At 67.0% G+C, this 55,492-nt stretch carries 53 protein-coding genes (2 of these 53 cut by a window edge); 28 read left to right on the plus strand and 25 right to left on the minus strand.

The annotated features are described in order from the left end of the window. On the minus strand, positions 1–1,764 hold the 5' portion of the coding sequence (locus JOF57_RS03355) for a TM0106 family RecB-like putative nuclease (protein WP_209913622.1). It extends 1,647 nt beyond the left edge of the window; the window shows 1,764 of its 3,411 coding nt (coding positions 1–1,764); the start codon lies at positions 1,762–1,764; the stop codon falls past the left edge of the window. 40 nt (positions 1,765–1,804) lie between these two features. Beyond that, complete coding sequence (locus JOF57_RS03360; RefSeq protein ID WP_209915765.1) at positions 1,805–2,341, minus strand: LppP/LprE family lipoprotein; 537 nt, start codon at positions 2,339–2,341, stop codon at positions 1,805–1,807. Between the two features lie 111 nt (positions 2,342–2,452). Between JOF57_RS03360 and JOF57_RS03365 the strand changes: the two genes are divergently transcribed. After that, positions 2,453–4,225 (plus strand): DEAD/DEAH box helicase, encoded by a 1,773-nt coding sequence (locus tag JOF57_RS03365; protein ID WP_209913624.1) that lies wholly within the window; start codon positions 2,453–2,455, stop codon positions 4,223–4,225. After that, the gene (locus JOF57_RS03370; RefSeq protein WP_209913625.1) at positions 4,222–5,391 is read left to right on the plus strand and encodes an acyltransferase family protein; all 1,170 of its coding nucleotides are present in this window, start codon (positions 4,222–4,224) and stop codon (positions 5,389–5,391) included. The genes JOF57_RS03365 and JOF57_RS03370 overlap by 4 nt, the downstream gene beginning before the upstream one ends. Positions 5,392–5,393: 2 nt before the next feature. On the opposite strand, the gene JOF57_RS03375 is transcribed toward JOF57_RS03370, so the two are convergent. The 3 genes from JOF57_RS03375 to JOF57_RS03385 are packed head-to-tail and all read right to left on the minus strand — an operon-like array spanning position 5,394 to position 8,119. Beyond that, positions 5,394–6,230 (minus strand): DUF5995 family protein, encoded by an 837-nt coding sequence (locus JOF57_RS03375; RefSeq protein WP_209913627.1) that lies wholly within the window; start codon positions 6,228–6,230, stop codon positions 5,394–5,396. Between the two features lie 45 nt (positions 6,231–6,275). Next, positions 6,276–6,881 carry a TetR/AcrR family transcriptional regulator gene (locus JOF57_RS03380; protein WP_209913629.1) on the minus strand — a complete coding sequence of 202 codons (606 nt, stop codon included), beginning with the start codon at positions 6,879–6,881 and terminating at the stop codon, positions 6,276–6,278. Continuing rightward, on the minus strand, positions 6,881–8,119 hold the full coding sequence (locus JOF57_RS03385; RefSeq protein WP_209913631.1) for a cytochrome P450: 1,239 nt from the start codon (positions 8,117–8,119) through the stop codon (positions 6,881–6,883). Before JOF57_RS03385 ends, JOF57_RS03380 begins: the two co-directional genes overlap by 1 nt. A gap of 65 nt (positions 8,120–8,184) precedes the next feature. Between JOF57_RS03385 and JOF57_RS03390 the strand changes: the two genes are divergently transcribed. Then, the gene (locus tag JOF57_RS03390) at positions 8,185–9,057 is read left to right on the plus strand and encodes a rhomboid family intramembrane serine protease (RefSeq protein ID WP_209913633.1); all 873 of its coding nucleotides are present in this window, start codon (positions 8,185–8,187) and stop codon (positions 9,055–9,057) included. A 7-nt stretch (positions 9,058–9,064) separates the two neighbouring features. Here JOF57_RS03390 and JOF57_RS03395 read toward each other — a convergent pair whose 3' ends face one another. The 3 genes from JOF57_RS03395 to JOF57_RS03405 are packed head-to-tail and all read right to left on the minus strand — an operon-like array spanning position 9,065 to position 11,634. Next, positions 9,065–10,420 carry an FAD-binding oxidoreductase gene (locus JOF57_RS03395; protein WP_209913635.1) on the minus strand — a complete coding sequence of 452 codons (1,356 nt, stop codon included), beginning with the start codon at positions 10,418–10,420 and terminating at the stop codon, positions 9,065–9,067. 23 nt (positions 10,421–10,443) lie between these two features. After that, positions 10,444–10,932 (minus strand): DUF3237 domain-containing protein, encoded by a 489-nt coding sequence (locus tag JOF57_RS03400; RefSeq protein ID WP_209913637.1) that lies wholly within the window; start codon positions 10,930–10,932, stop codon positions 10,444–10,446. Between the two features lie 12 nt (positions 10,933–10,944). Next, complete coding sequence (locus tag JOF57_RS03405; protein WP_209913639.1) at positions 10,945–11,634, minus strand: maleylpyruvate isomerase family mycothiol-dependent enzyme; 690 nt, start codon at positions 11,632–11,634, stop codon at positions 10,945–10,947. A 76-nt stretch (positions 11,635–11,710) separates the two neighbouring features. Here JOF57_RS03405 and JOF57_RS03410 point away from each other — a divergent pair, with 76 nt between their 5' ends. Then, positions 11,711–12,361: an HxlR-like winged helix-turn-helix transcriptional regulator gene (locus JOF57_RS03410; protein WP_209913641.1), complete on the plus strand. Its 651-nt coding sequence runs from the start codon at positions 11,711–11,713 to the stop codon at positions 12,359–12,361. On the opposite strand, the gene JOF57_RS03415 is transcribed toward JOF57_RS03410, so the two are convergent. Beyond that, positions 12,351–13,598 (minus strand): multidrug efflux MFS transporter Tap, encoded by a 1,248-nt coding sequence (locus JOF57_RS03415; RefSeq protein ID WP_209913643.1) that lies wholly within the window; start codon positions 13,596–13,598, stop codon positions 12,351–12,353. The two genes, JOF57_RS03410 and JOF57_RS03415, sit on opposite strands and share 11 nt — an antisense overlap. A 68-nt stretch (positions 13,599–13,666) precedes the next feature. On the opposite strand from JOF57_RS03415, the gene JOF57_RS03420 reads away from it, so the two are divergent. Next, a complete protein-coding gene (locus tag JOF57_RS03420; RefSeq protein ID WP_209913645.1) occupies positions 13,667–14,506 on the plus strand; it encodes a uracil-DNA glycosylase in 840 nt (279 codons plus the stop codon). A 16-nt stretch (positions 14,507–14,522) separates the two neighbouring features. After that, positions 14,523–15,572 (plus strand): LLM class flavin-dependent oxidoreductase, encoded by a 1,050-nt coding sequence (locus JOF57_RS03425; RefSeq protein WP_209913647.1) that lies wholly within the window; start codon positions 14,523–14,525, stop codon positions 15,570–15,572. Between the two features lie 4 nt (positions 15,573–15,576). Here JOF57_RS03425 and JOF57_RS03430 read toward each other — a convergent pair whose 3' ends face one another. From JOF57_RS03430 to JOF57_RS03440, 3 genes are read right to left on the minus strand one after another with little or no spacing between them, the layout of a single operon-like run. Continuing rightward, positions 15,577–16,023, minus strand: coding sequence for a nitroreductase family deazaflavin-dependent oxidoreductase (locus JOF57_RS03430; RefSeq protein ID WP_407666553.1), 447 nt, complete (start codon positions 16,021–16,023; stop codon positions 15,577–15,579). Positions 16,024–16,033: 10 nt separating this feature from the next. Next, positions 16,034–16,471, minus strand: coding sequence for an HIT family protein (locus tag JOF57_RS03435; protein ID WP_209913651.1), 438 nt, complete (start codon positions 16,469–16,471; stop codon positions 16,034–16,036). 9 nt (positions 16,472–16,480) lie between these two features. Further along, a complete protein-coding gene (locus JOF57_RS03440; protein WP_209913653.1) occupies positions 16,481–16,951 on the minus strand; it encodes a VOC family protein in 471 nt (156 codons plus the stop codon). A gap of 27 nt (positions 16,952–16,978) precedes the next feature. On the opposite strand from JOF57_RS03440, the gene JOF57_RS03445 reads away from it, so the two are divergent. Then, positions 16,979–17,785 (plus strand): AraC family transcriptional regulator, encoded by an 807-nt coding sequence (locus tag JOF57_RS03445; RefSeq protein ID WP_209913655.1) that lies wholly within the window; start codon positions 16,979–16,981, stop codon positions 17,783–17,785. On the opposite strand, the gene JOF57_RS03450 is transcribed toward JOF57_RS03445, so the two are convergent. The 3 genes from JOF57_RS03450 to JOF57_RS03460 form a co-directional block, all read right to left on the minus strand. Beyond that, positions 17,782–19,224: an HNH endonuclease signature motif containing protein gene (locus JOF57_RS03450; protein WP_209913657.1), complete on the minus strand. Its 1,443-nt coding sequence runs from the start codon at positions 19,222–19,224 to the stop codon at positions 17,782–17,784. The two genes, JOF57_RS03445 and JOF57_RS03450, sit on opposite strands and share 4 nt — an antisense overlap. A 66-nt stretch (positions 19,225–19,290) precedes the next feature. Further along, positions 19,291–22,458 carry an ATP-binding protein gene (locus JOF57_RS03455; RefSeq protein ID WP_209913658.1) on the minus strand — a complete coding sequence of 1,056 codons (3,168 nt, stop codon included), beginning with the start codon at positions 22,456–22,458 and terminating at the stop codon, positions 19,291–19,293. A 158-nt stretch (positions 22,459–22,616) separates the two neighbouring features. Beyond that, the gene (locus tag JOF57_RS03460) at positions 22,617–23,105 is read right to left on the minus strand and encodes a DNA-deoxyinosine glycosylase (RefSeq protein ID WP_209913660.1); all 489 of its coding nucleotides are present in this window, start codon (positions 23,103–23,105) and stop codon (positions 22,617–22,619) included. A gap of 277 nt (positions 23,106–23,382) precedes the next feature. Here JOF57_RS03460 and JOF57_RS03465 point away from each other — a divergent pair, with 277 nt between their 5' ends. From JOF57_RS03465 to JOF57_RS03475, 3 genes are read left to right on the plus strand one after another with little or no spacing between them, the layout of a single operon-like run. Continuing rightward, positions 23,383–24,669, plus strand: coding sequence for a GAF domain-containing protein (locus tag JOF57_RS03465; RefSeq protein WP_209913662.1), 1,287 nt, complete (start codon positions 23,383–23,385; stop codon positions 24,667–24,669). Beyond that, a complete protein-coding gene (locus JOF57_RS03470; protein WP_209913664.1) occupies positions 24,669–25,796 on the plus strand; it encodes an adenylate/guanylate cyclase domain-containing protein in 1,128 nt (375 codons plus the stop codon). Before JOF57_RS03465 ends, JOF57_RS03470 begins: the two co-directional genes overlap by 1 nt. 33 nt (positions 25,797–25,829) lie before the next feature. Then, positions 25,830–26,498 (plus strand): DUF305 domain-containing protein, encoded by a 669-nt coding sequence (locus tag JOF57_RS03475; RefSeq protein ID WP_209913666.1) that lies wholly within the window; start codon positions 25,830–25,832, stop codon positions 26,496–26,498. On the opposite strand, the gene JOF57_RS03480 is transcribed toward JOF57_RS03475, so the two are convergent. Continuing rightward, positions 26,495–27,598: a HAMP domain-containing sensor histidine kinase gene (locus JOF57_RS03480; RefSeq protein WP_209915767.1), complete on the minus strand. Its 1,104-nt coding sequence runs from the start codon at positions 27,596–27,598 to the stop codon at positions 26,495–26,497. The two genes, JOF57_RS03475 and JOF57_RS03480, sit on opposite strands and share 4 nt — an antisense overlap. Then, positions 27,598–28,311 (minus strand): response regulator, encoded by a 714-nt coding sequence (locus JOF57_RS03485; RefSeq protein ID WP_209913668.1) that lies wholly within the window; start codon positions 28,309–28,311, stop codon positions 27,598–27,600. The genes JOF57_RS03480 and JOF57_RS03485 overlap by 1 nt, the downstream gene beginning before the upstream one ends. A gap of 100 nt (positions 28,312–28,411) precedes the next feature. Here JOF57_RS03485 and JOF57_RS03490 point away from each other — a divergent pair, with 100 nt between their 5' ends. The 6 genes from JOF57_RS03490 (at position 28,412) to JOF57_RS03515 (ending at position 34,588) form a co-directional block, all read left to right on the plus strand. After that, on the plus strand, positions 28,412–28,618 hold the full coding sequence (locus tag JOF57_RS03490) for a heavy-metal-associated domain-containing protein (RefSeq protein WP_209913670.1): 207 nt from the start codon (positions 28,412–28,414) through the stop codon (positions 28,616–28,618). A 14-nt stretch (positions 28,619–28,632) separates the two neighbouring features. Continuing rightward, a complete protein-coding gene (locus tag JOF57_RS03495; protein ID WP_209913672.1) occupies positions 28,633–29,448 on the plus strand; it encodes a DUF8832 domain-containing protein in 816 nt (271 codons plus the stop codon). Next, entirely contained in the window at positions 29,445–31,661 is a 2,217-nt protein-coding gene (locus tag JOF57_RS03500; protein ID WP_307869952.1) for a heavy metal translocating P-type ATPase, read from the plus strand. The genes JOF57_RS03495 and JOF57_RS03500 overlap by 4 nt, the downstream gene beginning before the upstream one ends. 100 nt (positions 31,662–31,761) lie before the next feature. Beyond that, positions 31,762–32,154 carry a putative copper homeostasis (lipo)protein LpqS gene (gene lpqS / locus JOF57_RS03505; protein WP_209913674.1) on the plus strand — a complete coding sequence of 131 codons (393 nt, stop codon included), beginning with the start codon at positions 31,762–31,764 and terminating at the stop codon, positions 32,152–32,154. Between the two features lie 89 nt (positions 32,155–32,243). Next, positions 32,244–33,332 (plus strand): PLP-dependent cysteine synthase family protein, encoded by a 1,089-nt coding sequence (locus JOF57_RS03510; RefSeq protein ID WP_209913676.1) that lies wholly within the window; start codon positions 32,244–32,246, stop codon positions 33,330–33,332. Beyond that, positions 33,329–34,588, plus strand: coding sequence for an MFS transporter (locus tag JOF57_RS03515; protein WP_209913678.1), 1,260 nt, complete (start codon positions 33,329–33,331; stop codon positions 34,586–34,588). Before JOF57_RS03510 ends, JOF57_RS03515 begins: the two co-directional genes overlap by 4 nt. On the opposite strand, the gene JOF57_RS03520 is transcribed toward JOF57_RS03515, so the two are convergent. Beyond that, on the minus strand, positions 34,569–35,420 hold the full coding sequence (locus tag JOF57_RS03520) for an AIM24 family protein (RefSeq protein WP_209913680.1): 852 nt from the start codon (positions 35,418–35,420) through the stop codon (positions 34,569–34,571). The genes JOF57_RS03515 and JOF57_RS03520 overlap by 20 nt on opposite strands. Positions 35,421–35,559: 139 nt before the next feature. Here JOF57_RS03520 and JOF57_RS03525 point away from each other — a divergent pair, with 139 nt between their 5' ends. The 3 genes from JOF57_RS03525 (at position 35,560) to JOF57_RS03535 (ending at position 37,707) form a co-directional block, all read left to right on the plus strand. After that, positions 35,560–36,819 carry an IS30 family transposase gene (locus JOF57_RS03525; protein WP_234937700.1) on the plus strand — a complete coding sequence of 420 codons (1,260 nt, stop codon included), beginning with the start codon at positions 35,560–35,562 and terminating at the stop codon, positions 36,817–36,819. A 63-nt stretch (positions 36,820–36,882) separates the two neighbouring features. After that, positions 36,883–37,086, plus strand: coding sequence for a hypothetical protein (locus tag JOF57_RS03530; RefSeq protein ID WP_209913682.1), 204 nt, complete (start codon positions 36,883–36,885; stop codon positions 37,084–37,086). 78 nt (positions 37,087–37,164) lie between these two features. Beyond that, entirely contained in the window at positions 37,165–37,707 is a 543-nt protein-coding gene (locus JOF57_RS03535) for an ATP-binding transcription factor AbmR (RefSeq protein ID WP_209913684.1), read from the plus strand. Here JOF57_RS03535 and JOF57_RS03540 read toward each other — a convergent pair. From JOF57_RS03540 to JOF57_RS03550, 3 genes are read right to left on the minus strand one after another with little or no spacing between them, the layout of a single operon-like run. Continuing rightward, positions 37,704–39,869 carry a molybdopterin-containing oxidoreductase family protein gene (locus JOF57_RS03540; protein ID WP_209913686.1) on the minus strand — a complete coding sequence of 722 codons (2,166 nt, stop codon included), beginning with the start codon at positions 39,867–39,869 and terminating at the stop codon, positions 37,704–37,706. The two genes, JOF57_RS03535 and JOF57_RS03540, sit on opposite strands and share 4 nt — an antisense overlap. A gap of 37 nt (positions 39,870–39,906) precedes the next feature. Then, positions 39,907–41,799 carry an ABC transporter ATP-binding protein gene (locus tag JOF57_RS03545; protein ID WP_209913688.1) on the minus strand — a complete coding sequence of 631 codons (1,893 nt, stop codon included), beginning with the start codon at positions 41,797–41,799 and terminating at the stop codon, positions 39,907–39,909. Next, positions 41,796–43,541: an ABC transporter ATP-binding protein gene (locus JOF57_RS03550; protein ID WP_209915773.1), complete on the minus strand. Its 1,746-nt coding sequence runs from the start codon at positions 43,539–43,541 to the stop codon at positions 41,796–41,798. The genes JOF57_RS03545 and JOF57_RS03550 overlap by 4 nt, the downstream gene beginning before the upstream one ends. Positions 43,542–43,657: 116 nt before the next feature. Here JOF57_RS03550 and JOF57_RS03555 point away from each other — a divergent pair, with 116 nt between their 5' ends. Beyond that, positions 43,658–44,251 (plus strand): DUF3558 domain-containing protein, encoded by a 594-nt coding sequence (locus JOF57_RS03555; RefSeq protein WP_407666530.1) that lies wholly within the window; start codon positions 43,658–43,660, stop codon positions 44,249–44,251. Further along, entirely contained in the window at positions 44,248–44,796 is a 549-nt protein-coding gene (locus JOF57_RS03560; RefSeq protein ID WP_209913693.1) for a DUF3558 domain-containing protein, read from the plus strand. The genes JOF57_RS03555 and JOF57_RS03560 overlap by 4 nt, the downstream gene beginning before the upstream one ends. An 11-nt stretch (positions 44,797–44,807) precedes the next feature. Here the strand turns inward: JOF57_RS03560 and JOF57_RS03565 are convergent, their stop codons facing one another. Then, positions 44,808–45,329 (minus strand): SixA phosphatase family protein, encoded by a 522-nt coding sequence (locus JOF57_RS03565; RefSeq protein WP_209913695.1) that lies wholly within the window; start codon positions 45,327–45,329, stop codon positions 44,808–44,810. Between the two features lie 125 nt (positions 45,330–45,454). Between JOF57_RS03565 and JOF57_RS03570 the strand changes: the two genes are divergently transcribed. After that, complete coding sequence (locus JOF57_RS03570; protein ID WP_209913697.1) at positions 45,455–46,612, plus strand: metallophosphoesterase family protein; 1,158 nt, start codon at positions 45,455–45,457, stop codon at positions 46,610–46,612. Continuing rightward, positions 46,609–49,242 (plus strand): AAA family ATPase, encoded by a 2,634-nt coding sequence (locus tag JOF57_RS03575; RefSeq protein ID WP_209913699.1) that lies wholly within the window; start codon positions 46,609–46,611, stop codon positions 49,240–49,242. Before JOF57_RS03570 ends, JOF57_RS03575 begins: the two co-directional genes overlap by 4 nt. Here the strand turns inward: JOF57_RS03575 and JOF57_RS03580 are convergent. Together JOF57_RS03580 and JOF57_RS03585 are read right to left on the minus strand one after the other, a co-directional pair. Further along, on the minus strand, positions 49,239–50,459 hold the full coding sequence (locus JOF57_RS03580; RefSeq protein ID WP_209913701.1) for an acyl-CoA dehydrogenase family protein: 1,221 nt from the start codon (positions 50,457–50,459) through the stop codon (positions 49,239–49,241). The two genes, JOF57_RS03575 and JOF57_RS03580, sit on opposite strands and share 4 nt — an antisense overlap. Positions 50,460–50,504: 45 nt before the next feature. Further along, the gene (locus JOF57_RS03585; RefSeq protein WP_209913703.1) at positions 50,505–51,116 is read right to left on the minus strand and encodes a TetR/AcrR family transcriptional regulator; all 612 of its coding nucleotides are present in this window, start codon (positions 51,114–51,116) and stop codon (positions 50,505–50,507) included. Between the two features lie 120 nt (positions 51,117–51,236). On the opposite strand from JOF57_RS03585, the gene JOF57_RS03590 reads away from it, so the two are divergent. Genes JOF57_RS03590 through JOF57_RS03610 form a run of 5 tightly spaced genes read left to right on the plus strand, consistent with a single transcriptional unit; the run spans position 51,237 to position 54,821 of the window. Next, positions 51,237–51,995, plus strand: a complete 759-nt coding sequence (locus JOF57_RS03590; RefSeq protein WP_209913705.1) for a hypothetical protein — start codon at positions 51,237–51,239, stop codon at positions 51,993–51,995. 44 nt (positions 51,996–52,039) lie between these two features. After that, positions 52,040–52,711 (plus strand): hypothetical protein, encoded by a 672-nt coding sequence (locus JOF57_RS03595; RefSeq protein ID WP_234937882.1) that lies wholly within the window; start codon positions 52,040–52,042, stop codon positions 52,709–52,711. A 46-nt stretch (positions 52,712–52,757) separates the two neighbouring features. After that, the gene (locus JOF57_RS03600) at positions 52,758–53,276 is read left to right on the plus strand and encodes a cytochrome c oxidase subunit 3 (protein ID WP_234937883.1); all 519 of its coding nucleotides are present in this window, start codon (positions 52,758–52,760) and stop codon (positions 53,274–53,276) included. Between the two features lie 2 nt (positions 53,277–53,278). Next, positions 53,279–53,545: a cytochrome C oxidase subunit IV family protein gene (locus JOF57_RS03605; protein ID WP_209913711.1), complete on the plus strand. Its 267-nt coding sequence runs from the start codon at positions 53,279–53,281 to the stop codon at positions 53,543–53,545. 25 nt (positions 53,546–53,570) lie between these two features. Then, positions 53,571–54,821 (plus strand): alpha/beta fold hydrolase, encoded by a 1,251-nt coding sequence (locus tag JOF57_RS03610; RefSeq protein WP_209913715.1) that lies wholly within the window; start codon positions 53,571–53,573, stop codon positions 54,819–54,821. Here the strand turns inward: JOF57_RS03610 and JOF57_RS03615 are convergent. Further along, on the minus strand, positions 54,814–55,492 hold the final stretch of the coding sequence (locus JOF57_RS03615) for an oligopeptide ABC transporter substrate-binding protein OppA (RefSeq protein WP_209913717.1). 1,013 nt of this gene lie beyond the right edge of the window; the window shows 679 of its 1,692 coding nt (coding positions 1,014–1,692); its start codon lies off the right edge, out of view; its stop codon occupies positions 54,814–54,816. The genes JOF57_RS03610 and JOF57_RS03615 overlap by 8 nt on opposite strands.

The raw sequence follows: 55,492 nt of genomic DNA on the forward strand, positions 1-55,492 counted from the left end.
CCATTCGTCGACCGGATTGTTGATTCGGTCGAAATGGCCCCACCAGAACGGTTTGTCCTCGCGTTTGTGGAAACCGCGGGCCGCGGCGATGAGCGCCACCGCCTGCTGCTCGGCGGTCCGGGCTTCCACGCCGTCGCCGGCGAATCTGAGCAGCTTGCGTTCGGTGGCGTCGGCCTTCTCGATCGGTGCCCCGTCGCGCACCGGTTGTGGGCCGCGCGGTGGTACTTCGGCTTCGAACGCCCGGCTGATCAGCCAGTCCCGCAGCCGGTGGGTGGAACGGCAGTCGTAACGGTTGTAGTCCTCGATCTCCTTGAGCACGGTGGCGGCCTCGTCGTGTTCACCGGCCTCGCGCAGCGCGCAGTAGCGCGCGTACTCGGTGATCGAATCGGTGGCCTTGGTGACCTCACCGCCGCGCAGTTCGGTACCCATGTAGAGCGGTTCGAGCGATTTGATGCTGTAGTTCTCGGTGCCGACACAAATGCTCTTGCGTACCAACGGAAGAAGATCGACCAGGACGCCGTTGCGCAGCAGGTCGTCGACATCGTTCTCGCCCACTCCGTATCGGCCGGCCAGTCGCAGCAGGGTGCTGCGCTCATAGGGTGCGTAGTGGTAGATGTGCATCTTGGGAAAACGCTTGCGGCGCTTGCGAACCATGTCCAGGAAATCGATGAGCACCTGACGCTCGCTGGCCCGGTCGTGCGCCCAGAACGGCTGGAAACTCCCCTCCGCGCCGAGAACACCCCACAGGTATTCCAGGCCCCAGTCGCGGCCGTTGACGGTCCACAACGGGTCGCCCTCGTAGTCGAAGAACAGGTCGCCTTTGTCCGGATCGGGCAGCAGCATCAGTGGTTGCGAATCGACCACTTCGTACGGTGGCTTGCCATCGGGCCGCGGCGCCACTTGCAACCGGGCCTGACCGGTCAGTGCGGTCAGCGCGCGCTGCGCCAGCCCGGGCACCGCGCCGGTGTATTCGGCCAGCTGATGGGTGGTGGTGACACCGGCCTCGATGAGCCGGGCGCGTTGGCTGGCCCGCATCCCGGCGACCAGCAGGAGGTCATCGGTCTCGCGGACCTGCTGCTGGCAGTCCGGGCAGCCGAAACATGCTCGCACTGTCTCGTCGGACCAGCGCACCACGGTATCGGCGGCGAAATGCCCGTCGAGCAGTGTCTGCAGCGCAGCGCGGCGCGGCCGGTACACCGCCAGCAGGTCGTCGACGCGGTAGCTGGCCAGCGCGCCGCCGCCGAGCACCAGGTCGACCTCATCGGCGACCGGCACGCCGGCGCCGGTCAGCACATCGGCGTAGGCGGCCAGCTGCAGCAGCGCTTCGACCTTCACCGATCGGGCCAGTTTGGTGTCGCGCAGCCGGTAGCGTTCGCCGTCCCAGATCAGGAAGTCGGCGAATCCGGCGAACCGTCCGTCGAACATCGCGGCCTGGAAGATCACCGGGTCCCGACGTTGCGCCGCCGCAAGAGTGGCTTCGGCGGCCGTGGTCAGCCCGGCCACCGTGTAGGCGGGCCGGTCGATCACCGTCACCTCAGACGGTGCAGCGTCGGCTCGTAGCTGTTCGAGGTGGCGCTGTTCATGCTCGGCGCCCAGTTCTGCTGTGCGGGCGAGCAATTCGTCATCGGATGATACCGCTGGCCCTCGGCCCAGTCGGGCGTCGAACGAGCGCAGCAGGGCATATTCGCAGCGGGCGGCCGCAGCCAGGTCCGACGCGCTGTAGATGACCGTCGGACCCGACGCGCCTTCATCGGTGACGAACACGCTGCCACTGTAGGGGAGGTCACCGACATCCTGCCGGAGGCTAGGTGTTGCCCATCAACTCCACGCCGCCGCCGTTCCAGCGGAACTTCACCGTGCTGGCCAGCCCGTGGAAACCGCCGGAGTACTGCAACGCCACGGTGTCACCGGTGCTGGTCGTCTTGTCGATGCCGTTGAAGCCGTAGGTGTCGGGCACGCCGGTGGGGATGAACTTGCCGAGGTGGAACAACACGGCCCGGGTATTGGGGTTTTCGGAGTTGGTGTTGGCCCGCACGATCACCGCCGACAGCTGCGCGCACTCGTTGTAGTTGCCCGCGAGCGGTTCGGGGCTCCAGGCCTGATTGCTGCGGGGGTCACGGGGCAACTCGGAGACGGCCTTGGCGATCTCGGGGGCGGCCAGGTTCACCGCGCACGGGTCGGCCTCCGGCGGGGCCGGCGCCGGGGCGGCCTTCGCGGCAGATTTCGATGCTGGAGCCGATGCTGGATCGGCGCTGGGCTCGGGGGTTTTCGAGACCGTCGAGTCGCCCGATCCGCAGCCTGAGAGCGTGAGCGCGGCCGCCAAGATGGCCCCGGGGGCCATCGCGAATACTGCGACCCGTTTCACAGTTGGGCAACCTACCGTGACTCCGCAGCGAGGTTATGCAGGCGCGCGGCCGGGATTCCGGCCGATTGGCACTAGACTTCTGAACCGATGACCTCGCCAGACCCGGATTCGGGGGATACCGCCCCGACGTTTGCCGACCTGCAGATTGACCCCGCAGTGTTGAAGGCAGTCACTGATGTCGGATACGAGTCGCCGTCGGCGATTCAGGCCGCGACCATTCCAGCCATGCTCGCCGGCTCCGATGTGGTCGGGCTGGCTCAGACGGGCACCGGCAAGACGGCCGCTTTTGCCATCCCGATCCTGTCCAAGATCGACACGTCGAGCAAGGCCACCCAGGCGCTCGTCCTAGCACCGACTCGCGAGCTGGCCTTGCAGGTCGCGGAGGCATTTGGCCGCTATGGCGCGCATCTGCCCGGGGTCAACGTGTTGCCGATCTACGGCGGGGCGTCCTACACCGTGCAGCTGTCCGGGCTGCGGCGCGGCGCGCAGGTGGTGGTGGGCACCCCAGGTCGCGTGATCGACCACCTCGAGCGCGGCACGCTGGATCTGTCGAAGCTCGATTACCTGGTGCTCGACGAGGCCGACGAGATGCTCACCATGGGTTTCGCCGAGGAGGTCGAGCGGATCCTCGCCGACACCCCGGAGTACAAGCAGGTGGCGCTCTTCTCGGCGACCATGCCGCCGGCGATCCGCAAGATCACCACCAAGTACCTGCACAACCCGGTCGAGGTGACGGTCAAGGCCAAGACCGCCACCGCCGAGAACATCACCCAGCGGTTCATCCAGGTCGCGGGTGCGCGCAAGCTGGACGCGCTGACGCGGGTGCTCGAGGTCGAGGAGGGCGACGCGATGATCGTGTTCGTCCGCACCAAGCAGGCCACCGAGGAGGTCGCCGAGCGGCTCAAGGCCCGCGGTTTCGCGGCCGCGGCCATCAACGGCGACATCAACCAGGCCCAGCGTGAGCGCACGATCAGCGCGCTCAAGGACGGCACGATCGACATCCTGGTCGCCACCGACGTCGCTGCACGTGGCCTGGACGTCGAGCGCATCTCGCACGTCGTCAACTACGACATCCCGCACGACACCGAGTCCTATGTGCACCGCATCGGCCGCACCGGCCGGGCCGGGCGCTCCGGGCACGCATTGCTGTTCGTCACCCCGCGCGAACGGCACCTGCTCAAGTCGATCGAGAAGCACACCCGGTCGAAGGTCATCGAGGCCGAGCTGCCCAGCGTCGACGATGTCAACGCGCAGCGCGTGGCCAAGTTCCGTGACTCGATCACCGACTCGCTCAACGGTCCGGGCCTGGAGTTGTTCCGCCGGATCATCGAGGACTACGAGCGTGAGAACGACGTGCCGATGGTCGACATCGCTGCGGCGCTCGCGTTGCAATCGCGCAACGGCGAAGAGTTCCTGATGACCGAGCCGCCACCGGAGAAGCGCAAAGAGCGGGACCGTGACCGCGACCGCGACCGCGGGGAAAGCCGGTCCGAGCGCGGCCAGCGTCCGCCGCGTGAAGGCTTGGCGACCTACCGGATCTCGGTCGGCAAGCGGCACAAGGTGGGCCCCGGCCACATCGTCGGTGCGATTGCCAACGAGGGCGGCCTGCACCGCAACGAGTTCGGCCACATCACCATCCGCGGGGACTACTCGCTGGTGGAGTTGCCGGAGAAGCTGCCCGGTAAAACGCTCAAGGCGCTGGAGAACACCCGGATCTCGGGGATGTTGATCAATCTGGAGCCGGCTCCTGGCGAGCATGCCGACCGCGGTGATCGTGGGCCGCGCCGCGAGTACAAGGGCAAGGCGGACTACAAGGACCGTTCGGACCGATCGGGGAAGCCGCACCGGAAGACCAAGTGACGGCTTCCAACAGAGTGACGGATCCGTCGGATCAGGGTGGCCTCGAGTCGGTAGACGCAGTGCCACCAGGGGCTTCGGGGTCCGCGCGGGTCGCGTCACTGACCGGGATACGCGCGGTGGCCGCCATTCTGGTGGTGCTGACCCACGCGGCGTACACGACCGGCAAGTACGGGCAGGGCTATCTCGGGCTGGTCTATTCACGGGCCGAGATCGGTGTGCCGATCTTCTTCGTGCTCAGCGGTTTCCTGTTGTTCCGTCCGTGGGTGAAGGCCGCAGCGACCGGGGGAGAGCCGCCGTCTGTCCGCCGCTACGGCTGGCACCGGGTCCGACGGATCATGCCGGCGTATGTGGTCACGGTCCTGATCGCCTACCTGCTCTACCACTTTCGCACCGCGGGCCCGAACCCCGGCCACACCTGGATGGGCCTGTTCCGCAATCTGACGCTGTCCCAGATCTACACCGACAACTACCTGTTCGCCTATCTGCATCAGGGGCTGACCCAGATGTGGAGCCTGGCGGTGGAGGCGGCGTTCTACGTCGCGTTGCCGCTGGTGGCTTATCTGCTGCTGGTGGTGTTGTGTCGGCGGCGCTGGCGGCCGGGGCTGCTGTTCTTCGGTCTGGCGGCGCTGGCTGCGGTGTCGCCGGTGTGGCTGACGATCGTGCACGATTCCACGAATCTGCCTGACGGTGCCCGGTTGTGGCTGCCCACGTATATGGCGTGGTTCGTGGCAGGTATGGCGCTGACCGTGCTGGGCCAGCTCAAGGTGCGCGGCTACGGGATGGTGTGCGTGCCGTTGGCGGTGGCGTGTTACTTCATCGCGTCGACGCCGCTCGCCGGGGAGCCGACGACGTCACCGGCCAAGTTGAGCGAAGCATTGGTCAAGACGTTCTTCTACGCGGTGATCGCGGCCTTGTTGGTGGCGCCGGCGGCGCTGGGTGACCGCGGTTGGTACACCCGGTTCCTGGCTTCCCGGCCGATGGTCTTCCTCGGTGAGATCTCCTACGAGATCTTCCTGATCCACCTGATGATCATGGAACTGGTGATGGTCGAGGTGATGCGCGATCCGGTCTACACGGGGTCGATGTTCAACCTGTTCATGCTCACCATGGCATTCACCATCCCGGCGGCCTGGCTGCTGCACCGGTTCACGCGCGTCCGTTCCTGAACTCACAGCGCGGTCTGGATCGGGGCGGGCGTCGCGGCGATCTCGTCGAGCACCTGAACGTTTCTGGCCACATCGCGGCTTTCCCGCGCCGCGATCTCCTTGATCGCCAGATCGAAGGCGCCGACCAGGCTGGGTGGGTCGAATACCGCCTGCGCTTGCCGGCTCACCTGGAGGTCCCGTGCCCAGATCGTCGGTGGCCGCGCGAATCCGGGTTCCAGTGCCAGCACGGTGGCGAATCGCCATGCGCTGTCACGCAGGGCCCGGATCGCCTCGTTCAGGACGAAGATCTGATGCTGCTGGAGCACGGCATAGATGTCGGCCAGTGCCGGTGACAGCTCGTTGATGTCGTTGACCACCCCGGCGATCTGGCTCGCGAGCACCGCATTGATGGTGTCGAAATCCTTGCGCAGCGAGGGGAGGCGGCTCGCGCTCACAAGGCCCTGCGCCGCGATCCCGAGGTCGAGCACGATGTGGGCGGTGACCCCGGCGAGCATGTGCTGCACCAGGATCGGTGCCGGCTTGTCGGCCCACTCGAAGGTGACCCGCCAGGACCGGGTGGGTTTCGGGTACCGGCCCGGGTGGAAGTACCCGTTCAGTGCGTCGAAGTACCGGGATGCGAACGCCGCGTCGAGCCGGTCCATCCGCGGACCGTCCTCGAATGCCCCGGCCTCGACCGCGGCGCCGACCGCGATGGTAATCCGCTTGTACAGGGCGGCGAAATAGCCCAGTCGACTTGACGTTTCCACGGCCCAGTCGGTGATCGTGTCGATGGCGACGACGACCTCGGCAATACTGGTGACCGGCGGTAGCGGCGGCAGTGGCGTCGGATGACTGGCCATGATCGAAAGTATGGGGCAGCTTCGCCTGTCCCGCGCGGCAATCGGCTACTCGACGTGTAGTTGTGTCGGGATGACGAGCGGGGCGACGAACTCGGCCAGCATGGCCCGCTCGTCGGCCTCGTCGGGGCCGGGGAAGACCAGCAGTGACACCATGACCCGCACCAGCCACCGGGCTTGCCGGTCCACCTGGTCGTTGACGGCGGCGGTGCCCGAATTGCCGGCTCCGCCGGCGAGCGAACGCACGAACCCCTCGACCAGCGCCCGGATCACCTCGGACTGCTCGGCCAGCTCGCCGCCGATCGGCCGCTGTGCGGTCGCGAACCACGACGACAGCGCCGGACTCTTCCGGACCGCGTGCAGGGCGGTGATCATCCCGTCGATCAACCGTTGCACCGGATCGGTGACCGTGGCGATCTGCTCGCTGAGCTCCTGGTACAGCCGCTGTGCCTCGCGGTGGACATAGGCGGTGTACAGCGCGTCGCGGTTCTCGAAATAGCGGTACAGCGTGGCGCGGGAACAGCCTGCGGCCGAAGCGATCTCGTGCATACCGACGGTCGCCGCGTCCTGTTTGGTAAACAGGGCGTCGGCGGCGTCGAGAATGTGGTCGGCGGCCACCTCGGACCGCCGGACCGACAACCAGTCGCGAGGCATCAGGTCCCTGCTCGGAACTGCACTGACAGCGGTCGCCGCACGTAGTTGCCGCCGGACCAGGTCACCGAATCGAGGTCGACCTCGAAATCTGGGTAGCGGGACAGCAGTTCGGTCAATGCGATCCGGGATTGCATGCGGGCCGCGGCCGCGCCGAGGCAGAAATGCGCGCCGTGGCTGAAGGTGAGGATGTTGCGCGGCTTACGCAACACGTCGAGTTCGGCTGCGTTCTCGCCGAATTCGCGCTCGTCGCGGTTGCCCGACCCGTACAGCAGCAACGTCTTTCGTCCCGCCGGGATGGTGGTGTCACCGATGGTGACGTCGCGGGTGGTGGTGCGGGCCAGGCCCTGCACCGGGGATGTCAGCCGCAGGAACTCGTCGATGGAGTCGATGATCAGCTCCGGGTCCTGCACCAGCAGCTGGCGCTGGTCGGGGCGCTGCTGCAGCAGTTGCACAGTGCCGCCCAGCATTCCGGTGGTGGTGTCATTGCCACCGGTCACCATGGTGAAGGTGAACGCCAGGATGGACAGTAAGCCCGCGATGTCGCCGTCGCCCCCCACTCCCGCCGCGACCAGATGGGAGATGGTGTCATCGCCGGGTTCCTTGCGGCGGCGTTCGATCAGCTCGGAGAAGTAGCCCATCATCGAGACCACCGCCTCGCCCGCGGTACCGCTCGCCGCGGCGATGCCTGCGGAGGAGGTGCTGGCGGCGACGATGGCGTCGGTCCAGCCGTCGAACTGATCCCGGTCCTCATCGGGCACCCCGAGGTAGTGCGCGACCACCATGGACGGCAGCGGTTTGAACAACTCGGCGACGATGTCCCCGCCGCCACTCGAGCGCAACCCCTCGATGCGCTCGATGACGAACTCCCGCACCTTGGGCTCCACGGCCTCGACCTGCCGTGGGGTGAAACCGCGTGACACCAGCTTGCGGAACTCGGTGTGCACCGGCGGGTCCTGCATGACGAACGGCGGATTGTCGGCCAGGCCGATCATTTCCAGTTCGCCGTAGGCCACGGTCAGCCCCTGCGCCGAGGAGAAGGTGCCGTGGTCGCGGGCAGCCGCCCAGATGTCGGCGTGCCGAGACAGCACGTAGTAGTCGTGCTCGGGTGACTCGTCGGGCACCACGTGGTGTACCGGATCGTGGTCGCGCAGCGCCGCGTACATGGGCCAGGGATTGGCCCAGGTGTCGGCGTCGGCGGGGACGAAGCGGGCGGGGCTGTGAGACAAAGTCGCGGCCATGTCTTATTTGTACGACATTTCATGGATCAGTGTCAATAGTGGGTTTAGCATTAGGCTCGGGCGTGATGAGTACCCCTGACGCGCCGCAGCTACCTGCCCAGACGCCGACGTGTTACCGGCATCCGGACCGTCCCACCTATGTGCGCTGCACTCGCTGCCAGCGCCCCGTCTGCCCGGATTGCATGCGCTCTGCCGCCGTGGGCCACCAGTGCATGGACTGCGTCAACGAGGGCGCCAAGTCGGTCCAGGCGACGCGCACCCAGTTCGGCGGGGTGGCCCGTTCCGGGGTGCCGATCCTGACCTACGCGCTGATCGCTATCAACGTCGTGGTGTTCGTCCTGCAGATGGCTTCGGGAAGTCTGGAGAAGGAGCTCACCCTGTGGCCGCCCGGCATCGCCGCGCACGACGAGTACTACCGCCTGGTGACCTCGATGTTCCTGCACTACGGCGCCATGCACCTGCTGTTCAACATGTGGGCGCTCTACGTGGTGGGTCCGCCGCTGGAACAGTGGTTGGGCCGGTTGCGTTTCGGTGCGTTGTACGCGCTCAGCGGGCTCGGCGGTTCGGTGCTGGTCTACCTGTTGTCTCCGTTGAACACCGCGACGGCCGGCGCCTCAGGTGCGATCTTCGGCCTGTTCGGCGCGATCTTCGTCGTCGCCCGCAAACTCAACCTCGACGTCCGCATGATCGCCGCGGTGGTCGTCATCAACTTGGTGTTCACGTTCGCCGGGCCGGCGCTGGGGACCGGAGCGATCAGCTGGCAGGGCCACGTCGGCGGCCTGATCACGGGTGCGGGCGTCGCCGCGGCCTATGTCTATGCCCCGCGTGCGCGTCGAAATGCCGTCCAGGCCGGGGTCTCGGTGGCGGTGCTACTGGCCTTCCTTGCGCTGATCGCCTGGCGCTCAAGTCATCTGCTGACCATGTTCGGAATGGCCTGAGCCGCGTCTAGATCGCCGCGCCGGGATTGAGGATGTTCTGCGGGTCCAGCGCCCGCTTGATCCGGTGATTGAGTTCCACTGCGTCCGGGCCGATCTGGCCGGCCAACCAGGGTTGCTTGAGCCGGCCCACGCCATGCTCACCGGTGATCGTGCCGCCCAGGCCGACGGCGAGGTCCATGATCTCGCCGAACGCGAGCTGGGCCCGCGCGGCCATGTCGGGATTGGCCGGATCGAACACGATCAGCGGGTGGGTGTTGCCGTCGCCGGCATGGGCGATCACCGAGATCAGCAGATCCCGATGTGCCGCGATCTCGGCCACCCCGCTGACCAGTTCGGCCAGTGCGGGCAGCGGCACGCCGACATCCTCGAGCAGCAGTGAGCCCTTGGCTTCCACTGCCGGGATGGCGAAACGACGGGCCGCCACGAAGGCTTCGCCCTCGTCCGGGTCGGAGGTGGAGAACACCTCGGTGGCACCGCATTCGGTGAATACCTGAGCCATGAAGGCTGCGTCGTCGGCGCCCGCGGCACCGCGATCGTCGGAGGCGGCCACCATCATCGCCGCGGCGTTGCGGTCCAAGCCCATCTTGAGCTTGTCCTCGACGGCGTTGATCGCCACCGAATCCATGAACTCGAGCATGGAGGGCCGGATCTTTCCGGTGATCGTCACGACCGAGTTGGAGGCGGCCTCCACAGAATCGAAGGTGGCCACCACGGTGCAGGGGGAGTGTTGCGGCGGCAGCAACCGCAGCGTCGCCTCGGTGACCACGCCCAAGGTGCCCTCGCTGCCGACGAACAGCTTGGTCAGGCTCAGGCCCGCAACGTCTTTCAACCTCGGGCCGCCCAGGCGCACCGCGGTGCCGTCCGCGAGCACGACCTGCAGGCCGAGTACGTAATCGGTGGTCACGCCGTATTTGACGCAGCACAGCCCGCCGGCGTTGGTGGCGACATTGCCCCCGATGCTGCAGATCTCGAAGGACGACGGGTCTGGTGGGTACCAGAGTCCCTGTGCGGCAACGGCCTTCTTCACCTCGGCGTTGAGCAGGCCGGGCTGCACCACGGCGGTGCGGGTGACCGGGTCGACGGTGATGTCGCGCATCTTCTCGGTGGACAACACGATCCCGCCGTCGAGGGCTGTCGCACCGCCGGACAACCCGGTTCCTGCACCGCGGGGTACGACCGCCACCCGGTGTGCGCTGGCCCAGCGCAGCACGGCCTGCACCTCCTCGGTGCGGGTGGGCCGGACCACTGCCAGCGGTGTGCCCGCGGCCGGATCGGCAGCCCGGTCCTGGCGGTAGGAAGCCAGGATGTCGGGGTCGGTGACGACGACACCTTCGGGCAGTTCGGCGATCAGCTCTGACAGCACACCGCCGATCCTACGAGCGGGTGTCAGCCGACGGCGAATACCCGGTAGTGCACCTCGCTGAGCGATACCTGGTTGATGGCAATGGTGTGGACGGCGTTCAGCCACCGGTAGCGGTCGTCGCCGGTTTCGAAGAGCGGACTGGACCTCGCTGTCATCTCGTCGTGACGGATCAGTTCTCCGGCGGTGAACCGGTCGGCGGCCGCCTTGTCCATCCGGACCCGGCCGGTGTTGGTCAGGTAGATGAGGGCACCGTCGTCGGTGCGCAGGGTGGCGCGCACATCCAGGCGTGCCACGCGGTCGGTGCCGAGCAGGACCCAATCTCCTCCGCCGGGCAGGACGTCGGCCGCGATACGCGGCCCGACGCACCGGCCCTGCTTGACGACGTAGGTCATGCGAGTGCCCAACGGGGTGGAAAAGACATGTACAGACTCGAAGGCGATGCGGATGTCGAGCAGATGGTCGAAGACCGGGGTGGCATCGATATCGACGAGAGGTGTTGTCAGTGTTGTCATTTCGGTTCTCCCCTAGAGCGGACGAATCGCTGCGCCAACGAGGCCGTCGGCTTCGCCCCGGCGCAGCATGAGCCGGGCGATCACATCGTCGGAGCCTTCGACGCGGTGCTCCTCGGCACCGGCGCCCTGGACCCAGTTTCTCCCGGTCCAGGTGATCGCCATGGACTTCGACGGTGCGGTCAGCCGCAGGGTGACGGGCCCGCTCTCCAGCGGTTGGGCCTGGCGCAGCAGGAACAACTCGCCGAATCCGAGGATCGCTTCGATGGTGGCGGGGGAGAACGTCGAGCTCCGGTCGCCGGTCGCCACCTTCAGGTCGTCGAGATGTACCCCGAATTCCAGGATCAGCGAGCGCAGTGCGGCGGCCACCGGGAAGTCGCCGAACGGTGCCGGTATCACGGGCCACTGACCGGGTGCCTGGTCGAACGCGGCCTGCAGATGTCCGACCGCCAGCCGGATGGCCGCCGGTAGGTCGGGGTTGGCCAGGGTGAGTTCTCCTGGCGGCGTGGTGATTTGGGCCCGTGCGCGGTGGTAGGCCTCGGCGTCGCGGAAACAGACGACGGCCACGTGGTCGGCCAGGTCGTCGATGGTCCATCCCGTGCATGGGGTGGGGGAGCGGCGCTGGTCCGCGTCGAGGCTTTCGAGTAGGTCGGCGAAGGCCAGCGCTTCGTCGGTGGCGGCGGTGAGCAGATTGTCGAGGGTCATGTCGTCACGGTAGGCCCCTTAACTTGGAAAAAACAAGTAGCAAGTTGGAAATTCCAATTTCGGCTATCCTGGCCCCATGGCGTCACGGTCCTACGGGCAGCACTGCGCACTGGCGAAGAGCCTCGATATGGTCGGGGATCGCTGGACCCTGCTGGTGGTCAGGGACCTGCTGGAAGGTCCGCTGCGGTACGGGGATCTGCTGAGCTCGCTGGCCCCGATCTCCACCGACATGCTCGCCGGGCGACTGCGCGACCTGGAGGCGAACGGGCTGGTGCGCAAGCGGATGCTGCCCAAGCCCGCATCCACCGCGGTGTACGAGCTCACCGACGACGGCCGGGCGCTGGAGGACGTGATCAACGCCTACTCCCGGTGGGGCCGGCATCTGATCGAGACCCGCGCACCCGGGGATGCGGTGCGTCCCGAGTGGCTGATCCGCGCGGTGCGTGCCTTCGTCAGTACGGACCGTGACGGACCACCGGTCACGGTGCGTCTGGTGACCCCCGAGGGCCAGGCGACCGTCGAGATCGGGCCGGACCGCATCGACACGTGCGAGGACGGGACGGTGGCTGATGTGACACTCACAGGTGAGGCCGAGGTGTTGGGTGCGGCGATGGACCCGGCGCAGGTGCCCGCGCTGTTGGCGGATGGCAGCCTGGTGATCGACGGAGATCCCGCCGCGGTCAGGCAGTTGGCGAAAGTCTTTGCCCCGCCACGGATCAGGAGCTAGGCGGCAGCTCCGGTTTCTGCGGTCGGTCCAGCTCGCGCAGCGCGGTCAGGAACACCGCGACCAAGCCGAGCAACAGCATCGGAAGGGACAGCGCCAGGAACGTCGCGTGCAGTCCGGCGGCGTCGGCCAGCGGCCCGGCCAGGATCAGCCCGAGCGGGCCCGCGGCGTAAGCCAGTGAACCCATCACCCCGACCACCCGGCCGCGCAGATGCTTCGGCGCGGTGGTCTGCATGACGTAGTTGTAGATCGGCGCGATCGGCCCGTAGACGAACCCGACGATCGCGCACAGCACCAGGATCAGCGGAAGCGGCGGCAGGAACGCGATCACCGTCATCGCCACCCCGAGCGTGATCACCGCGGTCAGCATGGTGGCCCGTCGGCTCATGTACTTCGACAGCACGGCGTAACCGAGCGCACCCAGCAGCCCGCCGATGCTGAGGGCCATCAGCACCCAGCCCAGTTCGGTGGGCTCGTTGCGGTCGGTGAAGTACTTCGGGAAAAGGACCGACTCCATTGGCATGTAGAGACCGGTGGCCACCAGGTCGACGATGGCCAGCGTGCGCAATACCGGTGTGTGCCAGACGAATCGAAGCCCTTCGGCGATGCCTGCAAGCACACCCTCGGTCAGTATCGAGCGGTCCGGGGTGCCCGCGCCTTCCAGTCGCAGCACCGAGATGGCCAGAATCGAGCAGCAGAACAACCCGGCGGTCACCCACATCGTGTTGATCCCGCCGAGGGTCGCGATCAGCAGGCCGCCGATGCCGGGCCCGACGATGTAGGCGAGGTTGAACACCGCCTCGTACACGGAGTTGGCGTGGTCCAGCGTCCAGCCGGCCCGGCCGGCGGCCTCGGGCAACATGGTTTCGCGTGCGGTCATCCCGGCCGGATCGAAGAAGGCACCGAGCGCGGCCAGGCCAGCGAGCACCGCGACATTGACCGCGTCCACCCCGAATATCAGGGCCAGCATCGGAACCGCGGCGACCGACAGGGCCGACAGCAGATCCGAGATCATCGAGACGCGTCGGCGGCCCAGATAGTCGACGGCGGCTCCGGCGATCAGGGTGGCGACCAGCAGCGGCAGGGTGCCTGCCATTGCGACGATGGACGCGTCGACAGCGGATCCGTTGCGTTGCAACACCAGCCACGGGAACGCGACGATCGTGATGCCGTTGCCCGCGCCGGCCATCAACGCGGCGAACAGGATCAGCAGCAGGGGGCCGCGCTTGGTGTTCGTCATGGGGTATCGCCGCGAATCTAACAGCGCGCCCGCACCCGCCGCGACGGAATTTCCGGCACAGTGGATAAGTGTCGATACCCCAGCTCCCACATCCAAGGACCGGGGAACTGTTCACCTCTCCGGTGCCGCCCGGTTCGGGGTGGCCCGGTGATCCGGCGGATGCGACGACGCCCGTGGCCAAGACCGCCGCGCAGGTACGGCGGCTGGCGGCCCGGGCCGCCACCGTGCCGGAGTTGGACGCGTTGGTCTCGGTGTGCCGGGCCTGCCCCCGGCTGGTCGGCTGGCGCGAGGAAGTGGCCGTGGCCAAACGGAAATCCTTTGCCGATCAACCATATTGGGGCAGGCCGGCCACCGGTTTCGGTGCGGAAAGCCCGGGTATCTTCATCGTCGGCCTGGCCCCGGCCGCCCACGGCGCCAATCGAACCGGTCGGGTGTTCACCGGCGACCGGTCCGGGGATTTCCTGTTCGCCGCGCTGCATCGGGTCGGGCTGGCGAACCAGGCCGAGAGCGTCGACGCGGCCGACGGCCTGCAGCTGATCGACACCCGCATGGCGGCGGCGGTGCGCTGTGCCCCGCCGGCCAACGCGCCCATCCCGGCCGAACGGGCCACCTGTGCGCCGTGGCTGCAGGCTGAATGGCGGTTGGTGGGGCCCTCGGTCCGGGTGGTCATCGCGTTGGGTGGCTTCGCGTGGCGGGCCGCCCTCGAACTGATCGGCTCGAACATCAAACCCGCCCCCAAATTCGGCCACGGTGCGACGGTGACGCTGACCTCGGATTTCGGCCCCGTCATCCTGCTCGGCTGCTTCCACCCCAGCCAGCAGAACACGTTCACCGGCCGGCTCACCGAGGCCATGCTCGACGACATCTTCGTCACCGCCCGGCGTCTCGGGAACGAACCCGTCGGCTGATGACGTTGACGCTGGTATGCGGCTCTCTGTCCTCGATCTCGTCCCGGTACGTACCGACCAGTCCACCGCCGATGCGCTGACGGCCACGACGCACCTGGCGCAGACGGCTGACCGGCTCGGATACACCCGCTACTGGCTCGCCGAGCACCACAACATGCCCGCGGTGGCCGCCACCAGCCCGCCGGTGCTGATCGCCCATCTGGCCGCGCACACGTCGCAGCTGCGGCTGGGGTCGGGCGGGGTGATGCTGCCCAACCATGCACCGCTGGCGGTGGCCGAACAGTTCGCGCTGCTGGAGGCTGCCCACCCCGGCCGCATCGACCTCGGCATCGGCCGGGCTCCTGGCTCGGATCCCGTCACGTCGCTGGCGCTGCGCGGTGCCGCCGGCCGCGACGATCGCGATATCGAGGCCTTCCCGCAGTACCTCGACGATGTGGTGGCGCTGATGAGTGCGCGCGGGGTGCGGGTGGCGCTGCCACGGGATCTGATGCGGGAGAACTACGTACTCAAGGCGACGCCGGCGGCTGTCACCGAACCGCGGATGTGGCTGCTCGGCTCCTCGATGTACTCGGCGCACCTGGCGGCGGCCAAGGGGCTGCCGTACGTGTTCGCCCACCATTTCTCCGGGCAGGGCACCGCCGAGGCGCTGGCCGTCTACCGCGACGAGTTCCAGCCCAGTGACCTGGCGTCCGAGCCGGTCACCTTCCTGACCGTCAACGCCTCGGTGGCCGAGACGACCGAGGAGGCCAAGGCATTGCTGCTGCCGCAGCTGCAGATGATGGGCCGGCTGCGCACCGGCCAGCCGCTCGGCCCCCTCGACCTGGTCGAGGATGCCGAGGCGACCACTCTGACCCCGCAGGCGCAGGCCGTCGTGGCCTCCGGGTTTGCGCGCGCCGTGGTCGGCTCACCCGCCGAAGCGGCCGACCAGGTCCGGGCCCTGGCCGAAGCTTTCGACGTCGACGAGGTCATGGTCAACCCGGTGGGCTCGGCCCGCCGCGGCGCCGATCCGGCCACCGCGACAGCCCGCGACACCACCCTGGAACTGCTCGCCAAGGAGCTCTTCTAGGGCGTCAGTTCGGCGACAGCACGACCACCGGAATCGGGCGCGTCGTCCGCTTCTGGTAGCCGATGTAGCGGTTCTTGTTGCCCTTCATGTCGTTCACGATGTCCCACAGCCGCGGGTAGTCGGGGTCTCCGGGTAGCACCGGCTTGGCCGTGACGCCGAATCGCTTGGGGCCGACGTTGACCTCGACCTGCGGTGCGGCCTTCAGGTTGTGATACCAGCCCGGAGAGGTGGGCTCGCCACCTTTGGATGCCACCACGAGGTAGTCTGCGCCGTCCTTTGCGTAGGCCAGCGAGTTCGCGCGCTGCTGACCGGTTTTGGCACCGACGGTATGCAGGATCAGCGTCGATGGGCCACCAGGGATCGTATGCCCGATCCTGCCGTCGGTGGCCTTGTAGATCTTGTCGTGCAACAACAACATCGGGAGGCCGATATAGCGCTCCCACCAGGGCATGCTCATGCGCTCAATCCTGCGCGGATTCGTCGAGCTGCGCCAACGCTGCACGTAGGAGGCGTCCGGATTCCTCGCGGTCGGGGTCCCGGCGCAGCATCATGCCCTTGACGAAGGACAGTTTGTCGCCGGTTTGGCGCGGCACGACGTGCAGGTGGATGTGGAACACGCTCTGGAAGGCGGCTTTGCCGTCGTTGATGGCGATGTTGTTGCCGTCGGCGTGCAGCCCGGACGTACGGGCTGCACGCGCGATGCGCTGGCCGATGCGGGCCATCTCAGCCACGGTTTCGGCCGGGGTGTCCGTCAGGTCGACACTGTGCTGCTTCGGGATCACCAGGGTGTGGCCCCGGGTGAACGGCCGGATGTCGAGGATGCCCAGGTAGTCGTCGTCCTCGTAGATGCGGATGGCGGGGGCATCGCCCGCGACGATGGCGCAGAACACGCAAGACATGTCGCCACGTTAGCCGCCGGCGGTGGCTGCCCATTCGGCGACGCGGCGTTCACGTTCGGCGGACGTGAGGTTCTCTACGCGGGTCATCACGGTCCAACGCAGACCGAACGGGTCGAGGATTGAGGCGAACCTGTCGCCGGTGACGAAGGTCTGCGCGGGCTCCCGGATCGTCGCGCCCGCCCCCTCGGCCCGGGCTACCACCTCGTCGACGTCGGGGCAGTACAACCCCATCGAATACGTTGCCGGGGCGCCCAGCGGGGGAGCGGCGATCTGAAAGGCCTCCTGCGGGTCGCCGAGTTGCAGCCGGCCGTTGCCGAAATCCAGCTCGGCGTGCGAGACCGTGCCGTCAGCGCCGTCCATCCGCTCGATAACTTGTGCGCCGAACACGTTCTGGTAGAAGGTGATCGCCTCGGCAGCGCCGTCGACGCAGATGAACGGCGTCAGGCTGGTGTAGCCCTCTGGAATCGGTGTGACACTCATATCGGCCAGTTTCGTATGCTGGGGTCGATGCCGGCTTGGAAAAATGCGTCACAGCACAACGCGCCGATGCGCGGCGTGGTCGGTCGTGCCGGCAGTGCCTCGGAGTTCGAACTTCATCGGTGGGCCCCGTCCGAGAAGTCCGCGCGCTTCGTCGAGCACTTCTGGTCGGTGGCCTGGGACCGGCATCAGGCAGGTTCGTTCGAAAGCACGGTGATCACCTTCCCCGCCATGCATCTGACCCACGAGTGGGGCGATGATGTTGTGCGTCATGGCCATCGGCTGCCCAGCACGCTGTTGCACGGCGTAGTTCCCGAGGTTTTCCGCATCACGATCAGCGGCCGGGGCGGTGTGGTGGGGGCTCGATTCCGGCCGGGCGGCTTCGTTGCCTGTTTTGGTGGGGATGCCGCCGCGCTGACCGGCCGCGTGGTGCCCATGGACGACAGGTTCTCGGCCGCACCGGATCTGGACGAGGCGATCGGCGCGATGGCCGGTGAGCCAGACCCGATCTACCGCGTGCTCTGCCCGTTGATCGACCGAATGCGTGACGACGCGACACTGCATCGAGTGGAGCAGGTGATGGCGCTATCGCCGTGGAGTACGCGTACGACGCAGCGGGTGTTCCGGCGCTATGTAGGGGTGACGGTCAAGTGGGTGCTGTGCCGATATCGGTTGCAGCAGGCGGCCTTCGAGATCGAGACCGTACCCGGAGTCGATTTCGCCGATCTGGCAGTGCGTCTCGGCTGGTACGACCAGGCCCATTTCATCAACGACTTTCGGTCGATGCTGGGCAGCACGCCGGGGGAGTACGCCGCTCACAACGCTCCCACCACTTAGAAGGGTGGTGGTGGTCCGTATTGTTCGGCGAGCCAGTATTTGTATTGCTGTTCGACGTCGAGGGCGTTGTTGATTTCGGCGCGGAAGCGTCGTTCTTCGGCGATGCGTTCTTGGCGGTCTTGTTCGCGGGTCCGTGTGCGTTTGGGCATCATCGCGCCCCGGTTGGGGTGCGGGGCTTGGGGTTCGGGGAGATTCACCTCCCCGGTCGGTTGCCCCAGGACGGGAAACAGGTCAGCACCGTGGGGTTCGGTGGTGTAGGTGTGCCCGGTCGGCGATTGGAATTCGACGGTACCGTCGGGGAATTGACGATCGGTCCAGCCAGGACAGAACGTCTTCACCAAATGATGGGCCCGGCAGAATAGCTTGGTGTTCGACGGATGCGTCGGGCCTGCCGGCCAGGGCGCGGTGTGGTCGATATCGCAGCGTTCAACCGGGGCGTCACAGCCCGGGAACCGACACGTCAGATCCCGCCACCGGATGAACTCACTCAACGCCACCGACGGGCGATACCCCGGCTCAGCGGCCTCGGAATCGCCGGGTTCGGCGGGCACCACCACTGGCTTGAGCGTGGCGCCAGCGGCCAGGTCGCGCACCGATTCGGCGGGCAGGATGCCGTATCCGGGCAGATATCCCGGCGCGTCGCTGGTGCCATCGAGGGTGGCCTGCTCGGCCAGCACATGGACCATCGCAGCGTTGGCCGCGGCCCGCTTCTGGGTGGCCGGGCAATCGTCGCGACCGCACCGGCACGCCAACTGTGATTCCAGCCGGGCCACCGGCCCCACCGCATCGGCACGACGCTGCTCACGGGTGCGGGGATCGTGTTCACACACCGTGGCCGCCAACGCATCCAACCGTTGATTGAGCGCGGCCCCGTCTTCGGCATGGACATTGGCCCACAGCGAAGTCATGCCCGGGCTGCTCGGTTCGACCTGAACGAACCGCTCATCGTTCACATTGGGTGGGACTCGCACCCCGTTGGGGTCGAGTTTGGCGATCCACTGGTCCACCCGATCCCGCAACTGCCGTTCAGACAGCCGCATCCACCGGTGTGCCCGGGCGGCCAGTTCGGCATCCAGCCCGGACCACACCGCGCCGTCCACGATGCCGGTGCGGGCGATGATCACACACACCACCCGGTAATCGAGATCCCCGACGGCGAACCGGGCCGCCACCAGCGGCAGTTTGTCCCGCAACACCCGGGCGCGATGGATCTGGGTGCCGGCCCGACCCCGGCTGATCCGCATCGCCGCCGAAATCTCGGCAGCCACCGCCTCGAACGGGTCGGTGGTCCAAAAGATCGACTCGGCCAACTCCTGCTCCCGCAAGCTGTCCAACGCCCCGATCGCCGCAAGCCGCCCCGCGATCGCCACCGACTCCGCCCGCGCCCCAGCACTGACCGCGTCGATCAGCGCCACATCGGAATCAGACGTGTCGAACATGTGTTCGAGTGTACTCCGCGACACGGACACGAGCGCGGTTTCGGTGAATTCCGGTCAGGTGCGTGGTCAGGGCAGCGCTGCGGCCTGCTCCATGTGCCCCTCGAAGCCGAGGCGGGTGGCCAGATCTCGGTACCGGTCGCGGTATTCGCGGTAGCCGGCGTCGTCGCCCTTGGCGCGGGCGATGAGCGCATTCGTCCGGAGCAGCATGATGTCGAGGATGACCAGGCCGTCCTCGGCCGGGGCCGCGGCCAGTCTGGCGATCGCCGCCTCGGCCTCGGCCACGTCGCCCTCGGCGCCCCGGTCCAGCAGGGCCTCGGCGAGGATTCCGGTCGCCAAGATGTTGTACGGAAGCTGCCCGCTGTGGAAGAGGTCGTCGACCGCTTCGCGCAGCACCCGGATGGCCCCGGCCCGGTCGCCGCGCTTGGCCCGTTCTCGGGCGGTGTAGACGTCGATGCCGACCAGCTCGGACATGTAGAACCGGCCGCTCACACACATCTGCCGAACCTGGCCGAGGATGGACAATCCACGCTCGCGATCGGCCGGTGAATCTCGGTTCAGCAAGGCGTATCCCATGGTCACCCGGGCCAGGCCGAGCGCGATGTCGTCGCCGGCTCCCTCGGTGATCTGCAGGGCCCCGTCGATGTCGCGCAAGGCGTCGTCGCCGGCGAGCAGTACGCCGCAGGACACCGCGGTGAAGTACGTCCAGGTGATGACGAGAGCGTGGGTGAATCGGTCGGTGTTACGCGCGATGGCGAGCGCATGCTCTTGGTCCGCACGCCAACCTTCAAGGCCCAGGGCCCATTTGGCAATGCTGCGGGCCGCGAAGGCCACCGCCAGCGGTGAGCCGATGATGAAGTTGCCCTTGGTGGAGTCGCCGTCGGCCAGGTCGATCGCCATCTGCGACCACCGCAGCACCTCGCCCAATTCGCCGCTCTCGATCTTGAGTGAGATCGGAGTGGCCGACAAGCCGACGGTGAGCGCCGGATCGCCGATGGACTCGATCAGGCTCATGTGCTCGGAGACCTGCAGTGACGCGTCGCGCACCCGCCCCTGCATCATCAGTTCGCCGGTCAGCCCGGCCATGCCGATGGCCAGTGACGCTTTGTCCCCGGCGGCCTCGCACAGTTCCCTCAGTTCCTCGAAACGGGCCCCCGAGACACTCATGTTGCTGCGGAAACCATTGCCGCACACCAGAGTGCGCGGAGCTATCCGCATCGCGGCCCGGTCGGGATCATCGGCGGGCAGCAGGTCGGCGATCTGGCGGGCGCGCTCCCAGCACATCTGAGCTGCGGCGGTATCGCGGTTGTTCGCCCACGCGCCGGCGCGCATATGCCAGTTGTATGCCGCATGCAGGTCGCCGGCGGCTTCCAGGTGTTCGGCGATCAATGCGGCGTTCTCGTCGGCCAGCGCGGGTTCGCGCGCGGCGATGGTGTCGGCGAGACGCCGATGCAGTTCAGCGCGATCGGACTTCAGCTGTGATTCGTAGGCGACGGTCCGCACCATCGGATGATGGAAGGCGAACTCCGCGTGCGGCGTGTACTGCACCTGATCGATCAGCTCGGCTTCGATCAGATCCCCGAAGGTCGGTTCGGTGTCCAGGCAGGCCAACAACCCTGCGCTGAACCGGGATCCGATCACCGCGGCGGCGCTCAGCGTTCGCTTGGCCGCCGGATCCAGCCGGTCGATCCGTGCGGCGATGGTGGCCTGGAGGGTGGCCGGAACGCTCACCCGACCCTGCCCGTCGCACAGCACGTAGGCGCCGCGTTCGCCGCGGAGTAGGCCTCGTTCGGCCAGGTCGCGCACGATCTCGAGGGCGAAGAACGGGTTTCCGGCGGCCCGACCGGTGATGGTTTCGGTCAGGTCGGCTGCGCCGTCACCGGCCCCCAGCAATTCGTTGATCAACGCCGATGTCTCCGAATTATCGAGTGGTGCAAGAACTATCGTCTGCGCGCCATGGACATGACTCAATGCGCCGTGATATTCGGGGCGGTAGGTGATCACAACGAGGGACGGAGTCTGCGGCGTGACCAACAGGAAGTCCGACAACATCGATTCGCTGACGCTGTCGACCCAGTGGACATCCTCGACGACGTAGATCGCCGGGGTGCTTCGCGCCAGCGACGCCGCGTTGACGAGGGTGGTGAGCCGGCGCCGCCGGGCATCGGGGTCGATCACCGGCAGAACGACGTCGGGGTCGCCTATGCCGAGCAGGTCGTCGAGTAGCTCGAGGCTCTCGGTGGTGTCGTCGGGAATCTGGGCTCGAAGCTTCGCGCGGGCCGCTTCCCTGTCCAGGTCTTCGACACCGAATCCCGCCCGCAGCAGTCCGGTGATGGCATGAAATGGGATTTCGCTGGTGTGAGACTCGCAAAATGTGGAATGCACCGGCACGCCGCGCGCGGCGGCCCTTGCCGCGAGTTCGCTGACCAGCCGGCTCTTACCGATACCGGGCCCGCCGACCAGCAGGACGATGCTGCCGTGGCCCCGGATCGAGCGTTCGAGGATGCCTTCGACGGCGGACAGTTCCCAGCCCCGGCCGACCAGGGTTGATTCGCCGACATTGAGCAGGTTGTGTGCGGAATTGAGCTCGAGCAGGCGGCATGCGCGGATGGCGTGATCGGCGCCCTTGACCTGCACCATCTCAGCCTCGCCCAGCATCATGGTGTCTTCAACCAGGCGTGCGGTCGACTCGGTGAGCATCACCCCACCGGGCGGCGCGACCGATTCCATGCGTTGTGCCATGCCCACGTGCTCACCGATCGCGGTGTAGCTCATCGTGTCGGTGCCGACTTCGCCGGTGATGACCTGACCTGAGCTCAGTCCGATGCGCAGTTGCAGGTCGAGACCGTCGCGGGCCGCCACCTGCACCGCCAGCAGGATGGTCTGCTGCTGGATCTCGAGCGCGGCCAGGCAGGAGCGAAAAGCGTGGTCTTCCAACGCAACCGGTGCGCCGAAAATGGCCATGATGCCGTCACCGGTGAATTTGTCGACGGTGCCGCCGTATCGGCGGACCACGGCGGCGGATTGGTTGAACAGGTCGCTCATGATCTCGCGGAGGCGCTCGGCGCCCAAGGTCGCCGCGATATCCATGGACCGGACGACGTCGGCAAACAAGACGGTGACCTGCTTGTATTCGGCGCCCGGAGTCGATGCGACGGGCGCGCCGCACGCGTCGCAGTACCGGGCGCCTGCCCGCGGCTCGGTGCCACACGTGCGGCACGTCGCAGTTTCCGTCATTCGAAAAGCCCCCGCCATCGGAGAACCTGCTGCAACGAGAATAGAACGCAGCAACGCCGAAGGGGAGTCGATGCCGCGCTGCCACGATGGGCCTTTCCCGGGGCAACGACCAATCGAGCAACAACCTGCGCCGACGCGCGGACGGCCGGCCACTGCGCCTAGCCGGCCAGCGCCACCCGCCAGGCGGCCAGCTTGTCCTCGTAGCGCATGGTCTGTGCGGGGCTGGTCGAGGGCGCCCGCAGACTGGGCATGGGGAGAGGACCGGCCAAGCGCCGGTAGTTGGTCTCGGCGGCGGCCCCGTTGAAGACCACCCGTTCGAGCGTACGGTGCGTGGCGAAGAACGTCGCAAAGTCGTTGGGCACCATGCTGTCCCGTTCGACGGCGGAGTCCAGACTGCCCACTCGACGGCAGGACCGGAGCACATCCCACACCGCCACCCGGTGCGCGCAGAGTGCGGCTTCCCGGTCCGCATATGGCTCATCGGCACCAAATCCGAAAAGTGATCCGGTGATCCGCCAGAACGCGTTGCGCGGATTGCCGTAGTACTCACCGGAGGCCAGCGACATCGCGCTCGGCATGTTGCCGAGGATCAGTACCCGGGGCGCCGCACCGACGATGGGGTTCAGTCCGTGCAGCAGGCCGGTCACTCACGCATGTATACGCCGCGCGCACGCGGGCGCCCCGAACGGCGTGGGGGGAGTCACGTTCGGGGCGCCATATCGTAGATCGTCAGTGCAGGTGAGGGACCTCCTTCAGTCCGGTGTCATGTGTCCCAGCTCACACGGCGGTCAAGGGTTGCGGCAAGGGTTGCACGGGGTTGCAGACCCCCGGGCATTTGCCTGCGAAAGGAGCGCGAAGGATCCGATGTGGCCCGACTTCGGTTCGCGTGGCGCGGAGGTGTGATGTAGAGCACAATCGGCGGTGATGGCTGGTTTGCTGGTACCCGAGCCCGCGGTCTCATCCGGTGAGGATCCGCGGCGTTACGCGATGCTGTTGTCTGCCGTGTACGACGCGACCATGTCGGGCGACCGGGCGCCGGCGCGTCCGCGTTCGGTGATCGAAGATTCCTGGAACAGATTGCGGGCCAGGGGGATCAACCCAGACCACCACGTTCCGCCCCGCACCGAAACCACCGGACTGGACTTGCTCAGGCAACGGTCGGGGCTGATGGGGGTGCTCGACGACGTCACCCGCGGGCTCGAATCGGTGGTCGGGGAGGGCGACAACATCCTGGTCATCGCGGACGCCCGCGGCCGCGTGTTGTGGCGGTCGGGTTCGCCACGCGTGCTCAGCCTCGCCGATCGCCTCGGCTTCATCGAGGGCGCGACGTGGAGTGAGAACGCCGTGGGCACCAACGGCATCGGCACCGCGCTGGCCTTGCATCGTGCGGTGCAGATCTTCTCGGCCGAGCATTTCCTGCGCAGCCACCACCCGTGGACGTGTGCCGGGGCGCCGATCCGGGATCCCCGGACGGGCCAGGTCATCGGCATCGTGGACGTATCCGGACCGGCGCCGACGGTGCATCCGACGACCGTGGCCCTGGTGGATCTGGTGGCGCGATTGGCCGAATCCCGGCTCCGGGAAGCACATGACCGAACGTTGAACCAGTTGCGCGCCGTGGCGGCACCGATGCTGGCAAGGGTCGGCGGCCCGGCATTGGCAGTCGACGCGGACGGCTGGGTGGCGGCAGTGGCCTCCTTGCCGCTGCACAATCGGATCCTGTTGCCGGAGAGCGGGTTACCCGGCCGGATCTGGGTACCGCCGCTGGGTATGTGCGATGTGGAGTCGTTGCCGGGTGGGTGGTTGGTCCGGGTGGCCGACGACACCGAGCCCAGTCCGAGGCCGTCGCGGGTGATCCTCGACCTGCGCGACGGGGAACCGTCTCTGGAGATGGTCGGCCAGTTCGGCAATTGGCGGCGCAGCATCTCCAGCCGTCATGCCGAGATCCTGTTGGTGTTGGCGACCAACGAGCAGGGCCGGTCGGCGCCGGAACTTGCCGCGGACCTCTACGGCGACCGGTCGCGAGTGGTGACCGTGCGCGCCGAAATGTCGCGCCTGCGTAAACAGTTCGTCGGCCTGGTGGCGGGCAAGCCCTACCGCTTCGGGGATTCGGTGATCGTGGATGTCCGTTACCCGCAGGATATGTCGATGTTGCTGACTTCGTCGACGGCTCCGGCGGTTCATGCGGTGCGCGGGTATACCTTGGCCTGATGGCGGCCGACCCCACACTCTTGGACGGACTCGACGGCGAAGCGGGTGCACAGCGCGCCGAGCTGGTCGAATGGCTGCTGGCCCGCGGTATCGGCGCCGACCAGATCCGCCAGGCCGGCACCCCGATGCTGCTGGCCTCGCGCCGGGTGGCCGGCGATGACGGCACCTACACGTCGACCCGCGAGATCAGCGAGCACACCGGACTGGACGTCGCACTGGTGCAGCGGTTGCAACGGGCGATGGGACTGGCAACTGTCGAGGATCCCGACGCCGCGGTGCTGTTGCGGGCCGACGCCGAGGCGGTGGGCTTCGCTGAGCGGTTCGTGGAGCTGGGCATCGACCCGGACCAGATCGTGTTGATCACCCGGGTGCTCTCCGAGGGGCTCGGCCGGGCCGCCGAGGTGATGCGCTATGCCGCGCTGTCAGCGGTGCTGACCGCAGGTGCCACGGAACTGGAAACTGCGAAGGCGACCGAAGCGCTCGTGGCCGAGGCGGCGCCGTTGATCGGTCCGATGATCCGGGACATGTTGTTCGTGCAACTGCGCCATTCGTTGGAGACCGAGGCGGTGACTGCCTCGGAGCGGGCTGAAGGGATCCCGCTGCCCGGTGCCCGGTTGGTCACCATCGCGTTCGCCGACATCGTCGGGTTCACCCGGCTGGGCGAGGTGGTGCAGCCCGAAGACCTTGAGCGGCTGGCGAATCGATTGGCCGACGCGGCCCGTGAGGTGGCGGTCGGCCCGGTGCGGTTGATCAAGACGATCGGCGATGCGGTGATGCTCGTCAGCACCGACGCGGCGGCGCTTGTAGATGCGGTCCTGCAGTTGGTGGCGGTCACCGAGACCGACGAGGGGTTCCCGCGGCTGCGGGTCGGGCTGGCGACCGGGCCCGCGGTGAGCCGGGCCGGTGACTGGTTCGGTGGTTCGGTGAATCTGGCCAGCCGCGTGACCGGCGCGGCGCGGCCCGGGACCGTGCTGGTGGCGGAGTCCACCCGGACCGCGGTCGGCGAGACTGGCCGGTTCAGCTGGTCGTTCGTCGGGGCCCGACACCTCAAGGGTGTCAAGAGTGACGTCAAGCTGTTCCGGGCCCGAACCGCGCCGAACTTTATTGAATCTTCATCGAACGACTAGACCAGCCATATGGACCTTGGGGAGGCTTGAGGGATGACGAAACTGATGACGCTGAGTGCCGGCGCGGTGGTAGCGGCGGTTCTGGTGGCCGGCTGTAGTAACCAGTCCACGGATGGGGCTGCGGATGCGACGACGGCCACGTCGGCGGCGGCGACCCCGCAGGCTTCGGGCCAAGCCGACAACGCGGCTCATAACGACGCCGATGTGATGTTCGCCCACCACATGATCCCGCACCACGAGCAAGCGGTCGAGATGAGCGACGTGTTGCTGGCCAAGCCGGGCATCGACGCGCGGGTGATCGACCTGGCCACCCAGATCAAGGGTGCCCAGGCCCCGGAGATTGCGCAGATGCAGGGCTGGCTGAAGCAGTGGGGCAACCCCCCGATGCCGCCGATGCCGCAGGGCGATGGCGACATGGGGCATGGCGACATGGGACACGGCGACATGGGGCAGGCCGGCATGCCCGCCATGCAGGGCATGGTGTCGGAGGCTGACATGACCGCGCTGCGCAACGCCCAGGGCGTCGAGGCGGCCAAGCTGTATCTGACGCACATGATCGCTCACCATGAGGGCGCGATCACCATGGCTGACGATGAGATCAAGGACGGTCAGTATCCGGCTGCGGTCGAGCTGGCCCACGCCATCGTGAAGACCCAGCAGCAGGAGATTGACACCATGCGACAGGTCCTGGGTTCGCTCTAGCCGGTCGGCAGGGTGATCGTGAAGGTGGTCCCGGCGCCTGAACCGGCTGCCGGGCTGGTCACCTCGATCCGCCCGCGATGGCCTTCGACCAGGGCCTTCACGATCGCCAGCCCGATGCCCGATCCGCCGTGGTCGCGATCACGTGCGGTGTCGGCCCGGTAGAACCGGTCGAAGACATGGGGCAGATGCTCGGCAGGGATGCCCTCGCCGGTATCGGTCACCCTCAGAGTGACGGTCCCGCTCTCGGGTCCGGCGGCCGCGCTGATGGTCACCTGCCCCCCGGCCGGGGTGTGCCGCAGTGCGTTGTCGAGCAGGTTGCCCAGGATCTGGGCCAGCCGGTGGGGATCGGCCCAGAGCGCCGGCAGGTCCTCGGCTGTCTGCCGGTGCAACGCCACGCCCTTGTCGTCGAACCGGTCCTGGGCCGCGGCGACGGCGGCGGCCACCACGGTGTGTGTCGCCACCGGCACCGGAGTGATCGTGGCCGGGCTCTCCTCCGCCTTGGCCAGGGCAGCCGCGTCGCCGGCGAACCGGACCAGTCGGTGGGTCTGCTGGCGCAGCATCGAGACGGTCTCGGGGTCAAGTGTCCGCACGCCGTCCTCAATGGCCTCGAAGTAGGCCTCCAATACCGAAATCGGAGTTCGGATCTCATGAGCAAGATCACTGAACAGCCTGCGGCGACCGGCGTCGACGGATTCCAGGCGCCCAGCCATTTGGTTGAAAGAACTGGCCAGGGAGTCGAATTCGTCGCCAAGATGGGCAGGCGGTACCCGAGAGTCGTAGTGGCCGTCGGCGATGGCGGTGGCGGCCTTGGCCACCTCGGTCAACGACCGCTGCAGGCGCCTGCCGATATACCAGGTGACGATCAGGGCCGCCAGGATCGCGACGCAGGACGCGACCGCGATCGATATCGCCGTGGCGTAGACGTAGGCCTCCTCGGCGTGCATCTGTTCGGCCGAGTCGCCGGAAACCCCTGCGCGGTGCAGATGTTCGCGGAACAGTGGCGGTCCGACGATGGCGGCCACCAGTCCGGTGGTGCCGGCACCGGCGGCCATTACCAGGGCCTGGGCCGACAGCAGTCGAGTACGCAGGCCGACGGTCATCACTGGCTGTCCTGCCCGGTGCCCATGCGGTATCCCACGCCGCGCACCGTGATCACGTACAGCGGATCGGCCGGATCATCGCCGAGTTTGCGGCGGAGGTGACCGATGTGAACGTCGACGAGGTGTTCGTTACCCACATAGGTGGTTTCCCATACGGATTCGAGGAGCTGGCGACGGCTCAGCGCCACGCCGGGCCGAGCCGAGAGGGCGGCGAGTACATCGAATTCGGTGCGCGTCAGCATGATCGGTTCGTCGTGGAGGAAGACCTGGCGTCCGTCGACGTCGATGCGCAGCGCCCCGAACACGCGGCCGTCCGTGGCACCGGGAGCGGCGACGCGGGGCCGGCGCAGCATGGCCCGGATCCTGGCCACCAGTTCCCTCGGGCTGAACGGTTTGGTCATGTAGTCGTCGGCGCCCACCGACAGGCCGACGATGGTGTCCGTCTCGGTGTCGCGGGCGGTCAGCATCACCACATAGGCGTCGGAGAACGTGCGCAATTGTCGACAGACCTCCACGCCGTCGATGCCGGGCAGGCCGAGGTCGAGGATGACCACGTCGGGGTCGACCTCGCGGGCCAGGCGCAGTGCTTCGGTCCCCTCGTTGGCGACGGTGACTTCGAACTGATCGCGCGTCAGATAGCTCGCGATGACCTCGGCGAGCGGGGCTTCGTCGTCGACCACCAGGGCCCGGTAGCCGCCCGGAATCTGCTCCATGTGCCCATAGTGCAGGAGTGGGCCGGGACACATAGGGAATTTATACCCTAGGGGGGTATAGTATGGATCGACAACGACAGCTGGTTCAGGAGGAAATTGCATGAGTACCCAGACCATCACCGTCTCCGGCATGACCTGCGGGCATTGCGCCACGTCAGTGCGTGAAGAGGTCGGCGGGCTCCCCGGCGTGCGTGCGGTCGAGGTCGACCTGTCGTCTGGGCTGGTGACCATCGACAGTGACAACCAGCTGGATCCGTCGGCCATCAACGATGCGGTCGCCGAGGCCGGCTACGCCGTCGCGGGCTGAATCGGTCATCGATCATGAGTGCACCGCAGAAGCTCATCGGGTTCGTCGTCGGACTCGTCATGGTGTTCGCCGTGTCCTTCGGTATCGGCTCGGCGATCATGCCGGGCAGCGCCCCGGCCACGGGCCACGACTCCGGCCACGCGGTGGCATACACGCTTCGACTCGATGAGCCTGCGCTGCCGTCCGGCGCCGCGGTACCGCTCCGGTTCCAGATCGTCGACAGCAGTGGCGCCCCGGTGACGGAATACGTCGAGAGCCACGAAAAGATGCTGCATCTGATCGTGGTGCGCCGCGATCTCGCCGACTACCAGCACGTTCATCCGGTGCTCGACAAGTCCGGCTCGTGGAGTGTTCCACTGGAGCTGGCCGAGCCCGGTGACTACAGGGTGTTCGCCGACTTCGTGCCGGCCGGCGGCCGCGCCGTCACGATCGGTGCCGACCTGGCCGTTGCGGGTGATTACCAGCCGCAACCGCTGCCCGCGGCGGCCGACACCACCACAGTCGACGGGTATACCGTCACGCTTGCCGGGGTGGCCACGGCCGGTAAACCCTCGGAGCTGACGCTGTCGGTCAGCCGGGACGGCAAGCCCGTCACCGACCTGCAGCCCTACCTGGGTGCCTACGGGCATCTGGTCGCGGTGCGCGCATCGGACCTGGCCTACCTGCACGTCCATCCGATGAGCGACGCGGCCGACCCGGCCACCGCGCCGGGCCCGCAGATCGCGTTCCACACCACACTTCCGAGCGCCGGTGAATACCGGTTGTTCCTTGACTTCAAGCACCGCGACGCGGTGCACACCGCCGAATTCACCGTTGAGGGGGCACCGTGAGCACCGCCACTGGCCACGTCGTACTGGAGATCGGCGGGATGACGTGTGCCTCATGCGCTGGACGCATCGAGCGCAAGCTCAACAATCTCGACGGCGTCACCGCGACCGTGAACTACGCCACCGAGAAGGCCACCGTCGACGTCGCAGGCGAGGTCACGCCCGAGCAACTGATCGAGGCCGTCGCAACCGCGGGCTACACGGCACAATTGCCGGCGACCGAACCGGGCGAGAGTCACGTCGAGGACGATCCAACCGCCGCGTTGCGCACCCGGTTGATCGTCTCGGCCCTACTGACGATCCCGGTCATCGCCATGGCGATGATCCCCGCGTTGCAGTTCACCAACTGGCAGTGGCTCTCGCTGACCCTGGCCGCACCCGTCGTGGTGTGGGGCGCACTGCCGTTCCACCGCGCCGCCTGGACGAATCTGAGGCACGGCACCGCCACCATGGACACGCTCATCTCGATGGGCACCATCGCGGCGTTCGGTTGGTCGCTGTACGCGCTGTTCTGGGGTACCGCCGGGATGCCGGGCATGACACACCCGTTCTCACTGGCCATTTCGCCGTCCGACGGCGCCGGCAACATCTACCTGGAGGTCGCCGCGGGCGTCACCACCTTCATCCTGGCCGGGCGATACTTCGAGGCACGCTCCAAACGGCGGGCCGGGGCAGCGCTGCGCGCATTGCTCGAGCTCGGCGCCAAGGATGTTGCGGTTCTGCGAAACGGTGTGGAACAACGCATCCCGGTCGAGTCGCTGGCGGTGGGTGACGAGTTCGTGGTCCGTCCCGGCGAGAAAATCGCCACCGACGGTGAGGTGATCGACGGTTCATCGGCGGTGGATGCCTCGATGCTCACCGGGGAATCGGTTCCGGTCGAAGTCGGTGCCGGCGATCAGGTGGTCGGCGCCACAGTCAACGTCGGCGGCCGGCTCGTGGTGCGCGCCAAGCGAATCGGATCCGACACCCAGCTGGCCCAGATGGCCCGGCTGGTCGAGGACGCGCAATCAGGAAAGGCGCAGGCGCAACGTCTGGCCGATAGGGTGTCCGCGGTCTTCGTGCCGATCGTCATCGCGCTCGCGGTGGGCACGCTCGGTTTCTGGTTGGGCACCGGTGGATCGGTGGCCGCGGCGTTCACCGCCGCGGTGGCGGTGCTGATCATCGCCTGCCCGTGCGCACTGGGCCTGGCCACCCCGACCGCGCTGCTGGTCGGCACCGGACGTGGCGCCCAACTCGGCATCCTGATCAAGGGGCCCGAGGTGCTCGAATCCACCCGCCGCGTGGACACCGTGGTGCTGGACAAGACCGGGACGGTGACCACCGGGGCGATGACTCTGCTGGACGTGATCACCGCGCCCGGTGAGGATCCCGCCGAGGTGCTGCGTTTGGTCGGGGCGGTCGAGGACGGCTCTGAGCATCCGGTCGCCAGGGCGATCGCCAAGGGCGCCCGCGACAAGCTCGGCGACCTGCCCGTGGCCGAGGATTTCGCCAACGTGGCGGGCCTCGGGGTGCAGGGCGTCGTAGACGGCCATGCCCTGGTGGTGGGCCGTCGCCAGCTACTGGCCGACTGGGGACAGCAGCTGCCACCGGACCTGGATATCGCGATGCGCGATGCTCAGGCCCAGGGCCGCACCGCGATCGCCGCGGGGTGGGATGGGCAGGCGCGCGCCGTGCTGGTGGTCGCCGACGCGGTCAAGCCCACCTCGAAAGAGGCGATCGAGCAACTGCGCGCCCTCGGTCTCGAGCCGATCATGCTGACCGGCGACAACGAGGCGGCAGCCCACACGATCGCCGAACAGGTTGGCGTGCAGGAGGTTTACGCCGATGTCCTGCCGCAGGACAAGGTCGATGTCATCAAACGGCTGCAGGACGAGGGCCGGGTGGTGGCGATGGTCGGCGACGGTGTCAACGACGCCGCAGCGCTGGCGCAGGCAGACCTCGGCCTGGCCATGGGTACCGGCACCGATGTGGCGATCGAGGCCAGCGACCTGACGTTGGTGCGCGGTGATCTGCGGGCCGCCGCCGATGCCATCCGGTTGTCCCGGCGCACGTTGGCCACCATCAAGGGCAACCTGTTCTGGGCTTTCGCCTACAACGTCGCGGCGTTGCCGCTGGCGGCGGCCGGACTGCTCAACCCCATGCTGGCCGGTGCGGCGATGGCGTTCTCCTCGGTGTTCGTGGTCAGTAACAGCCTGCGGCTGAGACGATTCCGATGATCGCGGAAATGTCACGGGCCGGATTCGATTCAGGCGGAACCGGAATCGTCATCGTCACGTCGCTACAGTTGAAGGCATCGTGATACCGGGCAGATCTCGTGTGCACTCACTGTCACGGCTGGCAGCCATGATGGTGATCGCGTTGTGGGCGACGGTACTTGCCGGGCAGTGGCAGGTCACGACCCACCATCAGGCGGTGCATCTGCCGCATGCGGTTTCCGCCGCGATCGGCGACGGTAGCAACGCGCTGGTGCTCGACCATCCGCACGTCAGTGACGGTTCGGCTCCGCACACACTTGAGGGTTTCACCGCTGCGGTGCTGCCGCGGACTGCGGCCGCTCCGGCGGCGCTGTCGGTGGTGGCGCTCATCGTCGGGTGCGCGGTGTTGTGCGGGTGTGCCGCCGTGCGCGCACAGCGCGGTCCGCCTGACCGCCATCGGATTCCACTCGCCGGTCAAGCACTTCTGCTCCGGATCTGTATCGCGCGCCGCTGACCGGCAGCGCGGGGTGCGCTGAGCGCCCCAACGCTGTCCGGGTCAGTTGCCGTGCTGAGCGCGGCTGGAGATACAGAATCGACGAAGCCATGAACCATGCCCTTTCCACCCGTTCTTTCCATGTTCTGCGCCAAAACCGTGGGCCCCACACCATGGTCGGCCATACTCCCACCCTGTGGGTGTCCACTCCGTTCGCCGATGAAGGGCGCGGATTCTGGGCGAAACTCGAAGGCTTCAACCCTGGCGGTATGAAGGACCGGCCCGCCATGCACATGGTGGAGCAGGCCCGGGCTCGAGGCGACCTGAAACCGGGTGGCCGCATCATCGAATCAACCAGCGGCACATTGGGCCTCGGCCTCGCATTCGCGGGAACGATCTACCACCACCCGGTGACCCTGGTGACCGATCCAGGCCTGGAACCGATCATCGAGCGAATGCTGACCGCCTACGGTGCCGAGGTTTCGATGGTGACCGAACCGCATCCCACCGGTGGGTGGCAGCAGGCCCGGCGCGACCGGGTGGCCGAACTGCTCGCCGCCGACGACAACGCGTGGTATCCCGACCAGTACAACAACCCCGACAACGTCGATGCCTACCGGCCACTGGCACTCGAACTCAACGCCCAGATCGGCCACGTCGATGTGCTGGTGTGCTCGGTCGGCACCGGCGGGCATTCGGCCGGTGTGGCGCGGGTGCTGCGCGAGTTCAACCCGGATCTGCGCCTGATCGGGGTGGACACGATCGGTTCGACGATCTTCGGTCAACCTGCCGCGACGCGGGTCATGCGGGGCCTCGGCTCGAGCATCTACCCCCGCAATGTGGACTACGGCGCGTTCGACGAGGTGCACTGGGTGGCGCCGGCCGACGCGGTGTGGGCTGCCCGGACGCTGGCGTCGACGTACTACGCCAGCGGGGGATGGAGTGTCGGAGCGGTCGGTCTGGTGGCCGGCTGGGCGGCGCGAAACCATCCGCACGGCACCACGATTGCCGCGGTGTTCCCCGACGGCCCACAGCGGTACTTCGACACGGTCTACAACGACGACTACTGCCGTGAGCTCGGTCTGCTCGACCATCAACCGGCCCACGAACCCGAGACGATCGAGGGCCCCGGCGATCGCGTCGTGCAGTCCTGGACCCGTTGTGAGACGGTCTCCGACCCGACGGCGGTGGCCGGATGAGCGGACTCGTCGCGCAGTTCCGCAGTTTCGACCTGCCGAGTCGACTGTTGATGGTCAACCAGTTCGGCATCAATCTGGGCTTCTACATGCTCATGCCGTACCTGGCCGGCTATCTGGCCGGCCCACTCGGCCTGGCCGCGTGGGCGGTGGGGCTGGTGCTGGGCGTGCGGAACTTCTCCCAGCAGGGCATGTTCATCGTCGGTGGCACCCTGGCCGATCGGCTGGGGTACAAACCGCTCATCGTCGCGGGGTGTCTGCTGCGCACGGCGGGGTTCGGGCTGCTCGTCGTCGCGGACTCATTGCCCGCGATGTTGATCGCCTCGGCGGCAACGGGTTTCGCCGGAGCATTGTTCAATCCCGCGGTGCGGGCCTATCTGGCCGCCGACGCCGGTGACCGGCGGCTCGAGGCCTTCGCCACGTTCAATGTCTTCTACCAGGCCGGGATCCTGTTGGGGCCACTCGCCGGAATGGCACTGCTGGCCTTCGATTTCCGAGTGACCGCCGCCGTCGCTGCCGGAGTGTTCGCGGTGCTGACCGTGGCCCAGTTGATGGCCCTGCCGCGGCACCGTGCCGAACCTGTCGAGCAGCGGAGTTCGGTGCTCGAGGACTGGCGCAGTGTCGTCGCCAACCGCGGGTTCGTGTTGTTCGCGGTGGCGATGGTCGGCTCCTACGTCCTGTCCTTCCAGGTGTATCTGGCATTGCCGCTGCAGGCGGCAGAGCTGCGACCTGGGAACGAAACCGTGTTGGTAGCAGCGATATTCGTGGTGTCCGGTTTGATCGCGGTGGGCGGACAACTGCGCATCACCCGGTGGTTCGCCGACCGCTGGGGGTCGCGGCGCAGCCTGGTGGTCGGTCTGCTGGTGCTGGCGGCGGCTTTTGTTCCGATGGCGGTGGTGCCCGACGGAGACCGGTTCGGTACCGGCGCTGCGGTGGCGGCCCTGCTCGTTTCGTCGGGGCTACTGGCGCTGGGCTCGGCCGCGGTGTTCCCGTTCGAGATGGACACGGTCGTGGCGCTGTCGGGTGATCGACTGGTCGCCACCCACTACGGGTTCTACAACACCGTCGTCGGCATCGGGATCCTGCTGGGCAACGTGGCCACCGGCTCGCTGATCGGCGCCGCCCGCGCCGCGGGCCTGGCCGAACTGGTCTGGCTGGGCCTCACGGCGATCGGGCTGGTGTCCGCGGCCGCGCTCTACGCGTTGATGCGGGACGGTGGGAGGCTGGCGCCTTCGCCGCTCACTGCATCGGAACGGTGACGCCCTCCGACGGTTGCACGATCACAAAACCATTGCCGTGGAACGAGACCTGAAGGGCCTCGCCGGAGCCCCGGCCGATCAGTGCGCCCGCCTTGAAACTCGTCTTGAGCTGCGTCTGCAGGTGCGCCGACCAAGCCACCACGGCGTCGGTGTCGGCGAAGGTCGGAGCCTCGGCGGTGTCGAGCACCACCGGCGGGCCGTCGGTGGTCAGGGCCACCCACCCGGTGCCGCGCAGCGTGGTGTTGAACAGGCCGCCGGTCGCGATGCTGCCGCCGCGGACCCGTTCGATGTTCCAGTCGAGGCCCGAGGAGAAGGCCAGCACGTTCTTGCCGCTGATCGACAGTCCCGAGTTGGACAGTTGGAGCAGGTGGACGTCGAAGCCCTGATCGGCGAGGAACACATCACCGGAGCCCTGGCAACGCATCAGCGGTAGCCCTTCTCCGGTGAGGGCCTTCTTGATGAACTTCGATGCGCCGCCGCCTTCGAAGGCAAAGTCGACGTTGCCCTGGTAGGCGACCATCGAGCCCTGTCGGGCCATGAACGGTTCGCCCAGGCGGACCCGCAGCATCTTCTTGTTCTGGTTGGCGATCGGCGTCGCCTCTTTCTCGCTGAACCGGCCGTCGACGAGATCGCCGCTGATGCCGGCGAACCCGTCACCCTGGGCCTGCGGCTGCGGCTGCGGCTGCGGCGCGGAAGTGGTGAGCGGCGCCCGGCCGGCCTGACCCTGATGAGACACCTGATCGGTCCAGGATTGTCCGTCCCACCAGCGGTACTCGTAGCGGCCGTCAGGATCGGGCAGCCAGCCGGGTTGCCAGTTTCCGTTCACAGTCATTCCTCGAATCGTCGGGTGGGGAGAAATCGCCACCAGGCTACAAGTCGGCGGCTCCGGGTCGCGGGCGTAACCAGATGGCGGAATTTTCGCCCTTAGGTTCTGGGGGTGAATGCAACAGCTTCTAGCTGAGGAGTTGTTGATGCGTGCACGTCGTCTGTGTGGGTTGGCCTGTGCCGGCCCTCAGTTCTGGGATCACATCAAACAGGGAATGACCCCCAGTGAGGCCGGGGTGGCCGTCGGCGCGTCGGAAACCAGCGGTAGGCGTTGGTTTGCTGATGCTGGTGGAGTGAGACCTAGGATTCGCGACGAGTCGGCTCCGCGCACGCGGCCCCGGCTCACCATTGAAGAGCGCAACGAGATCCAAGACGGCGTGGCCAGGCAAGAGCCGATCCAGCAGATGGCGCGACGGTTGGATCGCCATCCGACAACGATCATGCGGGAAATCGGTCGGAATGGGTGGTGCCGTGGTCGATACCGGGCACGGTATCGGTTCGGTGCCCGGTGGCACGGCGGGCCGACAACCAAACCGAAGTATCGGGCCGATCTGGCTCAGTCGCATGCCGCTGACCGGGCTCGCCGGACCAAGCCAGGCAAGCTGGCGATCAATGAACGGTTGCACGATGAGGTGCAGAATCGGTTGCACGATGAGCACAGCCCCGAGCAGATCGCCAAACGCCTGAGGCTGGATTTCCCCGACGAGCCGGAGATGTGGGTGTCCCACGAAACCATCTATCAGGCCATCTACGTGCAGGGCAAAGGCAACCTACGCCGCGAACTGCATACCTGCCTGCGCACTGGGCGTGCCCTACGCAAGCCCCAACGGCGCGCCGATGAGCGGCGGGGTCGGATTCCCGACATGGTCAACATCAGCGAGCGCCCACCCGACGTCAACGACCGCGCCCTGCCCGGGCACTGGGAGGGCGACCTGATCACCGGTACCGAGAACAAGACTGCAATCGGAACCCTTGTGGAGCGCACGACCCGCTTCACGATGCTCTTGCACCTGCCCCACGACCACGGCGCGGTCGCAGTACAGGAGGCGATCGTGGCGAAAATGGCGGCGCTGCCGGCGATCCTGCGTAAAACGCTGACCTGGGATCAGGGCAAGGAGATGGCCAACCACGTAGCCACCGCCAAGGCCGCCGACATCGACATCTACTTCTGCGATCCGCATTCACCCTGGCAGCGCGGGACCAACGAAAACACCAACGGGTTGTTACGCCAATACTTTGCTAAGGGCACCGACCTGTCGGTGTTCCCACCGGACTACCTCGACTACGTCGCAGCCAAACTCAATACCCGCCCACGCAAAACACTGGGCTGGAAAACTCCGGCCGAGGCCCTCGACGAACTACTCTCGAACCCGCCCGAACCATCAGCTGTTGCAACCAAACCTTGAAACCGCCGCCTCGGCACCGCCACAGCGTTACAAACGCGGCGAACCGCTGGCATCCTTAGTGCCATGGCAAAGGAAATCGACCCGCTTCGTGCCCAAGGTGCGCTCGCGGTCTTCAAGCAGCACCCCGGCATGGTGCTGTTCGCGGTGTCGCCGGCGATCATCCTGCTGGGCGCCGTGTGGTGGATCGCCGGCCCGGGCTGGGCCGGGCTGCTGCTGGTGGCCCTGGTGCTGGCCGGCGGGGCCGCACTGCTGCTCAAGCGCAACTAGAACGCCGCAAGCAGAAATCCACGTTCGCCGGTGGTGAACGCCGTCCTATCTGCGATGTAACGGTGTAATCATGTAATCATGAACAAACATCAACACCATCGCCGGTCTGCGGACGAGGCCGCCGAATGGTTCGCAGGCCGACTGCCCGATACCTGGTTCACGAGCGATCCGACGGTGATCGTCGACCGTGAAGAGATCACCGTCATCGGACGGCTGCCCGATGCCACAGATAACCCAGAAGCCGAGACCCAGGCCCGGGCCTCCGGGCGGGCCTCACGGTTCCGGGAGGAGACGCGCAGCGAGCGGATGCGCATCGCCGACGAGGCGCAGGGCCGTTTCGACCGGAAGGTCTCCTGGGGCGTAGAAATCAGCACAGGAGTCGGTTCCGAATCGGAGCGAATCCTGTTCACCCACATCGCGGTACCGGTGATGACCCGGCTCAAGCAGCCCGAACGGCAGGTACTCGACACCCTGGTCGACGCCGGCGTGGCCCGGTCGCGCTCGGACGCACTTGCCTGGTCGGTGCGCCTGGTCGGCCAGCACACCGAGGAATGGTTGGACAAGCTGCGCGGTGCGATGAAGGCGGTTGACGATCTGCGGGCAGAGGGTCCCGGCGCCTAGATTCGCTCGATCCCGACGTACACCGAGCCGAGCACCGAGGTCTGGGACAGCGGATCGATCGCTGTCCCGTCGGCCAGCAGGTTGCGGTTGACCCCGTAGGAATCCGGTGCGCTGCCGTGGAGCGGGTCGAATACCCTTGAGCCCCAGCCATGATCGAGTACGACGACCCCGCGGCGGGGCCGGTCGCTGAGCGCCGCCGTCACCTCCACCTGTCCCACCGGTGAGTACACGCGCACCCGGTCGCCTGCCGCAATGCCCAGCGCTGCAGCGTCCTCGGGGTGCAGCAGTACCTCGTTGTCCTTGCCTCCAGGATGCAGGCCAGGCACTTCGTTCAGCCAGGAGTTCATCGAATGCCGCCGGCGCCCATTGCCCAGTATGAACGGGAACCCTTCCGGTGCTTGGTGATCGGATGTGGCGAGCAGTTCACGGGTCCGCGCCACAAACTCGGCGGGGGCGGCATGGACCTTGTGGTCCGGGGTGCGCAACGCTTCGCGGAACCGGCCGAACTGCCGCGGTCCGAGTACCAGCCCGTGCGGATTCGACGTCAGCTCGCGCCAGGTGAGCTTGTGCCCGTCGACTTTCCGTGAGGTCAGGATGATCAGCCGGTCCATCCAGTGCGGCCCGAACGCCAACCCGGGCCGCCGGGTCCGCGCCGCCAGCCAACGGGTCGCGCGGATGAACCCGTTGAATCCCTTCGCGCCGAACAGCGGGCGCCGCATGGCCAGCGCCAGATCGGTGAACACCCGCCACTCCTCGCGGGTGCCGTCCGGTGGTTCGACGGCCTTCACGCCGTACTGCACGTAGGGCTCGTCGTGCATGCCGCTGGTGAAGGCCAACAGATCGTCGCGCTCGAGCCAGTGCACCGCGGGCAGCAGCCAGTGCGCGTGCCGGTGGCTCTCGCGCTGCACCAGGTCGATGGCCACCAGCAGGTCCAGCCCGCCCAGGGCCTCGTCGAGCCTGGCCCCGTCGGGCCCGGAGATCACCGGGTTACCGGAATTGATCAACAGCGCGCGGATCTGGCCACGGCCCGGCGTGGTGATCTCGTCGGGCAGTTCGGCCAGCGCGTGTGCCCCGGCCACCAGACCACGTCCGGCCAGCCTGCTGGTGTGCGGGCGGGTGGCCGCCAGCCCGGCCAGCCGCAGCGTGTCGACATAGCCCGGCTCGAAGCGGCGCCCACCGGGGCGATCCATCCGCCCGGTGATCAGGTTGAGTACATGACCCAGCCATTCGGCCACCGTGCCCGCGGCATGCAGCGACACCCCGGTGCGCGTGATGGCCATCGCTCCTGGCGCCGAGGCGAATTCGCGCGCCACCCGCTCGATCACGTCGCGGGCGATATCGCAGCGCGACGCCAGATCGTCCAGGTCGGCGTCGGCGGTCAGCGCGCGGAGGTCGGGCACCCCGGTCGCCAGCTCGGCGCAGTCGGCGCGGTGCTCGCGGCCCTCGTCGACAATCACCTTGACCATCGCCAGCAGCAGCGCCCAATCCGTACCCGGACGCACCGATAGATGTAGATCCGCGGCTTGGGCGCTCTCGGTGCGGATCGGGTCCACCACGACGATCCGTGCGCCCCGCTTCTGGCGGGCCAGTGCGCGGCGCCAGCCGCCAGGCACCGACTCAACCCAGTTCCAAGCGCTCACAGCGGGATTGGCCCCGACGATCAGGAAGTAGTCGCAGTGGTCGACATCGGACACCGGCACCATCAGTGGTGATCCGTACATGGCTTCGGCCACCACGTGCAGCGCGTTCTGGTCCACCGATCCGACCGCGTAGCGGTTGTACGTGCCGATGGCATCCAGCCAGGCGTTCATGAACACCAGGTTCGACGACGAGTAGCCGGCCGGATTGCCGTAGTAGGCGGCCACCGCATCCGGGCCGCCGACCTTGATGATCCGGTTCATGCGCTGCGCGATGTCGCTGATCGCCTCGTCCCAACTCGCCTCGACATAGCCGTCACCGACCCGGCGCATGGGGCGAAGGATGCGTCGAGGGTGTTCCACCACCTGACCGGCGGTGCGGCCTTTCGCGCAAAAATCACCCCAGGTGTGCGGGTTGAGCTTGTCGGCGGAGATCTTGACCACCCGGTTGTCCTCGACCGTCACCTCCAGGCCGCAGGACGCCAGACAGTACCGGCAGAACGTGTGCACGGTACGGGACGTCATTACACCGACACTACGGTTTGTAACGGAGGTGGGGGCGCTAAACCTGCGTCATTTCCCAGTACCGCCCATGCCGGGACATCAGTTCCTCGTGGGTGCCGCGTTCGATGATCCGGCCGCCGTCCATCACCAGGATCAGGTCGGCATCCCGGATGGTCGAAAGCCGGTGGGCGATGATGAAGCTCGTCCGGTCCCGGCGCAACTCGGCCATCGCCTGCTGGATCAGCAGTTCGGTGCGGGTATCCACCGCGCTGGTGGCCTCGTCGAGCACCAGCACCTTCGGCTGGGCCAGCACCGCGCGGGCGATCGTGATCAACTGCTTCTCGCCGGCGCTGATGGCGCCGCCGTCGTCGTCGACCCGGGTGGCGTACCCGTTCGGCAAGGTGTGCACGAACCGGTCGACGTAGGCCGCCCGAGCCGCCTCGATCACCTCGTCCTCGGACGCGTCGGGCCGCCCGTAGGCGATGTTGTCGTAGATGGTGCCGCCGAACAGCCAGGTGTCCTGCAGCACCATGCCGACCGAGGACCGCAGCGACTGCCGGCTCACCGTCGAGATGTCGACACCGTCGATCAGGATTCGGCCGGAATCGACGTCGTAGAACCGCATCAGCAGGTTCACGCACGTGGTCTTGCCCGCGCCGGTGGGGCCGACGATCGCCACGGTGCTGCCCGGCTCGGCCACCAGGGAGAGATCCTCGATCACCGGAGTGTCCGGCAGGTAGCCGAAGTTCACCCGGTCGAATTCGACCCGGCCGCTGCGGATTTCCAGTGCCGCGGCCGGTTCGGGGGACTGTTCTTCGGCGTCGAGCAGCTCGAAGACCCTTTCGGCGCTGGCGATTCCGGACTGCAGCGTGTTATACATCCCGGCGACCTGGCCCAGCGGTTGGTTGAACTGCCGCACATACTGGATGAACGCTTGGATGCTGCCCAGGGTGATCTGTCCGCCTGCTACCTGGAGGCCGCCCACCACGGCGACGGCCACATAGCTCAGGTTGCCGATGAACATCGTCGCCGGGCCGACCAGGCCCGAGAAGAACTGTGCCCCGATGCTGGACCGGTAGACCTCGTCGTTGAGCTCGTCGAACCGCCGCTGCGCGGCCTCCCGATGTCCGAAGGTCTTGACGATGGTGAAACCGCTGTAGGTCTCCTCGATGTGGGCCGCGAGGCGTCCGGTGTTGCGCCACTGCGCCACGAACAGCGGTTGGGAGCGACGGGTGATCCAGCGGATCACCAACAGTGCCAGCGGCACGGTGATGACGGTGAGCAGTGCCAGCAGCGGTGAGATGGTCAGCATCATCACCAGCACCGCGAACACCGTCAGCACCGAGGTCAGCAGTTGGCTGATGGTCATCGACACCGAGGTCGCGATGTTGTCGATATCGTTGGTGACTCGGCTCAGCACTTCGCCGCGCTGACGGGAATCGAAGTAGGACAGTGGAAGTCGGTGCAGTTTGTCCTCGACTTCGGCCCGTAGCGCCACCATGGTCCGTTGCACCGTGACGTTGAGCAACCGGGCCTGCAGCCACACCAGTACCGCGGCAAGCAGATACAGGCCCAGCGCCAGGGCCAGGGTGCGGGCCACCGCGGCGAAGTCCACTCCGTGGCCGGGAACCACGTTCATCCCGGACAGGAGATCGGCGAAGGTGGTGTCGCCGCGCGCCCGGGCCGCCGCGACGGCCTGCTCCTTGGTCAGTCCGGCGGGCAGTTCGCGCCCGATCACACCGTTGAACAGCAGATCGGTGGCGTGCCCGAGAATCCGGGGGCCGGTCACGCCGATCGCGATCCCGCCGACCCCGAGCAACACCACCGAGATCGCCAGGGCGCGTTGCGGCACCAGGCGTTTGAGCAGGCGCAGGACCGACCCGCGGAAGTCGCGGGTGCGCTCGACCGGCGCGGCCGGGGTTCCGCTGCGGCGCAGCACCGCCCCGGTCACCGTGGACCTCCGGCGGTGATCGCCTGCGATGCGGCGAACTCGGCGTAGGTGGGGCAGTCGGCGAGCAACGTCTCGTGGGTGCCGATGCCGACGATGCGGCCGTCCTCGACCACGACGACCTGGTCGGCCTCGATCACCGTCGAGATCCGTTGCGACACGATGACCACGGTGGCGTCGGCCGATACGTCACGCAAGGCGGAGCGCACCCGGGCATCGGTGTGTACGTCGAGGGCCGACAGCGCATCGTCGAACAGGTAGATCGCGGGCCTGCGGATCACCGCTCGCGCGATCGCGAGCCGTTGTCGCTGTCCGCCGGAGAAATTGATGCCGCCCTGGGCCACCGGGCGGTCCAGTCCGTCGGGGTGGGCCGCCACGAAGTCGTCGGCGGACGCGATCCGCAGTGCGTCCCACATCTGTTCGGTGGTGAGTTCCTGTCCCGGCGCGGCCCCGTAGCGCAGGTTCTCGGCGATCGTTCCGGAGAACAGGTAGCCCCGCTGGGGGACCAGACCGATCGAGGACCACAACTGCTCGAGGTCGAGATCGCGCACGTCGACGCCGTCGACGCGTACCGCACCCGCGGTGACGTCGTAGAAGCGGCAGATCATCGCCAGCAGGGTGGATTTCCCGGATCCGGTGGACCCGACGACCGCAGTGGTGGTCCCGCGCCGGACGCGCAGCGAGACCTGCTGTAGCACCGGGCGATCGGCGCCCGGGTAGCTGAACGATGCGTCGTCGAACTCGATCTCACCAGCGATGGACACCGGTCGGACCGGGTCGGGGGGGTTGGTGATCTGGGGCCGCGTGCCCAGAACACCGCTGACGCGCTCGGCGCAGACCGACGCGCGCGGGAGCATCACCGCCAGCACCGTCGCCATCAGCACGGCCATCAGGATCTGCATGAAGTAGGCGAGAAACGCGATCAGTGAGCCCACCTGCATGTGGCCGGCGTCGATCCGCAGCCCGCCGAACCAGATCAGGGCGACGCTGGAGATGTTGATCACCAGGGTGGTGGCCGGCAGCATCAGCGCCTGCCACTGCCCGGCCTCCACCGCAGTGGCCGACAGGGACTCGTTGGCGTCGGCGAACCGCCGCTCCTCGACGGATTCGCGGGCGAACGCCCGGATCACCCGGATACCGGAAAGCTGATCACGCAACACCCGGTTGATCCCGTCGATCAGCCGCTGCATGCGCCGGAAGATCGGCATCAGGTGGGTGATGATCCAGTAGTTCGCCAGTCCCAGTACCGGAACACTGACCAGCAGCAGCCACGACAGCCCGGCGTCCTGGTGCACCGCCATCAGGATTCCGCCGATCGACATGATCGGGGCGGTGATCAGAATGGTGGCGGTCATCTGCAGCAGCTGCTGGATCTGGCCGACGTCGTTGGTGGTGCGGGTCAGCAGCGTCGGGGCGCCGAAGCGGGCGGTCTCCTCGGCCGAGAATGTGGTGACGTGATGGAAGATCGCCGAGCGTAGATCGCGGCCGAAACTCATGGCTGCGCGCGATCCGAAGAACACCGCTCCGATGGCGCAGGCCACCTGCAGACCGGTGACACCGAGCATCACCCCGCCGAGTTCGACGATGAGCCGGGTGTCGCCCTTGGCCACCCCGTCGTCGATGATCGCGGCGTTGACCGTCGGGAGGTAGAGCGACGCCAGGGTGCTGATCACCTGTAGTGCCGCAACGATGGCGAGCAGCCGCCGGTACGGCCGCACGTACTGTCGCAGCAGCGCCCAGAGCATCTGGTTACTCTTGCACACCACCCGCTGACGGTCGTGTTCAGACGTCGGCGGGTCCGGATCGGTGAAAGTCCAGGTCAGTCGGTATGTCGGTATCGGGCAGGGGTGTTACAGCTACAGTGCATGGCGTGACGGTCCGCACGGCCACCAAGCCACTACTCCGCAATGCCAGAACCTTGGCGGTATTGGCTACGGCAATGGTCCCGGTGTTCGCCGGGTGCTCGACTGATGAGCCCGCGTCCCCGCAGGTGCCGCAGAGCGAGGCGCCGAGTGCCGGCGGCACGGGCGCGCACGGTCCGCATTTTCCGCATTGCGGCGGCGTGAGCGATCAGACGGTGACGGAGTTGACCCAGGTTCAGGGGCTCGTCAACACCGCGACCAATTCCTCGGGCTGCCAGTGGCTGCAGGGCGGCAGCATCCTGGGGCCCCACTTCTCCTTCACGTGGTTCCGGGGCAGCCCGATCGGCCGGGAACGCAAGACCGAGGAACTGTCGCGAACCAGCGTGGAGGACATCAACATCGAGGGTCACAGCGGTTTCATCGCGGTCGGGGAGAACCCGCTCAAGGCCGGCGACGTCAACCTGTGCGAGATCGGTATCCAGTTCGACGACGATTTCATCGAGTGGTCCGTGAGCTTCGACCAGAAGCCCTACCCCGAACCGTGCCAGGTGGCCAAGGAGCTGACCCGCCAGTCGATTGTGAATTCCAAATGAGCATGCAGCGTGGGGTCGCGGGGGTCATGGCCGCGCTGGCGGTGTTCGTCGGGCTCACCGGTTGCACCCGCACCGTGGACGGTAACGCCGCCAAGGAGGGGTCCAGTGGCGGCCCCAGCAACAACAAGTCCGAGAAGACGTACCCCAACCTGCTCAAGGAATGCGATGTCCTGACCACGGACATCCTGGCCAAGACCGTGGGGGCCGACCCGCTCGACATCCAGAGCACGTTCGTCGGTGCGGTCTGCCGATGGCAGGCGGCCAATCCGGCCGGCCTGGTCGACATCACCCGGTTCTGGTACGAGCAGGGCAGCCTGGACAACGAGCGTCAGACGGCCGAGAAGCTGCAGTACGCGATCGAGCAACGCCGGATCGCCGGTGTCGATTCGATCATCATGAGACCGCAGGGGCTCAACGGGGCATGCGGCGTGGCCAGCGACGCGGCCGGTGTGGTCGGCTGGTGGGTCAATCCGCAGGGGCCGGGAATCGACGCCTGCCCCATGGCGATCAAGCTCATGGAACTGACGCTGGCCACCAACTCTTAGCGGGGCACGGCTCAGCGGGGCACGTGGAAGCGCACCAATGCCGCGCCGCCCAGCGCGAGCTGGTCCCACGGGCCGTTGAAGCGCAGCACTGCGATCGCCGAGGTCGGGAACTTCAGTGAAATACTCTCCGCCGCAATCCGGTTGGAGCCGTCCGCCAGGCCGAGTGCGACTGCGGACATGGCCGGTTCGTGGCCGATCACCAGAACCGTCGACGGGTCGGCGCCGAAACGTGACGACACACCGTTGATCTCGTCGATGACGGTGCCCGGTCGGGCGTCGTAGATGCGCTCGGCGTACTGCACGGGTGCCTCGATGCCGGTGCGTTCCAAGGTCTGACGGGTCCGCGTCGCCGTCGAGCACAGCACCGCGTCCACGTCGGTGATGTTGGCCCGGATCCAGTCCCCGGCCAGGCCGGCCTCCCTGATGCCCCGCGCGGCCAGCGGTCGGTCGTGGTCGGCGACGCCGTCGGGATAGTCCGACTTGGCGTGGCGCATCAGCAGCAGGGTTCTGATCGGACTGATCGGATCGGCCATTTCAACAGGGTAGGCACCCGCGCGGGGCCATGCCGCTGCAGGTCCCGGGACTTGTCGGCGCCCGGACCTACACTCGCCTTGCTCGGAAGTTGAAACCGGCAAACGATCACGGAAGGGACGGGCCGATGCGTTTTCTGCACACCGCCGACTGGCAACTCGGCATGACCCGTCACTTCCTCAGTGCCGGTGACGGTGAGGCCCAGCCCCGTTACTCGGCGGCGCGCCGGGAGGTGGTCTCGGCCCTCGGTCCGGTGGCCGCGGCCTCGGGTGCGGAGTTCGTCGTGGTGTCGGGAGATGTGTTCGAGCACAACCAGTTGGCTCCGCGCGAGGTCAGCCTGTCGCTGGAGGCCATGCGGGCCATCGGGGTGCCGGTGTATCTGCTGCCCGGCAACCATGATCCGCTGGATGCCGCCTCGGTCTACACCAGCGCGCTGTTCACCGCGGAATGCCCGGACAACGTCGTGGTCCTCGATCGCGCGGGTGTGCACGAGGTGCGGCCCGGCCTGCAGATCGTTGCCGCTCCGTGGCGGTCCAAGGCGCCTACTTCGGATCTGGTCGGGGACGTGCTTGCCGATCTGCCCGCCGACGGGACCACGCGGGTCGTGGTCGGGCACGGCGGGGTCGACATCCTCGATCCGGACAAGGACAAGCCGTCGCTGATTCGGCTGGCCGCCGTCGAGGACGCGCTGGCGCGCGGTGCGGTGCACTATGTGGCTTTGGGGGACAAGCACTCCCGCACCGAGGTCGGATCGACCGGCCGGGTCTGGTATTCGGGTTCGCCCGAGGTGACCAACTACGACGACATCGAATCCGATCCGGGCCATGTCCTGGTGGTCGAGATCGACGAGACCGAGCCACACCGGCCGGTACGGGTGGATTCGCGGCGGGTGGGCCGCTGGCGCTTCATCACCCTGCGCCGCGAGGTGGACACCGACCGTGACGTGGCCGATCTGGACCTCAATCTGGACCTGTTGACGGACAAGGAACGCACCGTGGTCCGCCTGGCGTTGACGGGCTCGCTGACCGTGACGGACAAGGCCGCGTTGGACGCCTGCCTCGACAGGTACGCCCGCCTGTTCGCAGCCCTCACCGAGTGGGAGCGCCACACCGAGATCGCGGTCCTGCCCGCCGACGGCGAGTTCGACGACCTGGGTATCGGCGGGTTCGCGGCCGCCGCGGTGGACGAATTGGTGGCCACCGCCCGTACCGAGGGTGCCGGAGCCGACGATGCGCGGGCAGCGCTGGGGCTGTTGCTGCGTCTGGTGGACCGGGGTGCGGCATGAAACTGCACCGTCTGGTCCTGACCAACTACCGCGGCGTCACCCACCGCGAGATCGAATTCCCCGATCACGGCGTGGTGGTGGTCAGCGGCGCGAATGAGATCGGCAAGTCCTCGATGATCGAGGCGCTCGACCTGCTGCTCGAGGCCAAGGACCGCTCGGGCAAGAAGGAAGTCAAGCAGGTCAAGCCGACTCACGCTGACGTCGGCGCCGAGGTGGCGGCTGAAATCTCCACCGGTCCTTACCGTTTCATGTATCGCAAGCGCTTTCACAAGCGTGCCGAAACCCAGCTGACCGTGCTGGCGCCGGTGCGCGAACAGCTCAGCGGGGACGAGGCGCACGAGCGGGTACTGACCATGCTGTCCGAGACGATGGACACCAGCCTGTGGCAGGCCCAGCGGGTGTTGCAGTCCAGCTCGACCGCGCCGGTCGACCTGTCCGGCTCGGACGCGCTGGCCCGGGCCCTGGACGTGGCCGCCGGCGAGGCGGTGGCGCTCTCGGGGGACGAGCCGCTGCTGATCGAGCGCATCGACGCGGAGTATCTGCGCTACTTCACCGCCACCGGTCGGCCCACCGGCGAATGGGCGGCCGTGACCAAGCGACTGGCGGCCGCCGAAGGCGAGGTGGCGCAATGCGCCGCGGCGGTGGCCGAGGTCGATGATGCGGTGCGTCGGCATGTCGAACTCAGCGTCGAGGTCACCGGATTGGCCGGTGAACACGAAGCAGCCCAGGCCGGTCTGGGCGCGGCCCGTAAGGCTGCCGAAGCGGTTGCCGCGCTGGTGCAACGGCTCAAGGAGGCCGATGTGGTGGCCGAGGCCGCCCGGGTGGCGCAGGCCGCGGCAGCCGCCGCGCTCACCGAACGTCGACGGCTGCGTGCCGACCTCGACGAGCGGGCCGCCACCATCACCGAACTGCAGGCCACACTGAGCACGGCCGACGATGAAACCACCACGGCCCGTGGGGTTCACGAGGCTGCCGAAGCCGCCGGCGAACAGGCTCAGGGAGCAGCGCAGGAGCACGAAGCCCGGGTGGAGACCGCACGTACCACCCTGACGCGGATGACCGACCGCGACGAGGCCGACCGGCTGGCTGCCCGGCTGAGCAAGATCGACGCCGGCGTGCGTGATCTCGACCGGGTCCATCGCGAGCTCGCCGAGGTCACCCTCGACGATGCGGGGATGCGGACCATCGAGTCGGCGGCGGTCGCGGTGGAACGGGCCGCGGGACAGGCTGAACTCGCTTCGGCACGAATCGAACTCGTGGCAGTCACCGACTGCGATGTCCGGGTGGACGAGGCGCAGGTGTCCTTGGCAGCGGGCCAACCGTGGTCGGTCAACACCACCGCCGACACCGAGGTCGACGTGCCCGGGGTGCTCACCGTCCGAGTGGTGCCGGGAACGCCCGCCGCGCAGACTCAGGCGCGTCTCGACGAGGCGCAGAATGCGCTGACTGCTGCGTTGACCGCTGCCGGAGTCGACGGCGTCGACGCCGCGCGGGCCCTCGATGGCCGGCGCCGGGAACTGATCGGCAGCCGGGATCGCTTGCGCGCCACTGTCGAGGCGCTCACCGGCGATGACCAACTGACGGATCTGCGATCCCGGCTGGCGCAGCTGCGGTCCGGGCTGCCCGATGAGACCGGGTTGTTCGAGCTGGCCGGACCCGCCGACATCGCCACCGCCCGAAGCGCACTCGATACTGCGGTGGCGATGCACCGCCAGGCGGTGGCCGACAGCGAGACCAGTCGCAAGGTGATCACCGCGGCGGCCCAGAAGCTGACGGAAAGGTCGACCCGCCTGAGCGTGCTGCGCGAGAAGCTCACCACGGCACAGGCGGAGCTGACCGTGGCCGGCGGCCGGTTGGAGGTCCAGCGTGCACAGGCCGGTGACGACGAGTTGGCGGTCAAGGCCCAGACCACCGACGAGGAAGCCGTTGCCGCCGCGGGCCGCGCGGCCGGCCTGCGCACCGAATTGTCGTCCACCGCACCGGATTCGGTGAAAGTCGCACTCGATGAGGCAGTCCGCTGCGCCGGGGTGATCGATGCCCGCCACCGGGAGGCGGCCGACGCGCTGCGGGAGCTCGCGGCACAACTCAAGGTGTACGGCACCCAGGGGCGCAAGGGGCATCTCGACACCGCCGAGACCGAACGGGAGCACGCCCACGCCGAGTACCTTCGGGTGCACCGCCGGGCCCGTGCCGCCGAGACCCTGCGGTCGGTGATGGCGCGGCACCGCGATGCCACCCGTCAGCGCTACGCCGATCCGTTCCGCCTCGAGGTGCAGCGGCTGGGCCGGCTCGTGTTCGGTGAGGATTTCGAGGTCGACGTCGACAGCGATCTGAACATCAGGACCCGCACGGTGTCCGGCCGCACGGTGCCGTACGAATCGCTGTCGGGCGGTGCCAAGGAGCAATTGGCGATCGTCGCGCGGCTGGCCGGGGCCTCGATGGTGGCCAAGGAGGACAGCGTGCCCGTCATCATCGACGATGCACTGGGGTTCACCGATCCGGAGCGGTTGACCAAGATGGGTGCGGTGTTCGACGCCGTCGGCGGGGACGGACAGGTCATTGTGTTGACCTGCAGCCCGGAGCGCTACGCCGGCGTCGGCGGTGCGCACCACATCGAATTGACGGCTTAGAAGTAGGCGTTGGACGGAACGGGCGTGCCGTGCAACAAGTTCTGGCCGATCACCCGGGCTTTGTAGGCGACCGGGTTGTGCAGGGTGATGGTGCGGATGTTGCGCCAGTGCCGGTCCAGGTTGCGCTGCCGGGAGGCAGCACTGGCCCCGCCGAGTTCCAGCAGTCGGGTGGCGGCCTCGGGGGCGACATCGTCGAGGTGCACTTTCACTTTGGCGACCTTGAGCTGGGCTTCCGCCGCGAGCAGCAGGTCGGGTACCCCGTCGACGGCAGAATCGGTCGCAGCGCCGATCGCCGCCGCCGCGTCCAGCACGGCGGCCCGCGCGATGTAGGCCGTGCTGGCCAGGACCCCGAGTTGCCGCTGGAGCAGGGGATCGTCGGTGGGCCGTTCGGTGACGGCATGGCTGAAGTTGCGCTCGCGTGAGCGCAGCAGCGCCACTCCGTCGTCTACGACATTGGCCAGAATTCCGGCTACCACCGCGTGGATGAACAGCTGCAGAGAGGCGTACTGCACGGTCGGAACCGGTTCGGCGTCATACGGAGCATCAGAAAGGATCTCGTCGGCAGCGACCGAGACATCGGTGAGCGTCGTGGTACCGGTTCCGGTGCGGCGCTGCCCGAAACCGTCCCAGTCGTCCACGAGGCGCACTCCTTCGCGGTCGGTGGGAACCAGGACGTTGGCCACCGAATCGTGGTCGGTGGTGGCGGTCACGGTCAGAAAGTCCGAAAACAGGGTGCCCGTGCTGTAGTACTTCTCGCCGGTCAGCCGGAAGGCGCCCGGATTAGCCTTGTCGGCCAGCAACCGGGTGTTGAACACCAGGCTGCCCACGGCCAATGAGCCCTTCTCGCTGAATGCGTTACCGAAGATCTTGCCCTCGGCGATCTTGCCCAGCCAGTGCCTGGAGACCGGATCATCGGCATTGCGTAGGCGCTCCTCGGTGAACCAGAAGTGGGTCCGGAAGATGTGGGCCACGATGGGGTCCGCCTTGGCCACGTCAATCACCGTGGAAAACAGCTGCGGCACAGTGAATCCGGAGCCGCCCAGGGACTCGGGCAGGCGCAGGGCGCCGAACCCGGCGCGCTTGAGCGCCGCGACCTGATCGAAAGGGTTCTCGTCGTCCAGGTCACGGTCCTTGGCGCCGGAGGCGATTGAGGCCAGCAGATCATCCCATTGCTGGGTCCCGGGCTGGATGCGGGTCACGTTCTCGACGGAGGTCATGGCACCGTTGTATCCGGACCGGGCATCGGAGGGCACGTGTTCGGATCAGCCCGAACCCAATCCCTTCACCCGCATACCGTAGAGATAGGTGGTCAGGTATTCGTTGATCACCTGGACCCGCACGTCAGGGGTGTCGGGAATGGTGATCAGCAGTGCGTAGAGCCCGGCGAAAAACGATGCGCCATTGTGTAGCACGTCTACTGCGTCCGGGATCTCGCCGGCGTCCCTGGCGCGCTGGAGTTCTTCGATCAATGCCACCAGTACAGGATGGTGTGCCCATTCCTCCGCGGGCGGGCGGGTCGTGGAGAAATGCAGTGCCAGAAAATCTTTGAACAACGGGCGGCCCAGACGCCGCTCCAACTTTTCCAGCATGCGCACGGATTCGGTGAGGGTGGCGCGTACATCGTGCGGTGTGGCGAAGAATCGGATGAGCCCGGCGGCCATCCGCGCCTCCTCGCGCTGTTCCAGCTCCACCAGGACGTGTTCCTTGGTGGGGAAGTGGAAGAAGAAGGTTCCGTGGGCGACACCCGCGGCCGCCGCGATCGCGGCCGTATCGGCTGCGGCCATGCCGTCGCGTTTGAACTCGGAGATCGCTGCGCCCAGCAGCCGCTCCCGTGTCTGCAAGCCCTTGCGGCTGCGGGGGGTGGCCTTGAGCACGGCTCGATGCTACGTCACTTATAACTGACTGTACTCAGTATGGGTCTTTCATTATGAAGCTGCTGCCACTACGGTTTCTGGGGTAAGCAGTTCTGACTTAAGTCAGTTTTGGAGGTAGGGATGCAGATCCTGGAGCAGGTTCAAGACCTGCCGAAAGCCGGCAACATCAAGGCCCAGTGGGTGAGCCTGTGGACCGGTCCGGTCGTCGGGGTTGTGCTGCTGGTGGCGCTGCTGGCGTTTCCCGGCTTCTGGCCGCCGATGTCACCGACCTGGAACGCGCAGCAGGTTGCCGAGTTCTACGCCGACCACACCGCATGGATCCGGTTCAGTCAGGTGACCTTCAATCTCTGCGGAATCCTGATCCTGCCGTTCTTCATGGTGATCGTCGTCCAGATGAAACGCATGAAGGGCCAGACCGACGTGTTCGCCTACTGCTACCTCACCGCGGTGGTCAGCGGTGCCACGATCTTCGCGTTGTCCAACGTTTTCTTCCTGGCGGCCGCGTTCCGTCCGGACCGTAGCCCGGAACTGATCATGCTGCTCAACGATCTGGCCTGGATCGTGTTCATCGCGCCGGTCGGCATGGTGGTGTCGCAGTTCGCCCTGCTGGCGGTCGCGGTCTACTTCGACAACGGGCCCACTCCGGTGTTCCCGCGCTGGGTGGGGCACTACTCGCTGGCCACCGCATTGGCGATGATTCCGGCCGCGGGTGCGGCGGCGTTTCAGACCGGGCCGCTGGCCTGGGACGGCGTGCTGGCCTTCTGGTTGCGCAACGGGGCCTTCGCGATCTTCGTCATCGTGATGTTCTTCGTGCTGCGCCGCGCGGTGATCAGCCAGGCCGTGTCCGAAGGCGTCGTAGCGGGACCGGTGCAGGCGTGACCGTCCTGACCGAGGCGCCGCCGGGCCGGCCCGACGTGCGGTTGATGACCTGGTTCTTCCCGCTCTGGTACGGGGCCTTCGGCGTCATCATCTGCATCCTGACCCGGGTGACGCCACCGCCGCGCCCCGATGTCACCGCGGCCGACAAGGTGGCGTTCTTCGTCGAACACGGTCTGACCATCAAGATCGGCTTCTGTCTACTGCTGATCCTGCTCGGTGGTGCGGCGATGACCAACGGATTGGTCGCGTACCAGATCAAGCGCATGTCGGTGGGCTCGGTGTTCGCCTACGGCTACATCGGTGGCATGGGCGTCGGCGCTCTGCCGGGATTTCTGTTGGTGTCGGTGTGCTTTCTCACTGCGGCCTTCCGCCCCGACCGCGACCCCGAATTGATCAGCCTGCTCTATGACCTCGGAATGCTTTCCTACAACGGGTCATTGGGCTGTTTCACAGCGGCCTACCTGGTATTCGCGATCGCCATCCTCTACGACAAGAACAACATCTTCCCGGTGTGGTTCGCGTATGTGACCATCTGGCAGATCATCACCGAAGTGATCGCCACCCAGATGTTCGTGTTCGAGTCGGGGCCGTTCGCCTGGAACGGGTCGATCGCGTTCTGGTGGGCGGTCGTGGTCTTCTCGGTCTGGCTGTCCGCCCTGATCGTGCTGCTGCGGCAGGCCCTCAATCGTGAGGAAATATGCAGTGACACAAACTGATTCGCGACCACAGGTATCGTCGGAGCATCTGCCCGGCGACGGGCACATGTGGGTGATGGTGCTCGGTGACCTCGTCATCTTCGGTGGCTATTTCATCGTATTCATGATCTACCGGACCATGCATCCGGACGAATTCCTGCGTGCTCAACAGCATCTCGACATCAACATCGGTGTCGTCAATACGGTGATCCTGCTGACCAGTTCCTGGCTGGTGGCCCGGGCGGTGCTGGCCGTCAGGGCCGGCCGTCACGAGGCGGCCATCCGACTCACCTACGCCGGCGGTGTCGGCGGCCTGATGTTCATGGCCTGCAAGGGTTATGAATGGGTCGTCAAGATTCGGAACGGGCACACCAATTCGGAGATGTTCTACTCCTTCTACTACGTGTTGACGGGTGTGCACCTGATTCACGTGCTGATCGGTCTCATCGTGTTGGGCGTGATCGTGCGGGAGTTGCGCAATCCGTCTCGTCGTCGGGCGTCGGTGGTGGAGGCGAGTGCGGTCTACTGGCACATGGTGGACGTGCTCTGGGTGATCATTTTCGGCCTGCTGTATGTGGTGAGGTGACGATGACCGAAAAGGCTGTGACTCAGACGTGGCTGCTGCTGGTCGTCATCACCGTCGGATCCTGGTGGTTGGCGCCGGCGCAGTATTCGGACACGTTGCGGGCCAGCGTGCCGATCACCGCTTTGGTGCTCGTGCTGACGCTGATCAAGTCCCGGTTGATCATCCGGCAGTTCATGGAGGTCCGCACGGCACCGAAGTGGCTCAAGCTCGCCACCGACGGCTGGCTGATGGTGCTGTTCGGTGCGATCTTTGCCATCTATCTGATGTGAGCGTTGCGCGGCACAATGGGGCGCAATGACGATGAACGCCAAGCGCAGGCGGGTGCACGCCAAGCTGGCTGCGCTACCAGGGCTGCGGGCGGTGCGACGCCCGCTGAGTCCGGGTTCTGACGAGCACTTTGACCTGTTCTATGTGCGGGCCGGACGCAAATCGGCACACCCGGTGGTCATCATCCCTGGCGGTCCCGGCATGGCATCGATCCAGCCGTACCGCGCGCTGCGCAGGCGAGCTGCCGCGGCCGGATGCGACGTGATCATGATCGAGCACCGCGGTGTCGGGATGTCGCGGCACACTGACGCGGGTGCGGATCTGCCGCCCGCGGCGATCACCGTCGAGCAGGTGGTCGACGACATCGCCGCAGTGCTCGATGACGCCGGCGTGCACGACGCGGTGCTGTACGGCACCTCGTACGGTAGCTACATCGCCGCTGGTTTCGGGGTGCGCCATCCGGACCGGGTCTCCGCGATGGTGCTGGATTCGCCACTGCTGTCCACCGCCGATATCGACGCCATGCGCAGTGCAGTTCGCGGTCTGCTGTGGGAGGGGACGGACCCGGAGACCGTGACCCTGGCACCCAAGGTCCGGCGCCTGGTGGCCGACGGGGTATTGGCCACCAGGGGTGGAGAACTGGCCGGCCTGCTGTACGGGTTCGGCGGCGCTGCCCTGCTGGACCGCCAACTCGATCTGTTGCTGCGTGGACGCACCGTGGTCTGGTCTGTGCTCACCTGGCTCAGCCGCATGTCGACACGAAAAGTGCCGTACCGCAACGAGGTAGATCTCGTCGGGCGGATTGCCTTCCGCGAGTTGAACTACGCCGGGGTGCCCGACGGCCTGCCGTTGGACCCGGCGCTGGAGATGGCCGACATGATCGGGAGTGCGAAGTTCTTCGAACCCTTCGAGGCTGAACCTTTCGACCTGCCGGCCGAGTTGCCGAACTTTCACTGGCCCACCGTGGTGTTGTCCGGTGGCCGGGACCTGACCACGCCCCCGGTGGTTGCCGAGCGGATCGCGGCCTTGGTGCCCGGCGCGGTCCTGGTCAAGCTGCCGACGGTGGTGCACAGTGTGATCGATACCAGGGAGCGGGCTGCCTTGGCGGTGATTCAGGCGGTGCGTGACGGTGTGGCCGAACGACTTTCGGCCTCCGCCGCCGAACTGGACGGCCTGCCTGCGCGTCCGTTGATCCGGGTGGCGGTGTGGGCCATTGCGGCTGCCCTTGTCGTGGAGGCGGCGATACCCACCGCCAGAACGCGAGCACGGCCTACTTGAGGAAACCGACCTTGGTGTAGTCGGTGTCGGCCAGTCCGGGGGCTCCGAAATTGGCCAGGCTGCTGCGCACGGCGACGTTTCCAGGTGACTGGAACAAGGGGAGGCTGAACACCTCGGCGAACAGCATCTGGTCCAGCTCGTTGGCCAGCGCCAGCGCCTTGGCCGGGTCCAGCTCCTCCAGGGTCTGCTCGATCTTGGCGTCGATCTCCGGGCTGCCGATCTTGCCGAAGTTACTGGCACCATCCTGCGCGTAGATCTGGGTCAGCGAGCTCAGGGGGAAAGCGTCGCCGAGGAACGCGAACTGGGCAATGTCGAAGTCACCCTTGATGATGTAGTTGGTGAAGAAACCGGTGCCCGGCTTGGTGTCGAGCTTCAGGTTCACCCCGATCTGGCCGAGCATGTTCTGTGCGATCTGGGCTACCTGCCGGGTGCTGCCCGCGTCGTAGAACACATTTCGGATGACGAGTTCCTTGCCGTCTTTCTCGCGGAACTGCCGTCCGTCAGGCACTATCCAGCCCAGGGCATCGAGTTCGGCCCTGGCCTTGTCGGGGTCGAAGGCCACCGCGGCGGCGTTGTCCTGGTAACCCTGCTGACCCGCCACGAAGATGTGATTGTTCAGCGGTACCGGGTTGTCGGTGAGACCCCGCTGGGTGATGTTGGCGATGGCCTGC

Origin of the sequence: Mycolicibacterium lutetiense (genome assembly GCF_017876775.1) — a bacterium.
Taxonomy (GTDB): domain Bacteria; phylum Actinomycetota; class Actinomycetes; order Mycobacteriales; family Mycobacteriaceae; genus Mycobacterium; species Mycobacterium lutetiense.

What these genes read in the sequence shown, in the direction of transcription:
- JOF57_RS03600 (WP_234937883.1), top strand. Translation starts at nt 52,758, where the DNA reads ATGTGGGTGATGGTGCTCGGTGACCTCGTCATCTTCGGTGGCTATTTC.
- JOF57_RS03425 (WP_209913647.1), top strand. Translation starts at nt 14,523, where the DNA reads ATGCGGCTCTCTGTCCTCGATCTCGTCCCGGTACGTACCGACCAGTCC.
- JOF57_RS03455 (WP_209913658.1), bottom strand. Translation starts at nt 22,458, where the DNA reads ATGACGGAAACTGCGACGTGCCGCACGTGTGGCACCGAGCCGCGGGCA.
- JOF57_RS03515 (WP_209913678.1), top strand. Translation starts at nt 33,329, where the DNA reads ATGAGCGGACTCGTCGCGCAGTTCCGCAGTTTCGACCTGCCGAGTCGA.
- JOF57_RS03450 (WP_209913657.1), bottom strand. Translation starts at nt 19,224, where the DNA reads ATGTTCGACACGTCTGATTCCGATGTGGCGCTGATCGACGCGGTCAGT.
- JOF57_RS03485 (WP_209913668.1), bottom strand. Translation starts at nt 28,311, where the DNA reads ATGGAGCAGATTCCGGGCGGCTACCGGGCCCTGGTGGTCGACGACGAA.
- JOF57_RS03440 (WP_209913653.1), bottom strand. Translation starts at nt 16,951, where the DNA reads ATGAGTGTCACACCGATTCCAGAGGGCTACACCAGCCTGACGCCGTTC.
- JOF57_RS03390 (WP_209913633.1), top strand. Translation starts at nt 8,185, where the DNA reads ATGAGTACCCCTGACGCGCCGCAGCTACCTGCCCAGACGCCGACGTGT.
- JOF57_RS03415 (WP_209913643.1), bottom strand. Translation starts at nt 13,598, where the DNA reads ATGACGAACACCAAGCGCGGCCCCCTGCTGCTGATCCTGTTCGCCGCG.
- JOF57_RS03430 (WP_407666553.1), bottom strand. Translation starts at nt 16,023, where the DNA reads ATGCCCTGGTGGGAGCGCTATATCGGCCTCCCGATGTTGTTGTTGCAC.
- JOF57_RS03385 (WP_209913631.1), bottom strand. Translation starts at nt 8,119, where the DNA reads ATGGCCGCGACTTTGTCTCACAGCCCCGCCCGCTTCGTCCCCGCCGAC.
- JOF57_RS03400 (WP_209913637.1), bottom strand. Translation starts at nt 10,932, where the DNA reads ATGACAACACTGACAACACCTCTCGTCGATATCGATGCCACCCCGGTC.
- JOF57_RS03570 (WP_209913697.1), top strand. Translation starts at nt 45,455, where the DNA reads ATGCGTTTTCTGCACACCGCCGACTGGCAACTCGGCATGACCCGTCAC.
- JOF57_RS03445 (WP_209913655.1), top strand. Translation starts at nt 16,979, where the DNA reads ATGCCGGCTTGGAAAAATGCGTCACAGCACAACGCGCCGATGCGCGGC.
- JOF57_RS03375 (WP_209913627.1), bottom strand. Translation starts at nt 6,230, where the DNA reads ATGGCCAGTCATCCGACGCCACTGCCGCCGCTACCGCCGGTCACCAGT.
- JOF57_RS03560 (WP_209913693.1), top strand. Translation starts at nt 44,248, where the DNA reads ATGAGCATGCAGCGTGGGGTCGCGGGGGTCATGGCCGCGCTGGCGGTG.
- JOF57_RS03535 (WP_209913684.1), top strand. Translation starts at nt 37,165, where the DNA reads ATGAACAAACATCAACACCATCGCCGGTCTGCGGACGAGGCCGCCGAA.
- JOF57_RS03495 (WP_209913672.1), top strand. Translation starts at nt 28,633, where the DNA reads ATGAGTGCACCGCAGAAGCTCATCGGGTTCGTCGTCGGACTCGTCATG.
- JOF57_RS03530 (WP_209913682.1), top strand. Translation starts at nt 36,883, where the DNA reads ATGGCAAAGGAAATCGACCCGCTTCGTGCCCAAGGTGCGCTCGCGGTC.
- JOF57_RS03520 (WP_209913680.1), bottom strand. Translation starts at nt 35,420, where the DNA reads ATGACTGTGAACGGAAACTGGCAACCCGGCTGGCTGCCCGATCCTGAC.
- JOF57_RS03610 (WP_209913715.1), top strand. Translation starts at nt 53,571, where the DNA reads ATGACGATGAACGCCAAGCGCAGGCGGGTGCACGCCAAGCTGGCTGCG.
- JOF57_RS03380 (WP_209913629.1), bottom strand. Translation starts at nt 6,881, where the DNA reads ATGCCTCGCGACTGGTTGTCGGTCCGGCGGTCCGAGGTGGCCGCCGAC.
- JOF57_RS03565 (WP_209913695.1), bottom strand. Translation starts at nt 45,329, where the DNA reads ATGGCCGATCCGATCAGTCCGATCAGAACCCTGCTGCTGATGCGCCAC.
- JOF57_RS03470 (WP_209913664.1), top strand. Translation starts at nt 24,669, where the DNA reads ATGGCGGCCGACCCCACACTCTTGGACGGACTCGACGGCGAAGCGGGT.
- JOF57_RS03510 (WP_209913676.1), top strand. Translation starts at nt 32,244, where the DNA reads ATGAACCATGCCCTTTCCACCCGTTCTTTCCATGTTCTGCGCCAAAAC.
- JOF57_RS03525 (WP_234937700.1), top strand. Translation starts at nt 35,560, where the DNA reads ATGCGTGCACGTCGTCTGTGTGGGTTGGCCTGTGCCGGCCCTCAGTTC.
- JOF57_RS03595 (WP_234937882.1), top strand. Translation starts at nt 52,040, where the DNA reads ATGACCTGGTTCTTCCCGCTCTGGTACGGGGCCTTCGGCGTCATCATC.
- JOF57_RS03580 (WP_209913701.1), bottom strand. Translation starts at nt 50,459, where the DNA reads ATGACCTCCGTCGAGAACGTGACCCGCATCCAGCCCGGGACCCAGCAA.
- JOF57_RS03575 (WP_209913699.1), top strand. Translation starts at nt 46,609, where the DNA reads ATGAAACTGCACCGTCTGGTCCTGACCAACTACCGCGGCGTCACCCAC.
- JOF57_RS03490 (WP_209913670.1), top strand. Translation starts at nt 28,412, where the DNA reads ATGAGTACCCAGACCATCACCGTCTCCGGCATGACCTGCGGGCATTGC.
- JOF57_RS03480 (WP_209915767.1), bottom strand. Translation starts at nt 27,598, where the DNA reads ATGACCGTCGGCCTGCGTACTCGACTGCTGTCGGCCCAGGCCCTGGTA.
- JOF57_RS03435 (WP_209913651.1), bottom strand. Translation starts at nt 16,471, where the DNA reads ATGTCTTGCGTGTTCTGCGCCATCGTCGCGGGCGATGCCCCCGCCATC.
- JOF57_RS03365 (WP_209913624.1), top strand. Translation starts at nt 2,453, where the DNA reads ATGACCTCGCCAGACCCGGATTCGGGGGATACCGCCCCGACGTTTGCC.
- JOF57_RS03550 (WP_209915773.1), bottom strand. Translation starts at nt 43,541, where the DNA reads ATGCTCTGGGCGCTGCTGCGACAGTACGTGCGGCCGTACCGGCGGCTG.
- JOF57_RS03405 (WP_209913639.1), bottom strand. Translation starts at nt 11,634, where the DNA reads ATGACCCTCGACAATCTGCTCACCGCCGCCACCGACGAAGCGCTGGCC.
- JOF57_RS03590 (WP_209913705.1), top strand. Translation starts at nt 51,237, where the DNA reads ATGCAGATCCTGGAGCAGGTTCAAGACCTGCCGAAAGCCGGCAACATC.
- JOF57_RS03475 (WP_209913666.1), top strand. Translation starts at nt 25,830, where the DNA reads ATGACGAAACTGATGACGCTGAGTGCCGGCGCGGTGGTAGCGGCGGTT.
- JOF57_RS03465 (WP_209913662.1), top strand. Translation starts at nt 23,383, where the DNA reads ATGGCTGGTTTGCTGGTACCCGAGCCCGCGGTCTCATCCGGTGAGGAT.
- JOF57_RS03540 (WP_209913686.1), bottom strand. Translation starts at nt 39,869, where the DNA reads ATGACGTCCCGTACCGTGCACACGTTCTGCCGGTACTGTCTGGCGTCC.
- JOF57_RS03410 (WP_209913641.1), top strand. Translation starts at nt 11,711, where the DNA reads ATGGCGTCACGGTCCTACGGGCAGCACTGCGCACTGGCGAAGAGCCTC.
- JOF57_RS03360 (WP_209915765.1), bottom strand. Translation starts at nt 2,341, where the DNA reads ATGGCCCCCGGGGCCATCTTGGCGGCCGCGCTCACGCTCTCAGGCTGC.
- JOF57_RS03605 (WP_209913711.1), top strand. Translation starts at nt 53,279, where the DNA reads ATGACCGAAAAGGCTGTGACTCAGACGTGGCTGCTGCTGGTCGTCATC.